Source organism: Ureibacillus sinduriensis BLB-1 = JCM 15800 (assembly GCF_000772955.1).
GTDB classification, from domain to species: Bacteria; Bacillota; Bacilli; order Bacillales_A; family Planococcaceae; genus Ureibacillus; species Ureibacillus sinduriensis.
Genome location: NZ_JPVO01000034.1, coordinates 1 through 45,068, shown reverse-complemented (window position 1 = coordinate 45,068; position 45,068 = coordinate 1). Strand labels below are relative to the sequence as shown.

General features: G+C 35.3%; 45 protein-coding genes and 2 pseudogenes. 5 read left to right on the top strand and 42 right to left on the bottom strand.

The window, feature by feature from the left end; genetic code table 11:
• Positions 1-178: 178 nt before the first annotated feature.
• Together CD33_RS01905 and CD33_RS01900 are read right to left on the bottom strand one after the other, a co-directional pair.
• A complete protein-coding gene (locus tag CD33_RS01905) occupies positions 179-631 on the bottom strand; it encodes a hypothetical protein (RefSeq protein ID WP_036197633.1) in 453 nt (150 codons plus the stop codon).
• A gap of 72 nt (positions 632-703) precedes the next feature.
• A complete protein-coding gene (locus tag CD33_RS01900) occupies positions 704-1,249 on the bottom strand; it encodes a helix-turn-helix domain-containing protein (RefSeq protein ID WP_036197632.1) in 546 nt (181 codons plus the stop codon).
• 130 nt (positions 1,250-1,379) lie between these two features.
• Between CD33_RS01900 and CD33_RS01895 the strand changes: the two genes are divergently transcribed.
• Positions 1,380-1,994, top strand: a complete 615-nt coding sequence (locus CD33_RS01895; protein WP_258516400.1) for a LysE family translocator — start codon at positions 1,380-1,382, stop codon at positions 1,992-1,994.
• Between the two features lie 1,124 nt (positions 1,995-3,118).
• Here the strand turns inward: CD33_RS01895 and CD33_RS01885 are convergent.
• From CD33_RS01885 to CD33_RS01795, 20 genes and pseudogenes are all read right to left on the bottom strand, one after another.
• Complete coding sequence (locus tag CD33_RS01885; RefSeq protein WP_036197628.1) at positions 3,119-3,664, bottom strand: DUF1697 domain-containing protein; 546 nt, start codon at positions 3,662-3,664, stop codon at positions 3,119-3,121.
• Positions 3,633-3,788: a hypothetical protein gene (locus CD33_RS20390; protein ID WP_176400144.1), complete on the bottom strand. Its 156-nt coding sequence runs from the start codon at positions 3,786-3,788 to the stop codon at positions 3,633-3,635. Before CD33_RS20390 ends, CD33_RS01885 begins: the two co-directional genes overlap by 32 nt.
• Positions 3,789-4,259: 471 nt before the next feature.
• The gene (locus tag CD33_RS19340) at positions 4,260-4,808 is read right to left on the bottom strand and encodes a hypothetical protein (RefSeq protein ID WP_052129900.1); all 549 of its coding nucleotides are present in this window, start codon (positions 4,806-4,808) and stop codon (positions 4,260-4,262) included.
• A 255-nt stretch (positions 4,809-5,063) separates the two neighbouring features.
• Positions 5,064-5,573, bottom strand: a complete 510-nt coding sequence (locus CD33_RS01875) for a MepB family protein (RefSeq protein ID WP_036197627.1) — start codon at positions 5,571-5,573, stop codon at positions 5,064-5,066.
• A gap of 109 nt (positions 5,574-5,682) precedes the next feature.
• On the bottom strand, positions 5,683-5,982 hold the full coding sequence (locus tag CD33_RS01870) for a hypothetical protein (RefSeq protein WP_036197625.1): 300 nt from the start codon (positions 5,980-5,982) through the stop codon (positions 5,683-5,685).
• Between the two features lie 254 nt (positions 5,983-6,236).
• Entirely contained in the window at positions 6,237-6,422 is a 186-nt protein-coding gene (locus CD33_RS01865) for a hypothetical protein (RefSeq protein ID WP_036197624.1), read from the bottom strand.
• A 305-nt stretch (positions 6,423-6,727) separates the two neighbouring features.
• Entirely contained in the window at positions 6,728-7,507 is a 780-nt protein-coding gene (locus CD33_RS01860; protein ID WP_052129897.1) for a hypothetical protein, read from the bottom strand.
• Positions 7,497-8,027 (bottom strand): sigma-70 family RNA polymerase sigma factor, encoded by a 531-nt coding sequence (locus CD33_RS01855; RefSeq protein ID WP_036197620.1) that lies wholly within the window; start codon positions 8,025-8,027, stop codon positions 7,497-7,499. The genes CD33_RS01860 and CD33_RS01855 overlap by 11 nt, the downstream gene beginning before the upstream one ends.
• Before the next feature lie 394 nt (positions 8,028-8,421).
• The gene (locus tag CD33_RS01850; protein ID WP_036197618.1) at positions 8,422-9,381 is read right to left on the bottom strand and encodes a serine hydrolase domain-containing protein; all 960 of its coding nucleotides are present in this window, start codon (positions 9,379-9,381) and stop codon (positions 8,422-8,424) included.
• 402 nt (positions 9,382-9,783) lie between these two features.
• Complete coding sequence (locus tag CD33_RS01845) at positions 9,784-10,560, bottom strand: sulfite exporter TauE/SafE family protein (protein ID WP_036197617.1); 777 nt, start codon at positions 10,558-10,560, stop codon at positions 9,784-9,786.
• 84 nt (positions 10,561-10,644) lie between these two features.
• Entirely contained in the window at positions 10,645-10,872 is a 228-nt protein-coding gene (locus tag CD33_RS01840; protein ID WP_036197615.1) for a sulfurtransferase TusA family protein, read from the bottom strand.
• A gap of 103 nt (positions 10,873-10,975) precedes the next feature.
• Positions 10,976-12,103 (bottom strand): MBL fold metallo-hydrolase, encoded by a 1,128-nt coding sequence (locus tag CD33_RS01835; protein ID WP_036197612.1) that lies wholly within the window; start codon positions 12,101-12,103, stop codon positions 10,976-10,978.
• Positions 12,104-12,198: 95 nt separating this feature from the next.
• Positions 12,199-12,594, bottom strand: a pseudogene (locus tag CD33_RS01830) (DsrE/DsrF/DrsH-like family protein).
• A gap of 28 nt (positions 12,595-12,622) precedes the next feature.
• A complete protein-coding gene (locus tag CD33_RS01825; RefSeq protein WP_036197610.1) occupies positions 12,623-13,186 on the bottom strand; it encodes a sulfurtransferase TusA family protein in 564 nt (187 codons plus the stop codon).
• A 62-nt stretch (positions 13,187-13,248) separates the two neighbouring features.
• Positions 13,249-13,545, bottom strand: a complete 297-nt coding sequence (locus CD33_RS01820; RefSeq protein WP_036197609.1) for a rhodanese-like domain-containing protein — start codon at positions 13,543-13,545, stop codon at positions 13,249-13,251.
• Between the two features lie 25 nt (positions 13,546-13,570).
• Positions 13,571-13,918 carry a rhodanese-like domain-containing protein gene (locus CD33_RS01815; RefSeq protein ID WP_036197606.1) on the bottom strand — a complete coding sequence of 116 codons (348 nt, stop codon included), beginning with the start codon at positions 13,916-13,918 and terminating at the stop codon, positions 13,571-13,573.
• A gap of 66 nt (positions 13,919-13,984) precedes the next feature.
• Entirely contained in the window at positions 13,985-14,248 is a 264-nt protein-coding gene (locus CD33_RS01810; RefSeq protein ID WP_036197604.1) for a metal-sensitive transcriptional regulator, read from the bottom strand.
• Positions 14,249-14,619: 371 nt separating this feature from the next.
• Positions 14,620-15,186 (bottom strand): cupin domain-containing protein, encoded by a 567-nt coding sequence (locus CD33_RS01805; protein ID WP_036197603.1) that lies wholly within the window; start codon positions 15,184-15,186, stop codon positions 14,620-14,622.
• A 253-nt stretch (positions 15,187-15,439) separates the two neighbouring features.
• A pseudogene (locus CD33_RS01800) lies at positions 15,440-15,948 on the bottom strand (YfiT family bacillithiol transferase).
• A gap of 224 nt (positions 15,949-16,172) precedes the next feature.
• On the bottom strand, positions 16,173-16,616 hold the full coding sequence (locus CD33_RS01795; RefSeq protein ID WP_036197601.1) for a hypothetical protein: 444 nt from the start codon (positions 16,614-16,616) through the stop codon (positions 16,173-16,175).
• A gap of 374 nt (positions 16,617-16,990) precedes the next feature.
• Between CD33_RS01795 and sspO the strand changes: the two genes are divergently transcribed.
• From sspO to CD33_RS01780, 3 genes are all read left to right on the top strand, one after another.
• Positions 16,991-17,146, top strand: a complete 156-nt coding sequence (gene sspO / locus CD33_RS01790; protein WP_036197599.1) for a small acid-soluble spore protein SspO — start codon at positions 16,991-16,993, stop codon at positions 17,144-17,146.
• A 502-nt stretch (positions 17,147-17,648) separates the two neighbouring features.
• Entirely contained in the window at positions 17,649-18,938 is a 1,290-nt protein-coding gene (locus CD33_RS01785; RefSeq protein WP_036197597.1) for a helix-turn-helix domain-containing protein, read from the top strand.
• The gene (locus CD33_RS01780) at positions 18,935-20,125 is read left to right on the top strand and encodes an MFS transporter (RefSeq protein ID WP_036197596.1); all 1,191 of its coding nucleotides are present in this window, start codon (positions 18,935-18,937) and stop codon (positions 20,123-20,125) included. The genes CD33_RS01785 and CD33_RS01780 overlap by 4 nt, the downstream gene beginning before the upstream one ends.
• A gap of 169 nt (positions 20,126-20,294) precedes the next feature.
• On the opposite strand, the gene CD33_RS01775 is transcribed toward CD33_RS01780, so the two are convergent.
• Complete coding sequence (locus tag CD33_RS01775) at positions 20,295-20,627, bottom strand: hypothetical protein (protein WP_036197593.1); 333 nt, start codon at positions 20,625-20,627, stop codon at positions 20,295-20,297.
• A gap of 360 nt (positions 20,628-20,987) precedes the next feature.
• Between CD33_RS01775 and CD33_RS01770 the strand changes: the two genes are divergently transcribed.
• Positions 20,988-22,421: a M1 family metallopeptidase gene (locus CD33_RS01770; protein WP_036197592.1), complete on the top strand. Its 1,434-nt coding sequence runs from the start codon at positions 20,988-20,990 to the stop codon at positions 22,419-22,421.
• A 267-nt stretch (positions 22,422-22,688) separates the two neighbouring features.
• Here the strand turns inward: CD33_RS01770 and CD33_RS01765 are convergent, their stop codons facing one another.
• The 19 genes from CD33_RS01765 to gnd form a co-directional block, all read right to left on the bottom strand.
• The gene (locus CD33_RS01765) at positions 22,689-23,015 is read right to left on the bottom strand and encodes a hypothetical protein (RefSeq protein ID WP_036197589.1); all 327 of its coding nucleotides are present in this window, start codon (positions 23,013-23,015) and stop codon (positions 22,689-22,691) included.
• A gap of 279 nt (positions 23,016-23,294) precedes the next feature.
• On the bottom strand, positions 23,295-24,341 hold the full coding sequence (locus CD33_RS01760; RefSeq protein ID WP_036197587.1) for an LCP family protein: 1,047 nt from the start codon (positions 24,339-24,341) through the stop codon (positions 23,295-23,297).
• Complete coding sequence (locus CD33_RS01755) at positions 24,331-24,858, bottom strand: sigma-70 family RNA polymerase sigma factor (protein WP_036197586.1); 528 nt, start codon at positions 24,856-24,858, stop codon at positions 24,331-24,333. The genes CD33_RS01760 and CD33_RS01755 overlap by 11 nt, the downstream gene beginning before the upstream one ends.
• 381 nt (positions 24,859-25,239) lie before the next feature.
• A complete protein-coding gene (locus CD33_RS19335; protein ID WP_052129896.1) occupies positions 25,240-27,924 on the bottom strand; it encodes an endo-1,4-beta-xylanase in 2,685 nt (894 codons plus the stop codon).
• 750 nt (positions 27,925-28,674) lie between these two features.
• The gene (locus CD33_RS01745) at positions 28,675-29,637 is read right to left on the bottom strand and encodes a C-terminal binding protein (RefSeq protein WP_036197584.1); all 963 of its coding nucleotides are present in this window, start codon (positions 29,635-29,637) and stop codon (positions 28,675-28,677) included.
• Between the two features lie 2 nt (positions 29,638-29,639).
• Positions 29,640-30,587: a U32 family peptidase gene (locus CD33_RS01740; RefSeq protein ID WP_036197583.1), complete on the bottom strand. Its 948-nt coding sequence runs from the start codon at positions 30,585-30,587 to the stop codon at positions 29,640-29,642.
• A complete protein-coding gene (locus tag CD33_RS01735; RefSeq protein WP_036197581.1) occupies positions 30,587-31,495 on the bottom strand; it encodes a dihydrodipicolinate synthase family protein in 909 nt (302 codons plus the stop codon). The genes CD33_RS01740 and CD33_RS01735 overlap by 1 nt, the downstream gene beginning before the upstream one ends.
• 16 nt (positions 31,496-31,511) lie before the next feature.
• Entirely contained in the window at positions 31,512-32,957 is a 1,446-nt protein-coding gene (gucD, locus tag CD33_RS01730) for an alpha-ketoglutaric semialdehyde dehydrogenase GucD (RefSeq protein WP_036197578.1), read from the bottom strand.
• A 12-nt stretch (positions 32,958-32,969) separates the two neighbouring features.
• Positions 32,970-33,845 (bottom strand): fumarylacetoacetate hydrolase family protein, encoded by an 876-nt coding sequence (locus CD33_RS01725; protein WP_036197577.1) that lies wholly within the window; start codon positions 33,843-33,845, stop codon positions 32,970-32,972.
• A gap of 14 nt (positions 33,846-33,859) precedes the next feature.
• Complete coding sequence (locus CD33_RS01720; protein WP_036197575.1) at positions 33,860-34,627, bottom strand: IclR family transcriptional regulator; 768 nt, start codon at positions 34,625-34,627, stop codon at positions 33,860-33,862.
• 14 nt (positions 34,628-34,641) lie between these two features.
• Positions 34,642-36,831, bottom strand: coding sequence for a dihydroxy-acid dehydratase domain-containing protein (locus CD33_RS01715; protein ID WP_036197573.1), 2,190 nt, complete (start codon positions 36,829-36,831; stop codon positions 34,642-34,644).
• 19 nt (positions 36,832-36,850) lie between these two features.
• A complete protein-coding gene (locus tag CD33_RS01710; protein ID WP_036197572.1) occupies positions 36,851-38,116 on the bottom strand; it encodes a TRAP transporter large permease in 1,266 nt (421 codons plus the stop codon).
• A gap of 21 nt (positions 38,117-38,137) precedes the next feature.
• A complete protein-coding gene (locus CD33_RS01705) occupies positions 38,138-38,716 on the bottom strand; it encodes a TRAP transporter small permease (RefSeq protein ID WP_036197570.1) in 579 nt (192 codons plus the stop codon).
• A gap of 59 nt (positions 38,717-38,775) precedes the next feature.
• Complete coding sequence (locus tag CD33_RS01700; protein ID WP_036197569.1) at positions 38,776-39,822, bottom strand: TRAP transporter substrate-binding protein; 1,047 nt, start codon at positions 39,820-39,822, stop codon at positions 38,776-38,778.
• A 174-nt stretch (positions 39,823-39,996) separates the two neighbouring features.
• Entirely contained in the window at positions 39,997-40,677 is a 681-nt protein-coding gene (gene rpiA, locus CD33_RS01695; RefSeq protein WP_052129894.1) for a ribose 5-phosphate isomerase A, read from the bottom strand.
• Entirely contained in the window at positions 40,671-41,819 is a 1,149-nt protein-coding gene (dgoD, locus tag CD33_RS01690; protein WP_036197566.1) for a galactonate dehydratase, read from the bottom strand. Before dgoD ends, rpiA begins: the two co-directional genes overlap by 7 nt.
• On the bottom strand, positions 41,809-42,462 hold the full coding sequence (locus tag CD33_RS01685) for a bifunctional 4-hydroxy-2-oxoglutarate aldolase/2-dehydro-3-deoxy-phosphogluconate aldolase (RefSeq protein WP_036197563.1): 654 nt from the start codon (positions 42,460-42,462) through the stop codon (positions 41,809-41,811). Before CD33_RS01685 ends, dgoD begins: the two co-directional genes overlap by 11 nt.
• A 9-nt stretch (positions 42,463-42,471) precedes the next feature.
• Positions 42,472-43,437 carry a sugar kinase gene (locus CD33_RS01680; protein ID WP_036197561.1) on the bottom strand — a complete coding sequence of 322 codons (966 nt, stop codon included), beginning with the start codon at positions 43,435-43,437 and terminating at the stop codon, positions 42,472-42,474.
• 1 nt (position 43,438) lies between these two features.
• Positions 43,439-44,374: a phosphogluconate dehydrogenase (NAD(+)-dependent, decarboxylating) gene (gene gnd, locus CD33_RS01675; RefSeq protein WP_036197559.1), complete on the bottom strand. Its 936-nt coding sequence runs from the start codon at positions 44,372-44,374 to the stop codon at positions 43,439-43,441.
• Between the last annotated feature and the right edge of the window lie 694 nt (positions 44,375-45,068).

Genomic DNA, 45,068 nt, shown 5'->3' with positions numbered 1-45,068 from the left:
AACTTTCTCCCAGTTCAACAAGAATTGTCTTTTTGGACTGCTCTATTGGACAATTCCCCTTTATTTCAGCAAAAATTGTCTTTTCGGATTTCTCTAGGGCACAATGCAGTTCAAGGAAAGTGCAAGATTTTGGAAAAGGTATTTTAACTAAATACTTCGTTACTACTACTTCATCGAATTACTTAATAACAACATTGCCAACATATTGGGCATCCCCTCTATCAGTTTGAAGAATCGCCTCAATGGCATAATCACCTTTTTCTTTTGGTAAATAGAAAGAAAGATCAGTGACCTCTAAATCCAACTTTTTATCATTTTGCCAAAGCGAAACACTAAACTGTTCGGTCTTGAAATCGGCGTGTTCAAAAAGCATATCAACCTTTTCCCCTGCAAAGAAATAGATTGGTTGTTGCTGATGTGCCAAAGTTAAGATATTTTTTGTTTCTTTATCTATGGGGTTATTTCCTTCTCCACGCCAATTAATATTTGCTTCAACTAATTCTACTGATTTCATGTTGCTTTTACTGGAAAGTGTAACTGTGGGAGGCGAAAAATCATAATTTTCACCAATACATCCCGTTAATACCAAAACGATAATAAATCCGTAACTAAATTTAAGAAATGCTTTCACTTTGTACCTCTCTTGCTTGGCAATTTTTGAACTTCGCGCCGATTTTTTTCTTTGTTTGTTTTTACTTTCTAATCAAAATGATGGTGGCGTCACTGAAAATAGAATACTTGCTTCATAATCATTTTTATTAATCCATTTATGTTTCGTATAGGATGGTATTTTGACACTGTCACCAGTATTTAGCTCATATTCATCACCCATTAAATTTAAATGAATCGATCCTTCCAATACGAAAGCTACTTCTTCTCCTTTATGTGAAAGAAGTTCATCCGAAGAAGAACATCCAGGAGTTAATCGCATAATTGCAGTAGCGATTTGACTAGTAAAATCAGGTGATATTAGCTCATAATGAAGGCCGTCAATAGTCATCGACGTACGATTTTCTTTTCTTACAATCAATTCTTTTGTATCAATTTCATCCATTAAGAATGTAAATACTGGTACGTCCAAAACTTTTGCCAGTGACTTTAATGTTTGGATGGATGGATTAGCATTATTTTTTTCAATTTGGCTTAACATTGAAGGTGTTATTTCAGCTTTACTGGCAAGCTCTCTTAAAGAAAAGCCTCTATTTTTCCTTATGTCTTCAATTTTTTTACCGATTAATGTTTCTTTCATATCGCACCTCGTATTTATTAGGTTTAAATCTAAATAAATTTGTTAAATTCAGTTGAACACTCTGTATAAATGTGTTAATTTTAATTTAACATATTCAATATAGTTTAACTACTGTGAGGTGTTAAAGGTGATTTTTTCTTTTATTATAATGACGCTGTTTGTTGTTATGAGTCCTGGAATTGATACCGCACTAATTACTAAACGTACTATTGCAGACGGTAAATCAGCAGGATTTCAAATGGCATTCGGAATTACTGTAGGCTCCTTATTTCATACGGTTGCAGCCACATTAGGTTTATCTGCCCTTTTATTACAATCTTCTTTAACATTTAATATCCTGAAATTACTTGGAGCTATTTATTTAATTTTCTTAGGCATTAAAGCGATTTTACAAAAAAAGGATGACAATCAAAATAAAGATCCATTAAATGAAGTACGAAATAAATCAGCTTTTCAAGAAGGTTTGCTTTCAAATATTCTCAACCCAAAAGTAATCATTTTCTTTTTAACATTCCTACCACAGTTTGTAACGGATTCTGAGAATGTGATGGGACAGTTCTTGTTGATGGGATGTACCTATGCCTTATTATCCATCATTTGGTTTGTTGTATATGTAATATGTCTCCACTATATCCGTGAATGGTTGCTATCTCCGATTGTTCAAAATTGGATGGAAAAAGCAACAGGTGTCGTCTTAATAGGATTTGGCATTAAACTTTTATTCACAAAAGCAAATAGTGTATAAATTCCTTTGTAAGTTTGGTGCTGTAGTGCTGTTATGCATTGCAGCTTTTTTTATTGCTTATTATTTCTATCTTTATCATCTCACTAAAACGATATTTTAATATATTGACTTATTAGAGATGATGCTGAATTATATTGCCCGATTAATAAAGTGCAGCCGATTGCGAAATATTAAATAGTGAATTCCGAATTGTACTTAATAAACCATAATAAGTGCTATGCATTAAAATGGACCGATAATGAAAAAAAGCACGTTCCTTACTCAAGGAAAGCGCAATATAAATTAAGTTATTTATTAGAATACCTAGGGCGTTATTCAATTCAAGGACCAATAGTTGATATTCTAAATGGCGGTTCCTTTTGAAAGTTTATTTTTAATAATAAAGTATGTTAATATACCTAAGCTAATGTATATAATCAACATACCACTTCCCATTATTGTTGAAAATTTAAATCCGGTAGTTAGCGAGTATAAAATTAGGAATAGGTAGATTGTTAGAAACAAAATTCCCTTCTTTCTGTTCTTCACAATGACAGAAGTAATGATAGCCAATACTAAACTAGCAGTGAATAATTGACTCAGAAAAAGCATTATATACATCAAGATAGTACTCTCCAAAAAAATTCCCCTTTCTATGTAATTTTTTCAAATAAAAGTGATATTACAGTCCATCTAGGCTTAGTGCTGAAAAATTCATCATTCTACTCATGAATTGTGCTATTGTTGAAGTTCTTATGTACGCTGTCTGAATTGTCTAACACCCTCAATAATTTAGTTACGCTAATTGTTAGGTAGTGGATTTTGTGGTCTAGTTGGGCAATACTTGCAGCTAGGGTCACTGCATTTTGTTTCAGTCCAACAATTACAGTTTGGACAAAAATAAGCATCAAAATCATCATAATAAGCTAAATTATAGTTACACTTTGAACAAAATTGACTTCGGTCAATATGACCCTCAATTTCAATGCCATCAATGAATAGCTTATATGCTACTTCAACTATTTCATAATAACCTCCACAAAGATATTGGAAATAGCCTATCCTCAATCAATCAGCCAACTAAAACACATAACCCAACAAATTTTATCAAGAAGACTAGTTTTGAGGATATATCATTGGAACAACTAACTGTTTTGAGCTTTCATCAGTTCATAAATCTTACGAGCGGTGTTCACATTTCTTACAGTAACTTGTTTGTAGATCTTTGATCCGATAATCTTTGCCTTTCCACTTTTGGTACCATTTTTCTTGTCAATCGACCATAGAATCGCGCCTGGGACATATTTCACCGTGTCAATATTTGGTTTAATGACCAGATTCTCAAGTACAGATTCATCATCAATTTCATCCCATAAAAACATAACATCACTTGTCATTTCTTTGTCGTTTTTCCATGTGTCAGGTATAGCATTAATGATTCTTCTAACATCATCGAGGTTACGAATTACTACTTTAATTTGTAGTCCAAAGTCATTATATATCGCTTCCTCCAGAATACTTGATATTTCAGCTTTTGAAAGGTTATTGTAAGAAAATATAATATTTCCTGTATTGATGTATGTCACAACATCAATCATCCCAACTTGCTCAAATGTTTGCTTCAGCAACTTCATGTCAATTTTATTTTTTCCACCCACGTTAATCCCCCGTAGAAGAGCAATATAAACCATAACCTTTCTCCTTTCGATTATGCAAGTATGTCAATTGTAATCTAAGTAGCTTACTATTCTCGATTAAAACAGTGTCGATGGAATCCCAAATAGTTCCATCTAAATCAAAAATTATACTATCCAAAATATATCCCCCTAGCCTAATTTGCCTAATTTTAAGATTAATGACTTTTTTAAAACAAAATAAGCAATTATCTACTCCACCAAAAATACTTTACCATAAATATCCAATCTAATCGAAGATATTATTCGCTGCAAAAAATACTTTAATTCAAGAATAGCCCCTTTAATTGAATTGAATTGAGTTGTTGAAAACTATTGTTTTGTTTTTATGGATGACCATCTTGTTGAAAAAATTTACTTTACTGACTTCCTTCAAAAACGATTCTATGTTTCTGTAAGTAATTTAATATTAGTGTCGGATTTACCTCTATTATTTTGAATAGTAATGCTATTTCGCTTTTCTAGTTTTATTTGATAACATATCTGTTTTGCTCCATAGTATGGCTATACATGAAAAAAGACACTCTCCTTATTTTAAGGAAAGTGCCAACATTGGATTAAAATGATTATATTACTTGAGACACCGAAAAAATTATTTATATATCAAATTGTAAATTTGCTGGATCCAGCTTCTTACTTTTAACTTATGTTTTTCGTAACTTAATCCGTAATCTAATATTAAGTAATGTAATTCAATAGGTAATAGATGTAATTGAGAACGTATCAATGCATTGGCTTCTGCTTCTTCGTCTAATAAATATATTATTGTTTTTTTGTCGATTGAAATTAGCGATCGAGCAGAATATTCTATATTATTAATCTCAACTTCAATATGGCCCATAGCGTTAAGTCCACAACGAATATGTTCCCCGTAATTTGAGATAGTAAGTGAACCCTCAAAATTACTTAAGTGTTCTTCACTAATTAGATATAAATGAAAATAATTTTCTGCCAGTATTCTATTATGCTCTATATTAACATCATATACATCATAGCGAAATAATATGTTTCTTTTACCTTCTATAATTTCAGGTATATCATCCCATTTTATTTCAAAGGGACTTAATTTTTCTTTAACTAAATTGTTAATATTAGAATAATCTAATCCACAACCATAATTAAATAATAGTATCTCTTCCAACCTTATTTTGCACCCCATTTCGGTAATTCATTATGATGTATCTGACCGTATTGATATTTCAAAATTATCATCTCGAAGATGCCAATACGACGTGCTGTATTTCTGCTTGGGTTTAATTTAACAGGAAAGGGATATAATCACCCGTATCATCATTTAAAAAAATATATGTTTTCACCTTGACTAATTCCATTCCCAGTCAAATTTAAGTTGTATAACTTTTAGGAGTCACTTCATTCCTGATTAGCGCCCGATATTTTAGAAGGAATATAATTTTAATAGCTCATGTATTGATAAATTATTATCTGCTTTTATTTTAACAAAATACGGTAATTGCCACTTTTGAGTTACTATTGCTTGTTTGCTAGTAGGAGTATCCCAACTAGGATAGACTCTAATTGACATTTTCCCCTTTGTATTAGTGGTTTTAAGGATGTTTTGTTTTAGTAGAACTTCTTTTGGAAAAATAAATTGCCCAAAATCACCATTATTACTAAAAGTGTTTATTACTAGTAGATCAGTGGCATTATCATAAGAGAATGCTTGGTTATTATTATCTTCATTCTTTTCCCAAAAGGAAACAAACTGTCCTATTTTGGTAGGTGTTATTTTTGCGACTCTAAACCTAACAGTTTTAGAATTCAACTGAAATATTCCAGCTCCATAATCTGAATTTTGAGTTTCCTCTCGGATGTTTTCTATATTTAAATGATTAGGTTCATAAAGTAATTCATTTACATATGAAAGTACTTCATTAAATTTATTCATAGTTTTACTCCTTGTCCTATACTACGAATACCTGTATATCCTCTGCAGATTTGTTACCGCAATTGCTTATTAAAAAGCTTTATTTCACTATGAAAAAAAGCTTTATTTGTTACTTTGCCCGCTCTCCACCAACAATGCCGGATTGTTTATCTCTGACTATAACTGTCAACATATAAATACTGAATAACAAAATGATCGAAACCGTTATAGGCAGCCCGTATGAGGCTTTAATGTTAAATATAGTATTGCTTATAAGATGAAAACTGCTAAGGGTCAGCAAGAATCCTATGTATACTCGTTTATTCTTTGAATCTCCACTACCTTCCGCTTTATGGTATCCAACATATGTTGTGGACAGCCAAACGAAAACAGGAAGGTATAGTACTGATAAAATAATAAAAAGTTCCAATATTTCCACCACCTATACGAAACTACATCTAAACTAAAATATATAATTACCGATTAACTTTCCGGCACCGTATCCTATTAAAATTACTAAGAACCCTACCATTACATACAGGCTATATTTAATAAATTTACTATAGTTATCTTCATGATTTGTATTTTGCAATATAGTCAACTGCCTATTATTGTAATTAAAACTGCCTTTAAAAGAGAAACAAGATAATATAACCTTCTTATGCGTTAGTTCAGTTTATACCATCATCTTAGAAATGTATTTTGAAAAAGCGAAATGGTCACTATTACTGTTGATAATGTCCCCACAGATATTAAGGTCATCAATTTTAGTCCGTTCTTCTCTTTTGGAGCTTTCACAAGTTCTCGAGACACCGCAAGCCATAAAACAATAGATACGATAGCAACTATCGCGATAACATCTGTATCCATACATATGCCTCCCAACAATAAATTTCCACATTCAACCCAACTAAATTCCTTACATTACATACGGATTAGAATAATTAAAGTTTCAATCTTAAACAAGCTTTACCTTTAGCTGAAGTCGATTCTTCGAAATCTCTTCTTTATGCAATACTTTTTTATTCAAGTAAATGGCCGTTTGTTAAAGAGGCACAATTCCATTGTTAAGAATTGCACCCGATAGTGGAGTCACTCCCAATTTCTATAAGTAGATTTAGTTTAGATCCAAAATAAATAAGATAACAATCACATTTAACATAGTCCTATCATATCTATCTAATATTTCCAAATTCATCACAAATATATTGTATTGTAAATGCCTTATCAAAGGATAAGTTGTTCAAAGTAAAGATTCCTTCAATACGTATCGTATATTGTTGTCCATCATTTCCTAGAAAAACCTCATAAGAAGTCTGTTCCCACGTACCAGGAGAACTAACTAATTTTGATGAAACATTGTCGGCAGCCACAAATAATTGGCGGTCAAGTTTCTTACTATATTGTGTATCAAAGTTCGCTGTAACCTCAACCCTTTTCAAAATATCTGGAAAATATAGATATACTGCTTTCTTTGTTTGCCCCTCCATCGTAGTGACTGCTGGTTTAAGATCTGATGACATTGCTGCTATTTTTTTACGTTCCGTCGCTAAAAACTCATCGACATGTTCTTGAATCATTTTTTCATATGCTTCCGGGGGAATCCAATCTGATTCCTTAAATTCTTCTATTGGAGGAACACTGAGTCCTATTCCGACTTTTTGCTCCATTGCTTTATCAACAATCCTTACATACTCTTTATAATATTGTTGTTTCTGTCTTTCAGTAAGGGAGATAGCTATTTGACTCGAGGAATTATCTGCAGTATCCATTAATTTAGTATTCGGTAATACGACAATGGTTGCGATCAGCATAAAGAGAACCAAAACAATGATTGGTTTTATATAAATTTTAGACGTTTGGGACTGACTCACACGATAGCGAATAAGCGACTTTTCCTTCTCACTTAATTTAACAACATTTACCGGAATGGACTTTTCCAATTCATCTTTCAAATTCATACTCTCCCACACTTTCCTCAATTGATAATTTTGCTAGTTTTCTTCCTCTGGATAAACGAGTTTTTACTGTGTTAGTTGTACAATTTATAACAACGGCAATTTCACTAACCGATAATTCCACATAGTAATACAACCATAAGACTTCTCGATATTTAACTGGTAAGCTATTAACTAATTCGGCAATATTTTGATTTTGTTCTCTTTGTATATATTCTTCTTCTAATGACGTCCGATTTTTCCACACATTAACGTACTCAGTTACTTCTAACTTTCGATAATGCCAACTTTTTAAGTAGTTTTTACATTCATTAACTGTAATTCGGTATAAATAAGTTTTAATGGAGGAACGACCCTCAAACCGATCAAGATTTTTATAAAACTTAATGAATACTTCTTGAATAATATCCTCTGTTTTTTGTATATCTTTTACATATGTATAAATTATTCGCTTTAAATAATCACCATGCTGATCAAGCGCTTCATTTAAATATCGCTCCTTCTCATCAATAGTCAAAAGATAACCTCCTCTCGTATAAGTTAGACAATGCTGTACGTTATTTGGTTTCAAAATAAAAAGCTATAAGATCACTTAAGATGTTATAGCTTTGAAAAATTTTGTTCTATTAAGAGATCCGTTTGAAATTGCAATCATATTTTTTGCTTGTAGAGTATTGCAATCTCATACTATCTGCCTACATACATGCAATCATTCCTCAAAAATTGCAAACGAAAATTGTGGAAGACGGCTTTCGATTACCCCTGTACTTGAAGTTATGTCTTGATTAGAAAATACTGATTTATTGTATAAGAACAGCAATGAAAAGCTCAGAAAACCCGTTAGCTAACAGGTTCTCTTGGCTTTTCAATGTCTTCCCAAATATAAATAGATACCGCACAATCACTTGATTCTATGTGAATAATGGGATAATATGCTTTTGGATCAATTCAATTCTGTCTTTGGCACGTGGCATAAAACGAGAAGCAATGGTTACTATCATGTTTTTTGTGGGGTTTATGAAAATGACATTCCCACCGTCCCCCAGAGCTGCATAACAATCATCAATAATCCACCACAAGTAACCGTACGGCAACTCTCCCCATCGACTTTGTTCCTTTGTGCTTTCCTGCACCCATGTAGTAGATAAAATTTGATGACCGTTCCATAAACCTTCATTTAAATATAACTGACCTATTTTGGCCATATCGTGTGGCGTTAACGTTAGCCCCCAACCGGCGGTGTTTACACCTTTAGGGTCTGCTACCCAACCCGTTACATATTTATCCTTTAGAAAAGCGAAATAAGCTTCTTTATTCTCTATAAAGGCATTATGGGGAGTTTTGATTTCAAGAGGTTTAAATAAGTTCTCATTAGCAAATTCAATTATAGATTGACCAGTTGCATTTGTAAGAACACCAGATAAAATCTGTGTGCCAACGGTGGAATATTTAAACTCTCCAATACGACTTTTTCCTCCTAATAAATCCAATGTAGCTTTTACCCAGTCATCACTTGAATAAATCTTTGTATATGGCTCCGACTTGTATTTATATGGAGCAGTCATGTTCATCAAATTTTTTAAGGTGACATTTTGTATTGTTTTTTCACCACGCCTAACCTGATAATTCGGAAAGTATTCCAATACTTTCTGTTCAATATTTTTAATAAATTCTTTATCTATTGCTATACCAATAAGAACCGATATTATACTTTTTGTTACAGATGCAACATGCAATACATCATCTTTGCTGTATCCATCAAAATATTTTTCATAAATCAAATGTCCATCTTTTCTAATAACAATGCCTGCTGTATTGGAATAATCTTTTTTTATTAAATGTTCAAGGTTGGAAAGAGGATTATTATTCATTTTTACGCCTTCGTATTGACATATCGACGCCTAATATATCAAAACACTCCTTTCGTGAAGATAATTAATCAATATTGATGTATTTAAGATAATTTCTTATAAAATTATTTGCAATACATTTTTACAATAAATAACATTTTTTTTTTGGATAGCATGCTTGTTTCAAATTTTGTTGATTTTCGGAATTAATCTTGTTCTTTACGAGATAAACACCCGATATCTGATAACAAAAAAGACTGCTCATCAGCAGTCCCTTCAAATCTTGTATATAATTGCTTTGTATGGTTCAGCTATACATAAGCATCTTTATTACAACATTGTCTAAAAACGTAATTCATGAATAATAACGGATGACTTAAAGGAAAATAAAAGATAGGACCATCAACAAAAAGGCAACTAGTTTCACAATATATCGATCCATATTTTAATCGTTGTTCCTAAAATTAAAACCGATAAAATCCATTGCAAGATCTTTGTGTTCAATTTTCTACTGATTATGGTACCAATAGGAGCTGCAATCAATCCCGCGATGATCACAATAACTGCAGTCTGATAGTCCACTTGCCCTGTTGCTACTTTTCCAATCGAACCTGCTATTGACGATATAAACGTAATCGCTAAACTGGATGCTATCGTCATTCGTGTAGGAATTCTTAGAATCAATAACATGATAGGAATTAATAAAAATCCCCCACCAGCACCTACCACACCGGAACCTACCCCAACTATAAATGCAAGTATCGCGGCAAACGGTTTGTTATATGAAACCTCGTCTAAGGGAATATCATCTAACTCCTTTTTTGGTATAAACATCATAATGGCTGCTAATAAAGCTAATACTCCGTATACAATGTTTACTTGTCCGTCCGTTATATAATGTGAACCAACACTGCCGAGCAATGTGCCAACTAAAACAGATGCCCCCATCACATTAATCAATGATTTATTTAAAAAGCCACCCTTCCGATATCCAAAGACACCTGCTATTGATACAAACAATACGTCAAGTGCGCTAATACCGGAAACTTCATGTGCTGTTAACGCCTGAAAGCCGAACATTGGTGGAATCATTAAAAGCATCGGGTATTTGACAATTGCCCCCCCAATGCCTAGCATCCCTGAAAGAAGAGAGCTGATAAACCCTATAACGAAAAGGAGAATCATATAATTTGTATCCATGTTGTTCCCTCTCTCTATTCAACAAAAGTAGCAAAAACTTCCAACCCTCAGATAAAAACAGTGAGTTGAAAAACAACTCAATTTTTATGCTTTTTTAATATAGAAAGTTAATATATTTGCCTCATCTTTATGTTCTAACAGAGTATGGCCTGCCGCAGCTGACCAAGCAGTCAAGTCAGCTAGCGCCCCTTTATCTGTTGTTTGCACTTCTAATACTTGACCTGATTCCAGTGCATTCATCGCCTTCTTTGTTCGTACAATTGGCATAGGACATGCTAATCCTTTTACGTCTAAAACTTGATTTACTTGCATTTAATCCATCTCCTTTAAATTCAAAAAATGTAGTGGCAAGGAAAGAATACTCTTAATTGCTCAAAAATTTATACTTACCGATCACTCGCGTCCAATCCGTATATTAACGTACTGCACAACGGTTTGGACCAATTTCCATTTCTGTTTGTTCGTCATTCTCTGGCAAGATTTTTCCCATGTTTACTTGACGAATTTGTTCATACGCATTTGGTTGCTGTGGTAAATGATCTGTAACTGTGTGACGGAATTCTTCTTCACGTTCAATATTTAAACCGTGGTTATCTGCAAATAAATCACCTAAACGTTTTGCAACTGTACCATCTTCATTTAACTCATCGATCATCATAAAGTGAGCTGGCAACACAATTAGGTCTTCTGCCAATTCACGATAACGATGATACAATGTCTCGCGAAGATCTCCCACCCAGTCATCCGCAAGACCTGCTAAATCAGGTCGACCGATTGAATCGATGAATAAAATATCACCTGTTAATAAATACCTACTATCCACGATAAATGAGGTTGAACCAATTGTGTGACCAGGTGAGTAAAGTGCGCCTACTTCAAGTTGGGATGCACCAATTTCCACAGTTAAACCATCTTCTAGAGGCGTGTAATTAAATACGACTTCTTCTGCATCTTTTGACGGCAAGTAATATGTTGCCCCTGTTGCTTCTGCAATATGGCGACCACCTGAGATGTGATCAGCATGTAAGTGCGTATCAAATACATGTTTAATTTCAACGTGCTTCTCTTTTGCAAAGTTTGTGAATACATCAGTGAAGCGAACAGCGTCTATAATTGCGGCTTCCCCTTCCGAGATGACCATATATGATAGACAACCTTTGCCCAGACGAACAAATTGATAAAGTTCCCCACCTCCCGTTAAATGACCAACTTTAATCGGTTCAAGGTAAGAACTCCAAGACTTCATACCACCTTCAAGGTAGAATACATCGCGTCCAGCCTCTGAAACCATTTCAGCCACCATAAGAGACGAACCTTCTTTTGCACAAACAACTAATATATCTTTATCTGTTGGAAGTTTCGGTAAAATTTCATCTACTCCATCTAATAAATCAAAATAAGGAATATTTAAATAATCGAAGCTATGTCCTTCAATTTTCCAGTCATGAAAAGCATCTTTGTTCCGTACATCCAAAATAAACAACTCTTTATTTTCAATAACTTTACGAGCTACATCTGATGCTGTCATTTTAATAACTACCATAATTAATTACCCCCATAGGTATTATTTTAGTTTTTTTTAAAGTGGAAGGGCTTTCCCTTCCACCAGTTTCCTCTAATTAAGTGTTTACTTGGGTATTAGAATGTTAAAGTTGGTGCTGCATTTTTTGCAAACTCAAGGAATGTAACAGCTCCACCTACTTCGATGCCATCAATAAAGTCTTCTTTTGTTAAGCCCATTACGTCCATTGTCATTTGACAACCAATGAATTGCACACCCATTTCTTGAGCCATTTCAACTAATTGCGGAATGCTCGGTACGTTGGCTTTCGCAAATCCTTCCGCGAAGTGTTCGCGACCTTCAGGCATAGGTAGTTGTTGCATTCCCTGTTTATGAATTTAATTTAACCCTTCAAATGTAAAGAAGATGGCTACCTCTTTTTCTGTTGCTGCTGCTGCAGTTGCGATATTGAATACTTTATATGCATCAAAAAGACCACCGTTACTTGCGATAATTGCTATTTTGTTAGTCATAATAATTTCCTCCAGTTAATTTGAATTTTTATATTTTTTTTGATAGATCGCCCTTCCAAGAGCTCAATCCTGGTAGCACGTTTACTACTCTCGTAAATCCTTTTTCAGCTAGTTTTTGTGCAGCTAAATCACTGCGTGTTCCTGTACGACAAATCACCAAAATTTCTTGGTCTTTATCCAGCTCATCTAAACGGTCTTCTAGTTCACCCAATGGAATTGATTTAGAACCTTCGATATGACCAAATGCATATTCAGCCTCTTCACGGACATCCAGAATCGTACCACCCTTAGATGCACGGTCGAAAAGCTCTTCATTTGAAATTGTGTGTTTAAATGTTATATCTTCTATTTCTTCGTTACTACTTTTACGAATATAATGAAGTAACACATCATTTTCAACTACTGTTCCTATATACTGATGGCCAACACTTTCAGACCATGCTTTTAAATCCGCCAAAGAACCTTTATCTGTTGCTTGCACTTCCAATATTTGACCATCCGCTAGATTGCTCATAGCTTTTTTTGTTTTCACAATTGGCATTGGACAAGCCAATCCTTTTGCGTCTAATTGTACATCTGCTTTAATCGACATACTTTCAACCCCCTTATACCCACATGGGTATTTATTTATCCAAAAATTTTTTGTACAATAGCCTATTCGACTTTACCTTCCCAAGAAAGCATTCCACCAGTCATATTTGTTACGTCAAAACCATGACTTTGTAAATAGTGTGTTGCTTGGCCACTGCGTCCACCAGAACGGCAAACCATAATATAAGGTTTACATTTATCAAGTTCATGCGTACGGAATTCAAGTAAACCCAGCGGAATGTGCATAATATCAGGAATATGCCCTGCGTTCACTTCATCCACTTCACGCACATCAATTAGATTTAGTTTCTCACCATTTTCTAAACGTTTTTGAACTTCTATTGCACTAATTTCTTTCATTGTTTAAACCCTCCTTTAATTTCTTTTAACCTCTCCAAGAACTCATGCCCCCACGGACATTCGTAACTTTTTCATAACCTAACTTTTTCAATTGTTTACATGCTTGTGCACTTCGCATCCCACTCTGACATATCACGATTATTTCTTTGTCTTTTGGGAGCTTCGATAAATCAGATCCTAAAGGAATATTTTTAAACTTTTCTATGTTCCTGCCTTTATATTCAGCAGGAGTACGAACATCCACAAATACCTTATCCATATCGTTTAATATACCTTTTAGGGTATCAGTTGTAATCGTTTTTGTTCCTTTGGCTGGAATCATTCGCCAAGCAATAAATAGAATTACAATTATTATAATTATCCATGCTTCCATTTAGACACTCCTTTATACCCGTATGGGTATTTTGTAATTTAAAAATTAAAAGTCGTTTAAAATAAATTAACGACTTTTTACAAAAAGATTTACAGCTTCTTGTACCGATTCATTTAATGCTTCCTCATCACCGTTAGCATTTTGAATACATTCAATTAAGTTTTGACTAACAATTAAACCAATTGAACGATCCACTCCTGAACGGACAGCTGAAAGTTGAGTAATTACATCCTTGCAGTCTTTTCCTTCATCCATCATTTTTAAGATGCCTCGAAGTTGACCCTCCATACGTTTCACTCGATTTCTTACTTTATCATCATATGAATTCATGAAAGTTGCCTCCTTAACAGATTTACTCATTGCTGATATACACATATTATACCCCCACCGGTATAATGTCAACAAATATAATGATTAATTTTAATACACCTAATATCTTTAGATCATTTATTATTACTAATTGAGCTTGGACCATACAATTGTTTGCGTATGAAAAACAAAAAAATTGTCGAAGACTCATTAGAATGCATTGAAACCACCAAGGGTATTCAATAAATTTTGTGTGACAAAGTACCTCATAAAATAAGTGTTCTAAGCAGAAAAAAGAGAAACACAAGATAAAAGTGTTTCTCTTTTTCGTATTACTTATTTGTTTAAATGAAGTTCTTCAAAACAGTAGTTCCATTGCTATGTTCTTCCCCTTATTCTGCAGCCATCGCATTTGCTTTGGTAGGGTGAATAGTTCCGAATGGATGGTTAGGCGGAGCATAGATTGAATATAGCTTTAATGGGATATTTCCTATATTTGTTAGATTATGCCATGTTCCAGCAGGTATCATGATGGCCGAATCATCTTGTACATTTCTTATAAAGTTTAAATTATCTTTATTCCTGCCCATTTGAGTAATGCCCTGCCCCTGTTCAATCCGTAAAAACTGATCAACATCTGGATGCATTTCTAGTCCGATATCTTCTCCGGGATTTAGACTCATTAATGTAACTTGCAAATTATCCCCAGTCCATATAGCAGTTCGATAAGTATTGTTTTGTTTTGTTGCTTCATTAATGTTAATGACAAAAGGGTTTGGTCCATAATCTCTTAATACCATTCTATTATTACCTATAGGGGTATGATGAGGATCAAATTGAGTTCTATGAATCATCTCATTCGGATTACTCCTGTAATTCGATTTACCATAATAATTATACATCGGCACAGTAACATAGTAAGGGTTTTGATTTGGATACCCATAAGGATTATAATACATTCCCCGCACTCCCTTTACAGATTTATCGTACTATCATATGCTACTGCTTTAAGAAGGTCTTTCACCTATAAGGAAGATTAGTTTTATACTTATCCAATAAAAATTTTCAAATGGCTCTATATTGGTTAAAATCACCAATTAATAAGAGATTCTTGCTGGATAGTAATAAATCGCATTTCAACTGAAGCCCCTGCAGTTATTCTACTTATAAAAACCTGCTTTATTAAAAATCAATAAAACAGGTTTGATTGTACTAACTGGAAAGGGCAATCTTTATATGCGCTAAGTGATGTTCTTCATGCCAGGCCAGCTTCGCCACTTTTGTCGCAACAGTTATTTCACCATTTACTGCGTGTGTAAATGTGCGATTTAATTCGTCCTCCGTTAAGCTTTGACCAAGAGCTACAATTCGTGCATTATGCCTTCCAACATCCTAACAGAACTTTCTACAGGCAGCTCCGTATCTGGCTGGACTGCCCATTTTTCCTCATCAAAAGCCGGTACTGTTGGATTGTGATCTGTTAGCGCTAGCTTTAATCGTTGGTACATATTTAGTTGTGAATCGGCAATATGATGGACAAGCTGGCGAACTGTCCAAGCACCCTCACGATATGTTTTGTTTAGACTCTCTTCACTGAGCGTGTCCACTACTTCTCTTAATCTCGTTGAGTATGTTTGCGTTTGCTTTAACCATTCTTGAACGTTTTCTAATGTCACCTTTTCTGGTACTTCTAATTTACCTATTGGAAATTTAACGTCCATCTTCTAATCCCCTTTATTTGTTATTTAGAGTTTTTTGTACCGTTTTTCTTGAGATGCTGTGCATCAGTCTTTAGTGATTATAGTATTTAAATTTATTGAATAAAGCTACCTACCAAAGAAGCTTCGTTTGATAACCTTTCACGAAAGGTGTTATTCAATAAGATGACACTTAATGAAATAGACACTTTTCCTTATTAAAGTAACGCGTTTGATTGTTGAATAATTTAATTTGAAGGTATCATTTTAATTAACTTGTAAAATACACCGATTATCAAACGGGCAAAGGGGATCGTTAAAGGTAACAATACAAAAGCATATACTGTTCCCCAAACCAATGTACCTTCAACATTGATAGTCTCCATGCCACCTCTTACAATTGTTTCACCAATAATCGCACCAATTGTCCCACTAAATAATGTTATAAAAAATGCACTTATAAAACTTATCATCCATAGTCTTTTATTGGATAAATTATCTTTATTGCGAAAATACCCACCTAACACTCCAAATGTAAGGGCAAAAGGGATTATCACAGAGAAATACAACCAACTTTCTCCCCACAATGAAGTAATTCCGCCAGCCCAAACTTGTCCCATCAACATAAACAACATTGCAGTAATTAAGGATATTACGATTCCGAAAACGACACCTGTAATTTTTTTCTTCATAAAGCTCCATCCCATTAACTTGAATTATTGTTACTAACTGTAAAAGTCATCATACAGTCAATTTTTTCTTACCGATGAATAGCAGAGAACTTGATATGCCAAAAATATGAGGATCTGTTGCCTTATAATAAATAGTTCGACAAGCTTTCTCATTCGCCTGTTTTTTTCCGATAATACCGACTAACTTTCGTTAAAATAGTACATTAGGCTAGCTCGGATGAAGTACTTTTTTCATTCTAATAGTGCTACGAAGGAGATACCCTTACAACTGCTTTCGAGGAGAGAATCAATTACAAAACATTTACCATCAAGATTTAAAAAATGCATACTACGGAAACATCGTGGCAAACTAAAATCATGGAGGTGTGTATATAGTGAGTAACAGCCCAAAGAAAAATCCAAGTGGCAATGTTAGTGATGAACAAGCAGTAAGGAAGAATTTATCAAGGGAGTTTGACCATGAATTCGCAAACGAACCCTTGACACCTGCAGAGAGACATAATAATAAGAAAACAAAAAAGCGGCAATGATCAATAATGAGGTAATCCTGAATAAATAAGCGGACTTTTTTTAGATCGAATGCACGGCTTACTACATTTATTTATTATTTTTCGCTGATAGGCCCCCATCTATAGTAAGGTGGGGGCTTTTCAGTTATCCACCTGTTTGACAATCTCACTATGGCGGGTTAAGTAAATAGGGTTTCATCTCTGTTGATTTGACCAAAAACAGGAAGATGAGGTCCAAATCGTTGTTTCCAGACCACTTCAAAACCCACTCCCTCTAATATTTGTATAATTATTCCACCTCTCTAGACGCACTTGAAATAAATCCATAATAATATGTCCCTACTTATTTTCAAAGTAATGCTCCTTTCTACAACTTCATAATACATTTTCATTAACTTGCCCTATATAAGCAGAAATTTACACAATACGCCCTAATTTGTTATAACTAGTTTCTCAAACCGAATGCAATTTGCACAATATACAATCAATTTATTTTGTTATGATTATTATAGAGGTGGTTGATATGGAGCGACGTCATAAAATCGGAAAAACAATTAAATTCTTCAGACAATTAAATAACATGAACCAAGACACATTGGCTGTTGGTATATGTACAACATCCTATTTAAGTAGAATCGAAAACGGATTAGTAGAACCAAATGAGACTGTGTATAGAATGTTATTTGAAAGACTCCACTTGGACTTTACAGCTTATGTAAATGAAGAAAAAAACAAAGAGCGACTGATTGAACAAATCTACGAGAAATTACTGTCAAATGAAAAAGTCGATAAAGAAGAGATAGAGGAACTTCGTTTACTTTATGAACAACGTACTTCGCCAAGTATACAGGTGCAAGTGGACTTAGTTTATTGCCGATACTTAATGAGTATAGACAGTTTGGATGAAGCAGCTGGTATTTTATCATCATTAGATGACTTACTATCACCTAGCGCCTCAAGAGAATGGCAATTATTTGTTGCCGTAAAAACATATTATGAACTGATGATTGGAAGCTTTGATACGATATTAAATCGAGAGTTCCAAACAAACAGCAAATTTTACTTATCAAAAAGTTCTTCTTTTGAACAAGCAAATTATATGTACCATTTAGCTTTTGCCAGCCATCGTGCTTATCATTTTTCACTCGCAAAGCAATTTATAAAAGAAGCCATTCGGTTATTTAAGCATCAATATAAGCCATTATTCCAATTAAAGCTTTATTCAATGTATGGCGCTATTTTAAATGGTTTAGGCGAAGTAAAAGCTGCTTTTAAGGAATTTTATGCAGCAATCGATTTACTGCATCATGTCCCCTCAATTGCTACAGATGTTCAGTGGTCATCCATTTATAACAATCTAGCATTTGCATACGAATCAGATAAACAATATATGGAGGCAATTAAATTTTACGAAAAGGCACTAGCCTTCAAAAAGGATAAACATACGCTTATAAACTATACGCGTACCTTATTATTTGGAGGTGTACAGGAACTTTTTTCAGAAAAACTTCATGACCTTTCAATAAATGATTTTGATGAAGGTACTCATCAACAAATGCAATTCATCTTAATGCAAGCGATTGAACAAATTGATGGGCTAGAAGGCTTGGAGGAGTTTTACAAAATAGAGAAGAAAGTTTTTAAGTTTTTTATAGTTGAACAACATATCGAATTGATTTTGTCCTATGGTCCTCTTGTTGCAAAAATTTATGAAGAAGCGAAACAATATAAACGCGCAGCGGAACTTTACCGTCTTCTATTTGAAACAAGTGAGACAATGCGATTAAGAGCGGCTGGGAGCAATCATTTATGAAGTGGTCGAAGCAATATGTGTATTTATTAACAGGTTTAGGTGTTTCACAATTAGGCAACTGGATTTACTTAATTGCTTTAAACGTGATGATCTGGAATTTAACACATTCACCTGCGGCAATTGCTGGTTTATATATTATCGGACCAATTGTTCGATTCATTTGCAATATTTTTGTCGGATCTTTTATCGATCGTTGGAATAAAAAGAAAACGGTTGTTACAACGGATTTGATTCGAGGAATTTTAGTTTTCCTCATGCCCTTTGCTGATCAACTATGGCTTATTTATACTTTGGTGGGTGTTACAAATATAGCGAGTACCTTTTTCGGTCCAAGCAGTACCTACTTAATATCGGTGCATGTACTAGAAGAACATAAACAACGATTTAATGCACTTCATTCCACACTAAGTTCAGGTTCATTTATGATTGGTCCAGCACTAGCAGGGCTTATTCTAGCAACATTCAGTATAAGTGTGGCCATGTGGGTGAATGGGGTAACATTTTTCGTTTGTGCCTATTTATTATCATTGCTTCCGTCTGAAAATAAGAAGAATACAAGTCAATCATTAAAAATAAGCCTGCTGACAATTAAAGAGGATTGGCAAATGATACTCACTTACTCTAAAAAACTTCATAGCTTTACACAATTAATCGTGATCTATTCTATAGCACTAATGATTGCTTTTGCATTAGATTCACAGGAAATGACGTTTTTGTTATCGCACTTTGAAATTTCTGAAAGTTTATATGGTTTTACCGTGACTTTTGCGGGAATTGGGGCAATTGCCGGTGGGCTTTTGGCCACTGTTTTTGCAAAAACTTTTAGCATCATGGTTTATCTAAAGGGCGGATTTCTTCTTTCCATGCTAAGTTATTTAGGCTTTTATTTAGCGAACTCTTATGTCATAGCTGTCCTATGTTTCGTCACATTAGGAATATTTATGGCTTTCAGTAACACTGGATTTGCTACACTCTATCAAACAACGATACATCCAGATGTAATGGGACGCTTTAGTAGCGTTTTAAACTTAATTCAAAGTATTCTGCAAGTTCTATTTACAATTGTTATTGGACTTTTAGCTGAATGGTATGCACTAAAATGGACGGCTGTTATTTTCGCTAGTTTTGCTGTACTTTTAGCGATGAGTATTGCATTTATTCAACTAAAAAACAACAAACCCTCATGATTGTATTTAAACGTTTTTAATGGAGCCACAATATGACTTCAATAATACAGCATGAGTATTTTGTAAGAAAGATTTTCAACCTCTGAAAGGGACAAATAAACATTTCTTCAAGGTTATTGCGAATAACTATACTCTAGTATCTTTTCAACTACTGCACCTTCTAGCTAAATTAAGAAAGATCAAATACAACATAAGAAAAGCTAATTATTAAATAAATAGTAACAACGATATTAATAATAATTGGTATTGTTTTATGTATTTCAATTGCAAACTGTTTCAATAGAAAACGATAAAAAAGGAATACGAGTATTAGACCAATAAAATAAAAGACCGGTATACCTATACTAAATACAAGCTTGCCTACTAAACTAATATCTCCAGGTGGACCCTCGGCAGCAGTAAAACGGACACCTCCAATAAAAAGCACTAAAATCCAATTGAGGGCATAAGTAACTAACATTGTTACAACAAAATATAGTAAATAGAACAACATTTTTTTCATTCTCTAGCCTCCCTTGCTACTAACTCTATGTGTTCATATAAGCTTATTAAATAAAAACGAGATAGCTAAAAGCCTCATTACTTTTTGGTAACCTCATCATCAACTTTTTCTTTAAAGTTGTATAAGCCAAGCTACGAATACAAAAAAATTGCCCAACAAACCCTATAGAATACATTTAAACTATACTATTATGGTCAAATAATTCATTTAATGGATTTATATAACTTGAACAAAATTCAATCCAAGAATATCGAAACTTAAATCTTATCCCCTTCCCATAAAAAGTTTACCATAAAAAAGACGTAGAAGGATTTCACCAAAATATGGTGAACGTTTAATATTAATACGAATAAAAAAGAGGTGGCGAAAATACAAAAGAAATTAATAATATATGGAGGCTTAATTATTATTTTATTAATTGGGGCTGTATTGATAAAGAATAACACTCCAGCCATTCCAGAGAAGCCTACATCCCCAAACCAAGTTAGTAATTCTTTTAAGCCCAAAAATTCATCGTTTGGTACTAATACAAAATATGAAATTCAACTAACAATGGATTTAGAAGGAAGGTTCAATGTTAAATCGACTAGCTCTATAACGAATATATCTAATGATGAGTGGAATGAAATAGTTTTCTATTTTATTCCAAAAATTTTTACCAAAGAAAATTCACCTTACTTGCAAAAACCCTCAACAGTGAATGTTGATAATATTTCCATTAATGGTGAATCAAGAAAGTTTACGCTTGATAAAGACACACTTACTGTTCCTTTAGACGAAAAGCTCTATCCAAATAAAGAGATTGAAGTTGAAGTTAGTTATGATTTTACTTTACCAGAGGAAGGGTTTAGGTTTACTGAAGACAATGGAAATTATTACTTGGCACAATGGTATCCTATGGTTGCAACATACAAAGATGGTTGGAATAAGGCAAATTATCTTAACAAAGGAGAAACTTATCATACAGCTTTTAGCGACTTTCAAATTACTTATGATATTCCAGAGAATTTTACTGTTGTCTCAACAAGTAATGAGGAATTAGTTAATAGTCCGGGTAATTCTTTATTAAGAGCTAGTAACGTAAAAGAATTTTATATTGCAATCTTAAATACCCCATATTTCACCGAAAAAAAGATGGATAATGTTGATATAAGGATATTTGGGATGAATGATAATTCAAAGTTATATACAGAAATCGGAGAAATTGCAAGCAATGCCCTAACATATTTTCAAGAAAAAATTGGTCCCTATCCCCATGAACAATTGGATATTATAGTTGATCAAACAGGGATGGAGTACCCAGGAGTCATAACAGTTGGTTCTCTTAAAACAAATACTCATACTACTAGTGAGGTCATAAAGCGTTTGGTAGTTCATGAGATAGCACATCAATGGTTTTATGGGGTTGTTAGTAATGATCCTTATCATGATGCCTGGTTAGATGAAGCAATCACCGAACTGTCTAGTAGTCTATTTTATGCAGATTATGAAAAAACAGATGTCTCAACCCTGGATATAGAAATTTTTAAAGACTTAACTTTACCTGTCAACCTACCGTTAGATCAATATTCTATTTTTGAACAAAGCAATTATATTTACGGAAAATCAACAGCTTATTTGTGGAATTTGTTCAGTGTTAATGGAGGGAAAGAAAGTGCCGAAGACTTCCTGAAAAAATATTATACTCTCTATAAGTACAAGGATGTTGATACACAAGAGTTTGCACGGTTTTTAAAGTATTATCTTAAATTAAATGATGATGACGTATTAACGGAATTTTTACTAATAGAATAAAAATATTAAAAGACATCCAATTCTGGGTGTATTTTTATTTTATCAATTTGTACTTTAGGCAATTAAAATAGTTTTTTTCCAGTAATACTCGTAGTTACCTACCCTGAACTTAACTTTTCACCTCTTCATTGCTTTATACATACTGTTCAACCCGCCCTATACAAGAAGAATGACAATCGCCTAATTGAAAAAATGCGATCGATTGTTGAAAATCTACTGCTTTTTTATTCAACAAAAGAATTATCTTTCTCTTATCAAAACATTTAATCATTCTTGAATTTTCTTTTCTAAGATGTCATTTTTTTCTCTTGCAACACTTGTATTTCTATTTCGGATTTTTTGAACAAAGTTAATGTTAATAATAACCGCTTGAACAGCCATAGCTAGGATGATAAGTAGTATATGTGATTTAAAGAAAAGTAAATTAGATAATATATAAAATATAGGTGCAGCTGAGAGAAATGAAATATATTCATTTCTGTTTAAGAAAAATATTATTGTTGAAATACATGATGTTACAAATAATAATTCAACCAAAATCCAAAGCGAATCAACATCTGATAGCAAATTTATTATTTCATTAAAATAAGACAATATATTAACCTCCCAAAATTTGTATACAACAACAATTATATGGAAGTATTTTCAATTTCACAAGTTGTACAACAGAAATAGCAGAAAGGAATTTTCCAATTATCCCCTCCTCCTTACTCCTGCTCCGTTAGTTTAAGTACATTTCTTCCCAATTCAACATAAACTTTAATATATATCCTGTTAAAGCAAAATTGATTTCAAGGGTTTCGCCCGAATGCGGAATAACATTAGCATCTATTAGCTAGTTTTGCCCAATATACCGTCATTTCTATTTTTCACTTAGTTAAATATGGTTAACTCTCGTGATACTGAATTTAAAAATTCTTTCTCAAACTTATAAATGTGTTTACCTTCAGTATTACTTGTTATTACTGCGTCTGATATCATTCCATCAATTAGGGATACCGATTTTATAGAATTAACTTCTAAATGATTGTCTAACAAATGATCCAGTGAAGTATTGGCTTCTATTTGAGTAAACAGTTCTTTTAATTGTGTTGGTGGAATTTCGTCTTCTAATTTATTCAATACAGTATTCAATAGATTAACTAAATCTTCTTCACCTAAGAAGTTGTTTCCTTCAGTGGCGTTCATCAGTAATGCTATAAATTCTTCACCGTTTAAATGATGTGTTCCTTTTTCAAACTCAACTGCCACTTGTGTAATCGCTCTTAACCGAGTATCTTCTTGCAAGTTGTACTCTATCCCATTCATAGAATTGATAAGCGTTGAAATCGTATCTAAATCAACCACAGCATAATAATCAATTGGCATATCTAATAGTTTTGAAACAGCGATGCTTACATTTTCGGCACCGCCAAAATTATAAGCAAGTAATAATTTATCGTACAAAGTAGTTCCATCTTCGTTTTCCGCTACCGGTACATATGTATCATAAGGTAGCGAAACAACTTTCATCATTTTTTTATCCTTATTATAAGTAAGTAAAAGATTGACATAGATTCGATTTTCCATCTCTTTCGACTTTACCGTAATTAAAGTAGTGAAAAAATCATCTTCCTCAATTATTGAGTCACTTGCAACACTTGTACTAGGTCCTTTATTGAAATCACTGCTGCCCGACTCTCTAGTCAAGCCTCCAGAAAGCAACGATGGTATAAACAAAAATAGACACAAACCTAATACTAATAAAGACACTGTTACGGGAGCGAGTTTTTTAACAGAAATAAGCGACTTCTTTTGTGTATCAATACTCTCATCTATTTTGTGAATTTGTTCAAATACTCTATCACGATTTTCTTTTGTAAATTGTAGTTCTCGATCCGATACATTGGAAAACGCTTTTTTTAATCGTTTATCTACCACTAAATTCTGCCTCCTTCATCATCAACTCTAATCTGTGTTTTGCTCTTCTTAATCGAGTTTTTACCGTATTAACCGGAATATCCAAAACTTCGGCAATTTCCTCTGCCTTTAATGAATCGTAGTAATATAAATAAATTACTTCCCGATACACCTTTGGAAGAGAGAAGATAGTATCTTTTATTTCATCATTATTGTATTTATCGATAACTGTTTTTTCTGTTGATGGTAATATAGACTTTGCTGTCTCATTAACAAAACTTTTAACCTGCACCATTCTGTAATTCCAACTTTTCAAATAATCCTTACACTCGTTAATGGTGATACGATAGAGCCATGTTTTAATCTGTGCATCATAACGATATGAATCAAGGTTTTTGTAACATTTGATAAACGTATTTTGAACGAGATCCTTAGCGCTCTCGGCATCCTTCACATAAGAAAAGGCCAGCCGTACCAACTCATTACCATATTCGATCATTATTTTTTCTAATACGTAATCTTTTTCCTCTCTGTCCATTCTACTACCCTCTCTTTCAATCTACTTTGAATTCTGCTATTAGACGATTGCCAACTCATTATAGGTTCAATTCAAAAAAAGTTAAATAAATGGTACATCAATCGGATGTGCAAAATTAAGGAAATAAAATTAAAAAAAACCTAATTTCTCAGCATTAAAATGAGACATTAGGTTTTTTATCGTTCCATTAAACGATCCAATTGCAAAAGAAGGCACAATTCCTTTTCAGGAATTGTGCCGAAATCCCACCTGCTAGACGTCTTGAAAGTTGTTCACTGTTAATATGTTTCAGTAAACTTTGCGTCGAGCCATGAGTATAATTAATTAACTTCAACTCAAGCTGTATGTCTATTCCCATTACCTTTGCATCTCTGTATTGTACTAAGGTGTTACTTTGTCGACACCCACTACCGGGAGAATTGCCGCGCCAAGTATATCGGATCGATCATAGACAACGATTGCATAATTCGAGCTTGCATCAATATCGCTGGCTTTAGCGCTGATTATCGCATTACCGTTTTCAAAAGTCGCGGTCGCAACTGAAATGCCGTCCTTTTCCAACACCGCTTTGGCACCATTAGGAACATCCGCTTTAACGGGAATATCGGCGTCGCGGTTGCTCACGATACGTGCATCTGGGGAGAGAACGATCTCCGTGCCTGGACTTGTTAAATCTTCGTTTAAATAGTCAGACACATACTCATACAGCTTAACTCGATTAGCAGCTACATAATTCTCCAGTGGTTCTGTGCCGCCTTTACCTACGAAACCTTCTTTGTTTCCGTGAAGCGCATAAGTATAATTGTTGGAGCCAGTATAGGAAAATAGTGTTGTCTCGCCTGTATCTGGATCTATACCCGTGTTAAACCATATCGCCCGATCTAATGCACTATCTCCAATCGTTGTATCTGTGCGTAAAGGAGCCGTATTGTCAGTGCTCAAATCCCTCCACAAAATAGAAGGAGCGATAAGTCCGCCGTGAACAAGACTTAACATAGTGTACCCTTTGTATCCATTCTCGATTGTGTATGGTCCCGAATCCGGGCTTGTTCTCTCATTAAATATAAATTTCATATTATCCTGGATCGGCTCCGGCGCTATAATGACGTCATCTTCTATCGTGACAGGAGTACCTGCTAGCCCTCGTTTTGCGTTATTTACATCACCGTTCGTCTGGACGGACGGTACGTTCTTATTGGTTAAGGCCAAACCTGAATCGACAGTGACTACGATATAAGTCTTACCGGATTCGATCGTTTTGGCTAATTGCCAAAAATTTTCCGGAGCATTGAAATCTGTAACACGCGCTGGAATAATTGGTGCCCAATTCTGATTCCAAAGAGATTTCTTCAACGTCATTGTTTTTAAATCATCATTATCTATACTAATATCTGTATGAATAGTTAGTTTGCCACTTGTATGTTTTGGTAATGGCTGGAATTCCTTACTATTGAGCATTACCGGTTTACCGTCGCCATCATTATAGAATGCCTGGAACAGTCTAGGCTTGGTTTCCCCGTCGCTAAATCGAATCGTGACGGATGAGCGATAGCCGGTATCTTTATGGTTTTGGTCACTTTCCCATTCAGCGGTCATATGACCGAAGTTTACCGTATACGTTGTCGATATATCAGGCGAATCCTTCCAGGCTATTTTTATTGTCGCTACGGCTGGTTGCCCGGCACTTACTGCACCGTTTGACGGGTTGAGCGTGACCTTGACATCAACCTCATCGTCTAGGTATTCGTGTGCGATATTGGCAGAAGTGAAGTTAATAGTTGACATGTCCTCAGGCACGTTAACATCAAACTCCGTTTTGCCCGCGATATTGAAAACATCGCCGCCGAAGTCAAACGAAGTAAGCTTTGGTGGCAACTCATCGAGACCGAGATAAGCCTCGGGATTTACTATAGCCCAATAAGCTTCTTTTGGTGCAAGACTGGCATCAAAAGGCAATGGGTAACCCGTACTGCGCCAGCTATTGTTATCAGCTACACCCCAGAAAGTAACTCGTTCAATATGATCGGAGTACTTCTTATAAAGCATAAACAACTTGGCGTATAACACAGCCTGCTCCTTCAATTGCTCCTTAGTAGGAGGAACATCTGCTGAAGTTCCGTTAAATTGTACATCTAGTTCGGTTACACTAATATCCACCCCAGTTTCACTATATATCTTTAAAACTTTTTCTAGATTATCTACATTTAGTCTGAGGTTATAATGCCCCTGTATCCCAATGCCCTCGATCAGTTTCCTGCCGTTTGCTTCAGGGTGTTCATTTGCATATCTTTCATTAAGCTCATTGACCATTGAGGCAATCGCGATTGCTTTGTTGGGGAGCTCTTCATCATTAAAATCGTTATAGTACAGTTTGGCATTAGGGGCAGCCTCACGTGCAAACAAAAAGGCATCATAGATATAATCCCAACCGTTTCCACCATTAGCGTAGGCCTCGAACCATCTCGACGGTCTTTCTATTGGATTGATGTCGGAGCGAAGCGCGTTCCGCCAGTCAGTCGGATTATTTGGATTATCCCTCATTGCTTCATTGACAACATCCCAGGCGTCGAGTTTATAAGGATCCTGACTATAATGGCCGGCGATTGTTGAAATATACTTTTTCAAGCTTTCTCTTGCCTCCGTGTAATTCAAACCGCTCTGAGGCCAGCCAGATGACTGATTATGCCACGCCAAGGTATGTCCAACCGTATAGAAACCGTCAGCTTTGACTTGAGTTAACATGTTGTCGGCTGATGGAAATGAAGGATCACTAGTTGAATCGCGCCATATGGAGTCCGGCTTTGTAGCGTTTTCAGGAGTCAATGCGTTATAGTGGAACTTCATAAATTCATACTTCGCTGTATTGGTTAAGTCGGCAGGGTTTACAGTATTGCCAATAAGGAAATAGTCTTTATAGACTTCTTTCAGTGAAACAAGCTCTGATGCTGAAGCATTGCTGAACGGCATTTTGGTGCCGGTTAGAAGAACCATGGTAAAAATCATCACTAAAAAATACGTCAGTAGCTTTCTCCCTTTTTTCTTCAAAAAAATCCTCCCTTTCACCACTTTAATTCCTCTTTTTTGGTTGTAATAGTTCAATTTTTTTCTTTATTACTTTTAGTTTATTGGACCATCCTACCACCCTTTCAATTACATTAATAATGGTCTCTGGCACCCCCTCTAATAATCTTTATCTATTAATATTTTGCTACATTCCCCCATCCGGTTTATGTAGTGTCAAAATATCTAAATGAATTCGATTCCTTCCTCTTCATTAGTTTCTTTTAACTGGGGAAACAGTAAATTATAAGCAATAGTAGTTTGTTGTAATGATTTTTGCGGTAAGTTTATCGTTGCTAGGAATATCCCTGAAGCTTGTGGGGAAGAATTGAAGGTAAGTTATGGAAATCCTTTGCAGTATTCCACAGCTTACCCATAATTTTGTACGTAACCTAAACGCTAAGATGACTTGAAGTAGTGAACCTACTCCAAAAATCCCAACCAGAAAATTTTAATAATGACCGTCTGTAATTTTTTGGAATTGGAGAATGTTATTGGTTAGTGTATGACTAAATTGAATTACTCAATGTCGCCTTTCAACAAATCCTACGTCTGATTCGGCTACAAGTCTTACAAGCTACCTACTTTGGATGTCTTATCGAGTGATTGGTAAGAAGAGAAGTTTGAGGTAAATACGGAGATAGCTAGTTACTTCCTCCTTTTACCACAAATCGTTTAGAAGATGATTTGTTAACGAATACTAAAAATAATTAGAATTGATAAAGTACGGAAAAGATTTGTGTGACCATTACTTGATTACTGCGTAACTAAATATTCCACTTCTTTTCCTTCTAAAACTTGAACAATATTTCTTGCCGTTTTTGTTCGTAGCTCCACAATAGCTTCTTCCGAATAGAATGCACTATGCGGTGTTAAATAGACTTGTGGAAATTGAATTAATTCGCTCGAAATCGGTAAGGGCTCAAATTCAACTACATCCAGTGCTGCACCTGCAATTTTGCCGCTTTTAATTCCTTTTATTAATGCACTATCTTTAATGATGGGACCTCGAGCTGTGTTAATGATGAACACCCCGTCCTTCATACTTTCAATACTCCCGTCATTAACTAAATGACGGGTACTCTCAGTTAATGGTACATGAATTGATAAAATATCCGATGTTTCAAGTACCTCACTAAGTTCAGCTTTTCTTACATTGTATTTACGCATTTCATCAGCAGAAACAAATGGATCATAGGCAATTATTTCGAGACCAAAAGGACTTACTTTTTCAATTACCCGTCTAGGTATTTTTCCAAATCCCAATACTCCCAATTTTCGATTCTCAAATCTATGAATTGGCGTGCCTACCTTAAAATCCCATATTCCTTTTTTTACTGCTTCATTCAATTGCACAATTTTTCGTGACCAAGCCAATAGCAGTGCTACTGTATGATTTGAAACTTCCTCGATACCGTAATCAGGAACATTTGTTACGATGATTCCTTTTTCATTAGCAGTTGGCAAATGGATTGTATCGACCCCTACCCCATAGCGAGAAATAACTTTACAATTTTTCAACTGAGATAAAACTTGTGCATTTAAAGGGGCATATTGATTAATAATACCGTCTGCATCTTTACAAACTTCAATGACTTCATCTTCTGATTTACATTGGGCTGCAATCAACTCAATATCTAAATTGGATTGCGAAAATACTTCTTCTTCAATCTTCAAGTCATGGTACTCATGGTCTGTAATCACAATTTTATATGTCATGATTACACTCCTCCATTCACTGTTACTTTCGCAATCCCTAATCCTTCTGCACCAAGGGCTGACATCACTGCATCAGGACTATATCGGTTGATTATTTCCATTCCTATAGCAGCACGGCGCACACGTTCTCGAACTAGTGATATGTTTGTTGATTCCCACTGTTTTCCAGAAGGATAAACATCTGGGTGGTTTTTAAGACCAAATTTAATATAAACTGGAGCTAATACACGGATTAATTCAGGTATTTCGTAGTACCTTAGGAAACCACCGAAATTATCCGGAACCTCCACATAAAGATCAATCGGTATATCAATTGCTTGTCGAATAGCCGCTAACTTATGTAACGTTAACGAAGATGGAACATTATACGTATTTGCACCAAGTTCTTCCATTATTTTTACTGAAACAGGATTGCATGCACCCATCTGGACAGAAACTTTTACAACAAAATTTGTTGGTAAAAGACCTTCCTCTTTCATCTTTTTCGACATCAGTAGTAAACCTTCATCTGCTACTAGGGCACCTCTTAAACCAAGATTTGCACCACGTTTCAAATCTTCCATTGCATATACTAGCTGATTTGCCCCTTCATGGCGTAATGCTTGAGATTTTCCTGAATCTGTTAACGGACCTGCACTAATATCCCATGTACCTCTTGGCCCGACAAACAAACTAAGCTCCATACCGCGTTCAGCCGTTAATGCACACATTTCTTTTATTTCGTCATCCGTCTGTAGCATAATGCCACTGCCTTGAGAAACACGATGAATCGTCAATCCGTATTCATCAATGGCTTTTAAGGTTTCTTTTAAAGCAACTGGGCCTTCAACACTCGGTATTTCAATACGATATTGTGCACCATCTGGAAATCTTTTATTAGATGATGGCAGGTCTGTATAGTCTGTGTGTGGATATCCTAATTTCTCTAATAGTTTTTGAGACTCATTCATTAATGATGCACCCCTTGTTTAATAATAGTATCAATTAATTCCCCAACTTTTGTTCTTGTATCTTTATCATATTTGCTATATGGTTTTCTAACACCACTAGGTCTATCATTAAACCAACGATAGTAAGCACCCTCTTTAAAAGTCGAGAAGAAAGAACTATTGATCTCATAAATGGACATTAACGAAGAGATTTGCATTTGGTATTTTTGTACTTTATCAAACTCTTTAGCTTCTAAAGCTTCTAACAAATTAACTGTAACTTCAGGCAAAAAATTAGAAGATCCGTTAATGCTTCCGGTAGCACCAATCAAATAACCATCTACCAAATGTTCATCAAACGCGGTAAAAACATCGAATTGTGGATGTTTTTCTTTTATCTCCTTTAGCACTTTTCGAATTCGACCAAATTCGGCTACGGTTTCTTTAATTCCACGAATCGTCGGTTGATTTTTAACTAAGGTAGCAATCACATCGATCGGTATTTCTTGTCCTGTAAATTGTGGAATATTATATAGATACGTATTAATGGAAACTGCGTTGGAAATCTCGGTGAAGTATTCCACCATTTGATTGTTTGATAATTTATAATAGTACGGGTTGACCGCCATGACACCTTGCGCTCCCATACTTTCCGCGTATTGAGCTAATTCTATCGATTCCTTTAAAACCGTATTGCCTACCCCAACCATAACTGGGACACGACCATTAATATAAGGGATCAAACTATTTAAGTATTCTATTTTTTCCGAAAATTTAAGTGACGAAAATTCTGATGAGCTCCCTAATAACAGAACACCATCAATCCCTGAATCAATTAAATGGTCAATATGTTTTTTATTTAATGGATAATCGATTTCACCATCTTGGTCGAAGAAAATGACAACTGGTGGAATAATTCCTTTGAACATATCTCCACCCCTCCCTTTATTCCGCTTTTACAAATACGGTCTTAATAGCCGTATAAAATTCCTTCGCCGCTTCCCCTTGTTCACGAGTTCCAGTACTTGATGCTTTCATTCCACCGAATGGCGCTTGTAGTTCGACTCCTGCACTTTCAGCATTTATACGAACTAAACCAGCCTCGATTTCATCCATAAACGTAATTGCAGAACCAATATTAGTTGTAAATATTGATGCACTTAATCCATATTGCGTATCATTTGCTACTTCAATAGCTTCCTCTGGTGTATCGACTTTAATTAAAGCTATAACTGGTCCAAAAATTTCCTCTTGGGCGATTCTCATATTTGAAGTTACATTTTCAAAGATTGTAGGCTCTACGTAGAAACCATTCGTACTTGATTCGACAGGTTTCCCGCCGTGAATGAGGTTAGCCCCTTCTTGTAGGCCAATTTGGATATATTCCAGTACCGTATTATATTGGCTTTCATTCGCACACGGCCCCATCCAAGTATCTTTTAACAGTCCATCTCCAACAGTAATTTTGTTCGCTTCTTGGAGTAATAAAGATTTAAATTGATCGTAAATATCAGATTGAACGATAACACGGCTTGAAGCAGTACATTTTTGTCCAGTTGATTTAAAAGCCCCGCTTAACACAGCATTTACTGCGGTATTTACGTTTGCATCATTTAATACGATAACAGGGTTTTTACCACCCATCTCTAATTGAAATTTCACACCATTTGCTGAAGCGGCTTTTGCTACCAAACGGCCTGTATTTTCAGATCCTGTAAATGTAATCCCATTAATATTTTTACTATTAATGAGTGCATCGCCCACTTGGGATCCACTACCAGTAATAAAGTTCAGAACCCCTTTAGGAAGTCCAGCTTCTTCAAAGCATTTTATTACTTTTGCTGCTGTAACAGCTGCTTCTGAAGCTGGTTTAAAGACAACAGTGTTACCGTAAACTAACGCTGGTGCAATTTTCCATATAGGAATAGCTACCGGGAAATTCCAAGGTGTGATGATTCCTACCACTCCTAATGGCGCACGTTTTGTAAACATTAACGCGTCTTTATCCGATGAAGGAATAACATCGCCCTCTTTACGAGCCCCTTCTGAAGCGTAGTACCTTAAAATAGCAATTCCGCGTTGCGTTTCACCAATTGCTTCCGGGAGTGTTTTTCCCATTTCTTCTGTTAACGTCTCAGCAACATCTTGTAGATTTTTTTCAAGAGCTTCCGCAGCTTTATATAATAATTGACCTCGATTAAATTGACCCAGTCGACGCCATTCATCCTTGGCTGTTTTTGCAGCGTTAATGGCTTCCGTAACTTCTTCTATTGTAGAAGATTGAACCGAACCAACTATGTCACGATTTGCAGGGTTAATACTATCTATTAAACGCCCACTCGTACTTTCTCTCCATTCACCGTTAATATAATTTAAGAATATTTCTCCCATTCTAATTTCCTCCTATTGATTCTGGTAGACTTTATTTTTCAAAGTACCGATATGCTTGCTTGAAATAACAATTTCATCTTCAATTTGCAAAGTAAAATTATTGGGTGGTACTATACATGTACCAGTTAATAAAACAGTTCCCGGAAGCACATCATTTTCATAGACTAAATAATGTACAAGCTCATCTAATTTTCTTTTTAATTGACTTACAGACGCATTTCCTGAAAATAGTTCTTTGCCATCTCGATAGATTTTGCAATTGAGTTCAATGGAATAAGGATCATCAATTCCTTCGGGTAACAATATCGCCGGACCAATTGCACAGGAATTTTTCCAAACTTTTGCTTGCGGTAAATAAAGTGGATTTTCTCCTTCAATATCCCGACAGCTCATATCATTGCCAAGTGTAAACCCGATAATCTCTTCACCTTCTCCAATCACTAGGCCCAACTCTGGTTCAGGTATTTGCCAATTCGAATCTCTTCGAATATAAACCGTGTCATTCGGACCTACTGTTCGTCGTTTTGTTGATTTCATAAAGATTTCTGGACGAGGTGCATCATATACCTTGTCATAAAAAGTTTCGCTGTTTAATTTCCCATCCGTCGCTTCATAATTACGCGCATGTTTACTTTGTAAATATGTCACACCTGAAGCCCAAACTTCGTCCGCTTCTATAGGTACAACTAAATCAAGTGAATGAATGTTTACGTTGTTATGTCGTTTTAATTGTTTATCATCAATATAGTTTTCTGCAGACCATTGATTCTTTTTAAGCAGATTGTAAAATGTTACATAATCAATTTCACCTAATTCGACAAATTCATCTTCATTTGTAATTAATGCAGAAATTACACGTTCTTCTTGTTTGAATCGAATAAACTTCATCTAGATCCTCCCTCTTAAACGACTATTTTTTTATAACCTAAACTAGCAGAAATCTCCTCTGTACATTCTTTTAAACATTGAAAATTCCTTTTCTCTAACTCTTCACTATAATGTGATGTTGGCGTAGAAACACTAACCGTTGCGATTACTTCTCCCGAAAAATCATACACTGGCATCGCGATACAAATCACTCCAGGTTCATTTTCCTCAATGTCCAGTGCGTAGCCTCGCTCTCTCACTTGTGCTAATTCTTCCATGAATCTTTGATTCGAAACAATTGTTTTTTCTGTTCGTTTCTCAAAGATATAGCCATCTAGCAATGATTCTAATTGTTGATCATCGAGAAATGCAGCTAATACCTTTCCAACCCCACTTGAATGTAAAGGTACGCGCTTTCCAATTCTCGAATAAATGACCAATACTGAATGACCATCAATTTTATCAATATAAATCGCTTCTTTTCCGAGCAATGTAACAAGATGGACCGTTTGATTCGTTTTCTCGTTTAGTTTTTCCAAATGAACCCGCGCAACATTACGGATATCCATTTGGCTCACCATCAAATGGCCTCTTTCATATAATTTCCATCCTAATGAGTAATCATTTGTTTCATTATTTTGAGAAATATAGCCATACTCTTTTAATGTTTTTAATAAAGAATGTACAGTACTTTTGTTTAAATCCAATTTCAAACTTATGTCTTTAATCGATAACTCTCGATTTATATCATCAAATAAGTCTAAAATTGTTAACGCTCTAGCTACTGATTGGATAATAGGCATTTCTTTTCAACCCCTCAAGGTAGCAGCAAATGAGAATGATGTTCTTTGTAAGCTAATTCCGCCTCTTCAAAAACTTGAATAGGGACTACACCACAAGAAGCATCAGTATGTCCGACCATACGATTTACCGCTGCAACCGATTTTTGTCTTTGTTTTATATTCGATAGTCGCTTTTGGTATAAAAGTTGGCGATCTTGATCAAGTTTTAAATCTTCTACATAGTTTAAGAGACTTTCGTTGACCAATGTTTTACTATTGACTAAATCGATTCGTCTATTACGTAATTGCAGATGCAAAACATCTCCCGTTTTTAAATAGCCAATTCCACCACCTTGTATTGATTCAGGAGTCATATGCCCAATAGCTGCACCATAAGTTACCCCTGAATATCGTCCATCACTAATTATCGTACAAACTCTTTTTAAAATTCGATTGGCATTTATATGTTGCATCGGAGTAAACATTTCCGGCATCCCAAATGCAACAGGACCCTGACCTGCGATAAGAACCGCGATCTTTAAAATACCTTCTTTCGCCATTTCATCAAACAATTCATCATATGGAGCATTTTTGAGCTCATCAAATCTTTCGGGTGCATTATACTTTAATGATTGAATTAATGCATTTTCGTCAAAATGTCGTTTTTCCTTAATTTTTTCAATTAATTGCGAATCAAGTAAATTTTCATTTGCTTGGTCTTCGTTTTCAAAATATAGTACAAATGCTAACTTATCATCGAACTGATTTAACTGAGGAGTGGGCATTCCACTTATCTTTACAACAGCACTTTCAAAGAAATTCCCTTGTAATACATCCACTCCACTAAACGGACGACGTGGCGTATTTAAAATTACCGGATTTTCTTTTACATTTCCTGCAGGCAATGCATCTGAATATTGAATTCTAGTACGCCAATTTGTCCCTGTAACAGTTAATGCCTCTTCATCCATTGGCACTTTATTGTTTAATAACTCATAAAATAACGTTTCCATCCCGCGGCTATTCCCACTGCAACATTGCATCGCCAAAGCAAAAATATCCCTGCCTTCAGTCAGGCTATAATCAAATAAATCCGGAATTGGATGTGCTTTATGAATTTTTTCAACATCCCATAATGTGAATTTATATCCTGCGTAAATCATCGCCGCTACCATATGCATCATTAAGTTGGTTGAACCACCTGATGCACTATGTATACGGATGGCATTTTTAATGTTTGCATGAACGATTTCCGCTACACCGAATTCGGGTTTATTAATCATTTTGGCAAGGGCATCAATGGTTTCATTGATTTGTTGTTGATTTGGAGGTTGTGTTAACAATTCAACAGCTGGATGAACCAAGCCTAAACCAGCAACAACATGCCGCGAACTATTCCCGGTACCATTAAATGCGCAAACGCCCCCTTGACTATCACAAGTTGCAACCGCCAATCGCATTTCAAAATACTTATGTTCCTCTTTTGTCATCACATTTCTTTCTACTGCTCGTTCAAATAAACCTTGAAAAGATGTATTTAAAGAACATTGTAAAATATAACTCATTGTATCCTTTAAATCATCTGCAATATCTTTGTACCCCATATCGATTGCTTTATCGAAAACCTTATTCAATTTAATAACAACATCTTCAGGTATGGTCCCGCCTTGTAAAACATGGGCTGGCGCAAATGTTGCAAAAAATGGTGCATCCCCTCGCGATTGACGCAACCGATCTAAATGGGCAAGGGCACTTACAACCCCTAATGGTTGCTTATCGCATCCTTGAATTACAAACGCGCCGTGATAACTATGAGCTTCTAATTGATTTACTACCATTTGCGCGACAGCGTTTCGACTTTGTAATGAATAACTCATCCCTTGATTACTTTGTGCTGTTCCATCGCACATTACTGGTGTTGAAAAGTAGAAAGGAACACCGCCATCTTGCCAAATACGGAGAGCTGCCCTTGAAGAAGTTAAATAATCCATAATATGGGCTGGATGATCAGCTGAACCACCAATAATCGCGATACGTGGCGCGTTATTTTCTAGTCGATTATAGATTTCATCCAGCGTCCAATCCGGAACTCCACCTTCATATAGTGGTCCTAAAATTTGTTTGGCCCTGTCCAGCAAACCTGCAACAGTTATTGGCTCATTTGCTTTTCCTTGAACATTTTCAGCGTAAGGGTTTCTACCCTTTTCAATTTTTGGAAATAACATCTACTTTCCCCCTCTGCATCTATAGTAAAAGTAATGATAAAGTTGGAATAAAGGTAATAATCAATAAGATGATGATCATCACTACAATGAAAGGTAAAATCGCCTTTGAAAGCACTTCCAATGATATACCTGAAATACCGGCACCAACAAATAAGTTCACCCCTACTGGTGGTGTAATAAATCCGATTGCAAGTGCAACGATCATGATAATGCCGAAATGAATTGGATCATACCCAACCAATGTGGCAACTGGAAGTAAAATTGGTGTTAAAATTATAATGGCAGCAATAGTATCCATGAAACACCCAACAATTAATAGTAATACAATGATGGACATCATAATAATTGTCGGATTTGATGATAGCGATAACATGCTCTCAGCAATTTTATTTGGAATTTGCTCCATAGCTAATAACTTTCCAAACGCAGTAGCAGTTCCTACAATGACTAAAATTGTTGCTGTCAACAATGCAGATTCAATGAAAACGTCTTCCAGATCTTTCAACTTAAGCTCACGATAGAAAAATACTCCAATTATAAACCCGATAAATACAGCCGCAGCCGCAGCCTCAGTTGGTGTAAATATACCTCCATAAATTCCACCTAAAATAATGACCGGAATCAATAGAGACCATTTTGCATTCCAAACTTCTCTTCCTATATTCCTAATAGAAACCTTCTTGCCATTGCCTAAATAATTGTTCTTTTTAGAGTAGTAATACGCATAAATCATTAACCCAAAGCCCACTAAAATCCCTGGGATAATTCCTGCGATAAACATATCTCCTATGGAAACGCTGCCTGAGACCCCATACATAACCATCGGTATAGAAGGTGGTATAATTACTCCGATTGACCCAGCTGAAGCGACTACAGCCGTAGCAAACTTTCGATCATACCCTTTACTAACCATTGCAGGAATCATAATTCCCCCGACGGCTGCCACTGTAGCTGGACCTGAACCCGAAATAGCTGCAAAAAACATACAAGTTACAATTGATGTTAATGCTGTACCTCCTATAACAGAACCTACTATCGATTCAGCGACATTAATTAGTCGTTTTGAAATTCCACCACGTCCCATAATTTCACCCGCAAGGATGAAAAATGGTATAGCCAATAGTGGGAATGAGTTAACAGAAGTTGTTAATTCTTTCATTAAAAACTCTAATGGCATTCCACCATCAAGTAAGAGTGCGATCATAACGGATAGTCCGAGGGCTATTCCAATAGGAACAGCAGTGACTAATAGTACTCCAAAGGATGCGAATAATGTAATTCCCATCTAGTAATCTCCTTTCCATAATTAATATAAGCTGACTTCTTTTTCCTTCTCTTGCTCTTGCTCTTGCTCTTTCGGTACAACAACATGAGAACCTTCAAGAGGGCCATCATCTTCAATCTCTTTTCCTGCTAGAAATACTTTTGTCTCATAAATAATCCGTTGAACTAACCGGATGATGGTTAATAACATTCCAATTGGCATACCTAAGTACATAATCGACATTGATATTCCTAAGGCAGGTGCCGTTTGACCTGTTGTTTGAATGGTGTTAACGATTGAAAAACCATAGTAAGTGGCATAGATGGCAAAATATAAGAACAAAACATTTGCTATTTGGTTAATAACAAATTTCCCTCTTCTTTTTAAGATTGAAAGAATGGCTTCTACACGAACATGCTTAGCGCGTTTTACTCCATAACTTATGCCTATGTAGACTAGCCAGATGAAACAAAATCTTGCTAATTCTTCAGACCATGACAAGGAATTTTCCATTACATATCGCATAAAGACCTGGAGAACAGTAACAATAGTCATTACTGCCAACAAAATTAATAAAGTCACTCTCTCAATATTGTTATCAAGCCATTTGATAATTCTCATGCATTCATCCCCTTCTTAAAAATGAAAGGCTGAGTATTTCAGCCTTTCTTTACAAACGATTACTTAGAATGCTTCTCGATTTCTGATAAATATTGATCAACGATTTCTGAATCAATTTGGCTTTTATATTCATCAATAACTGGTTGTACAGCTTCTTTGAACTTTACTAGTTCTTCATCGCTTATTTTTGTGAATTCCATTTGCTTCTTAAGTTCTTCCAACGATTCCGTTGCTGTTTGGCGAGTTAATTCACGGTTGTACTCCCCTGCTTCAACCGCTGCGTTACGAATGATTTCTTGTTCTTCAGGTGTAAGCTCGTCCCAAACCTTTTTAGAAAATAAGAATAAGAATGGCGAATATACATGATTTGTTTCTGTTAAGTATTTTTGCACTTCTGGATATTTTTCTAATAAAATAGAAGGATACGGATTTTCTTGACCATCAACCGTCTTTTGTTGCATAGCTGTGAATAATTCTGTAAATGCCATTGGTGTTGGGTTCGTACCAAGTGCTTTCCATGAAGCAATATGAGTTTCATTTTCCATCACTCGGATTTTTAAACCATCTAAATCTTCTAATTTATTGATAGGCTTTGAGTTATTAGTTAATTGTCTAAAGCCATTTTCCCACCATGCTAATTGAACAATCCCTTGCGATTCTACTTTTGATGCTAACGTTTCACCGAATTCGCCTTGTAGAACTGCATCAACCATTTCCGTGTCCGTAAGTGTGAATGGTAGATCGAACACACCGTATTCTGGAACGAATGAAACAAAAGGTGCAGATGATGGGATTGTAATATCTAAAGTTCCAAATTGTAACATTTCAATCGCGGAACGGTCATCAGCTATTTGCCCTGAATGATAGATTTCAACTTTTAAAGAATCTGTTTGACTTTCAACAAGTTCCTTAAACTTTTCAGATCCCTTATAAAGTGGATGTTGGTCGTTTAAACCTAAACTAATACGTAAAGTTCGAACATCCCCATTACTCTCTGCCGATCCACTTGCTGTTTTATTATCTTCTGACGATCCTCCCCCACAAGCCGCTAGAATTACCATTACCGCCAAAAGCAATAGTGTGATAAACAAGTTTTTCCTCAACATTTTAATCCCCCTTTGTTTGATAATATAAAACGCCGTTTTCATTTTATGCTATAAAAAATGAAAGCGCTTTAATTAAAATGTTAATTGTATTATAATTCTGAATATTCTTACAGTCAACACAAATTTGTTAAAATATTCAAATAATTTAATTTATTGGAAGATGTTATATAAATATTATTCTTTCTCTAATGTAATAATCTGGAATTCCATATTACAAAAAATCCCCGTATCTACTACGCCTTGAATTCTTTTGAGTTGCTCATGAATAAATCCCCAGTTTCCAATGCCAGAAAATCTTGCATCCACAATGTAATTATAATTATCGGTTAAGTATTTCTCCTCATCCATCCTTTTCCTAAGATAACATTCCCCACCAACCTCACGGATAGAATGAATCGTCTTCGTATAGCCAAATGGGACGATTTCAATGGGTATAATTGAATCACTTAAACGATCGATAAATTTACTTTCATCAGCTAAAATAAATCTCTGTACAGAGTTTAATAAAATTTTCTTTTCCCGAAATAACGAACCGCCACCACCCTTGATTAGGGTTTCTTTGTTAATAATCCAATCCGCCCCATCGAATGCGTAGTCAATTTCCTGAACACATTCAATTGAAATTAGTTTTAGACCATAATCCAATGCTTTCTGTTCAATAGTTTTTGAGGCAGGTACAAATTGAACGGTTAGTTTCTCTTCGTTTATTCTTTTGGCAACCGCTTCCACAAAGTATGCCATCGTGGAACCGGACCCTAATCCAATAGTCATTCCATTTTCTACAATTGCCGCACCTAATTCAGCTATCATTTTTTTCTGAGCCTGGTTTTTAGACTTATCAAAAAAATTTACCATTCAGCAATAGTCCCATCTGAATGCCGCCACACAGGGTTTTTCCATTGATGTCCGATTTTTTGTTGTTCCCGTACAAATTCTTCATTGATTTCTATTCCTAGCCCAGGCTTTATAGGGTTTAATACATATCCATCTTGATATTCAAATACCGTTTTATCTGTTAGGTAGTCCAGTAAATCACTTCCCTGGTTGTAGTGTATTCCAAGGCTTTGTTCCTGAATAAAAACATTATATGATGATGCATCTACTTGCAGACATGATGCCAAAGCAATTGGACCTAATGGGCAGTGTGGGGCCACCGTGACATCATAAGCCTCTGCCATCGAAAAGATTTTTTTGCATTCTGTAATTCCACCTGCATGTGATAAATCAGGTTGGATAATATCTACATAGCCGTCTTGTAAAACCTTTTTGAATTCCCACCTTGAATACATTCTTTCACCAGTTGCAATAGGAATATTGCAATGAGTCGCTATTTCTCTTAACGCTTCATTATTTTCAGGAAGGACAGGCTCTTCAATAAACATCGGATGATACTGCTCCAACTCTTTTGCCAAAATTTTGGCCATTGCTTTATGCACTCGCCCATGAAAATCAATCCCAATGCCAAAATTCATTCCTAAATTTTCTCGTATAGCGGCCACTCGTTCTAATACCGCGTCAACTTTAGAATAGGAGTCGATGAATTGCAGTTCTTCAGTGGCGTTCATTTTGATTGCAGTGAATCCACTATCCTTCGCTGATTTTGCTTGTCTTAAAATATCATCTGGACGATCACCACCTATCCATGAATAGACGCGAACTTTATCCCGACATGCTCCACCCATCAAATCATAGACAGGTGCATTATAGTATTTCCCTTTAATATCCCACAGTGCTTGGTCGATTCCTGCAATTGCACTCATAAGGACCGGTCCACCCCGATAGAAACCTGTTCGATATAACATTTGCCAAATATCTTCAATACGCATCGGATCTTTGCCGATAATATATTCACTTAATTCATGGACAGCTGCTTCAACCGTTGCCGCCCTTCCTTCAACAATCGGTTCACCCCAACCGACAATTCCATCATCCGTTTCAATCTTTAAAAATAACCAGCGCGGCGGTACAATAAATGTTTCAAATTTTCTAACCTTCAATCCCTTTCACCTCTTTAAACAACGTTATATATTGGTTTGCAAGCAATCGTATTCCATCAAAATCTCGACTTGCAATTAATTTTCTATCTAGTAATGAACCACCAATTCCGACTGACATTGCTCCATTGTTTAAAAATAATTTCAAATTGCTTAAATTGACACCCCCTGTGGGCATTAATGGTATGTGTGATAACGGCGCTAAAACATCCTTAAAGTAACCCGGACCGTATGTGGCACCTGGGAACACTTTTAATATATCAGCACCAGCCGCATATGCGTTTAATATTTCAGTAGGTGTCAATACACCAGGAATCGAAATTCGACCGTATTGATTGGTTATACGGACTGTTTCTTCGTTAAAAGTTGGTGAAAAAATAAAATCTGCATTTGCATCGATCGCCATTTTAGCAGTTGGTGCATCTAACACCGTACCCGCACCTACTAACAATTCGTTCCCATATTTTTCTTTTAATTTATTGATAGTATGATAGCTGTTTTTACTATCTACAGTAATTTCAATTACTTTAATACCTCCGTTTATTAAGGCGTTTATGACATCGTCTACGATCGTCGGTTCTACCTTTCTAACAACTGCTACAACCCCGTTTTGTTCAATAAACTTTAATTTGTCCCATTTGCGCATAAATCCTCCTTAGCGAATGACGTCCGAATTTTCAAATCCATTTTCTAAAATCTCATATATTACTTCTTTCCTTGGTAACCCTTCTATATCTCCATATTGTTGAATAACTAGTGCTCCCATTGCATTTCCAATTTTCGCACAATCAATGAGTTCTTTACCTTGTAGTAAGCCATGTGTAAATCCAGCAGCAAAAGCATCACCTGCACCTACTGCATCAACGACTGCCTTTACTGAAAAACCTGGTACATGATGTAGTTGACCATTATATACGTAACATCCATCCGCCCCATATTTTAGGACAATTATTTTGTCACAATCCATGCAAAGCTTTTCACACATCTCTAATGGCTCTTGCAACTTTGTTAGAAATCTAGCTTCTTCTTCGCCGATCAAAACATAGTCAGCTAGTTTATTCATTTCATGTAGCACTTCAAAAGCTTTTTCTTTTGACCATAGTTTAAATCGGATATTTGGATCAAAAATAATTTTCACACCATGTTGTTTTGCCAATTGAATGGCATGTTTTGTTAATTCATAACAACTATCTCCTAATGCAGGTGTAATCCCAGTGACATGAAGAAACTTTAGATTTTCAAAAGAAACATCTTTTATTATATCTTTGCTCATAAAACTGGCAGCAGAATTCTTGCGATAGTAATAGACATTCATTTTTTCCGGGGTAATTTGCTCTTTAAATAACAATCCAGTGGGTCCTTCATTTGAAATTTGAACATGCTGTGTTATTACACCTTCTCCTCTAACTCGTTTCAAAATGAGGGAACCAAAACTATCATTACCAAGTTTACTAATCCACTCAACAGATTCTCCAAGCCGCGCTAATCCAATCGCAAAATTCGATTCTGCACCACCTATTTTAGGTGACATGCTTGCCACATTTTCAAGGCTTCCGATTTGATCGGATTGAAAAATAATCATAGTTTCTCCAAAAGTTAATACGTCACAATAATTTTGCATTCTATTCACCTCCTTCCAATTGTGTCGTTTTCACAACAGCATGACCGCCAAATTGTTGACGTAATGAAGCAACTACCTTTCCTGAAAACGTATCGTTGCGAGTTGAACGATTACGCATCATTAAGGAAAGCGCAATGATTGGTGTTGGGATATTTAAATCCAATGCTGTTTCTACCGTCCATTTAGCTTCTCCTGAAGCATGCATAACACCGGAAATCTTTTCTAAATTTTCATCTTCATCAAATGCATCGATCAAAAGTTCCATCAGCCACGATCGAATAACAGAACCGTTATTCCATAGAGTTGCTACTTCTTTGTAGTTATACTCGAACTCACCTTCATGTAGTAGTTCAAAGCCCTCCGCAATAGCCTGCATCATCCCATATTCAATACCGTTATGAACCATCTTTAAAAAATGCCCACTACCAGCTGGTCCAGTATACAAGTATCCGTTTTCCTGACTAATTTTTCTAAGTATCGGTTCAATTCGCTCAAATGCTTCTATATCACCTCCTATCATGGAGCATAATCCATTTCTTGCACCATCCAATCCGCCACTAGTGCCGCAATCTAGTAAATATAAACCCTTCTTTTTATACTTTTTATGCCAATATTGCGAATTTTTATAATGCGAATTTCCTGCTTCTATGACAATCATATCTTTAGGTAATACATTTACTAATTCGCCCAACATTTTTTCGGTTTCTCCACCATGAGGGACCAAGAGAAATATTGCGTCATTTGGTGAAAGTGATTGAACAAATTGATTGAAGTCATTATAAAATTCAAACTGATTCTCATTAAATAAAGGAGTTTCGTGAATTTTATTGGATACTTTTATATCAATGTCGTATCCGATCACTTTGATATTATTTTCCAGCATATTACAAGCTAAATTAAAGCCCATCTTACCTAATCCAACAATTCCTATTTTCATCCCATTTCTCCCCTTTACATTAATTCATTCATTGTATGATCCTGATTGTCCTCCAAAGATTGAACCGACATTTTAGGAATTTGTGTAGTGATACCCATGCAAGGAAATTTCGCAACGTATACAGAAAATTCTGAATTATAAATTCATCTAAAATTGATGTACGCCTACCTCAACCAAAACTTTTCACCCAAAAATTTACTTCGAATAGTGCAGGTAATATTTTTTCCTTGAATATAATTTCATTTAATTCAAAACTCTAAGGTCCCAAAAAGGAAACCATGAGTTAAGGGCTCATTAAAAATCTAGAGATACTCTTCAAAGTTTTTTCACTTACTCGTACAGAAATAAATCCACTAATAACACTGTGACTAAGCCAACATAAAAAATATCAAAATGGATCCGTTCGAATCCCAAATGATTGGTCACTATATCCTATCAATCATGTCGAAAAATGTAATTTATTGAATAAGGAAGAAATAAATAGTTTTAAAGAGAAAAAATAGTAGTTTTTAAATTTTAGCTTATATCAACTGGGAATACAATACAGCACTGGGACTTAAATTCATTTTTATAGTGATTATTGGGGAAACTTCATTATTTTCCTTTCAAAATTGAACCTAATAAAAAAGGCATTTCCTTATTCAAGGAGGTACTGCACCCCAAAAGTTAGAGTAAAAAAACTAACTTTTGGGGT

Excerpts from the sequence above, each read along its gene's own strand:
- CD33_RS01900 (WP_036197632.1), bottom strand. The coding sequence starts at position 1,249 with ATGAAAGAAACATTAATCGGTAAAAAAATTGAAGACATAAGGAAAAAT.
- CD33_RS01705 (WP_036197570.1), bottom strand. The coding sequence starts at position 38,716 with ATGAGAATTATCAAATGGCTTGATAACAATATTGAGAGAGTGACTTTA.
- CD33_RS01845 (WP_036197617.1), bottom strand. The coding sequence starts at position 10,560 with ATGGATACAAATTATATGATTCTCCTTTTCGTTATAGGGTTTATCAGC.
- CD33_RS01710 (WP_036197572.1), bottom strand. The coding sequence starts at position 38,116 with ATGGGAATTACATTATTCGCATCCTTTGGAGTACTATTAGTCACTGCT.
- CD33_RS01725 (WP_036197577.1), bottom strand. The coding sequence starts at position 33,845 with ATGAAGTTTATTCGATTCAAACAAGAAGAACGTGTAATTTCTGCATTA.
- rpiA (WP_052129894.1), bottom strand. The coding sequence starts at position 40,677 with ATGGTAAATTTTTTTGATAAGTCTAAAAACCAGGCTCAGAAAAAAATG.
- CD33_RS01745 (WP_036197584.1), bottom strand. The coding sequence starts at position 29,637 with ATGACATATAAAATTGTGATTACAGACCATGAGTACCATGACTTGAAG.
- CD33_RS01755 (WP_036197586.1), bottom strand. The coding sequence starts at position 24,858 with ATGGACAGAGAGGAAAAAGATTACGTATTAGAAAAAATAATGATCGAA.
- CD33_RS01885 (WP_036197628.1), bottom strand. The coding sequence starts at position 3,664 with ATGGTTTATATTGCTCTTCTACGGGGGATTAACGTGGGTGGAAAAAAT.
- CD33_RS01795 (WP_036197601.1), bottom strand. The coding sequence starts at position 16,616 with ATGAAGAAAAAAATTACAGGTGTCGTTTTCGGAATCGTAATATCCTTA.
- CD33_RS01865 (WP_036197624.1), bottom strand. The coding sequence starts at position 6,422 with ATGGATACAGATGTTATCGCGATAGTTGCTATCGTATCTATTGTTTTA.
- CD33_RS01700 (WP_036197569.1), bottom strand. The coding sequence starts at position 39,822 with ATGTTGAGGAAAAACTTGTTTATCACACTATTGCTTTTGGCGGTAATG.
- CD33_RS01740 (WP_036197583.1), bottom strand. The coding sequence starts at position 30,587 with ATGAATGAGTCTCAAAAACTATTAGAGAAATTAGGATATCCACACACA.
- CD33_RS01775 (WP_036197593.1), bottom strand. The coding sequence starts at position 20,627 with ATGAAAAAAATGTTGTTCTATTTACTATATTTTGTTGTAACAATGTTA.
- CD33_RS01875 (WP_036197627.1), bottom strand. The coding sequence starts at position 5,573 with ATGAATAAATTTAATGAAGTACTTTCATATGTAAATGAATTACTTTAT.
- CD33_RS01810 (WP_036197604.1), bottom strand. The coding sequence starts at position 14,248 with ATGAATTCATATGATGATAAAGTAAGAAATCGAGTGAAACGTATGGAG.
- CD33_RS01720 (WP_036197575.1), bottom strand. The coding sequence starts at position 34,627 with ATGCCTATTATCCAATCAGTAGCTAGAGCGTTAACAATTTTAGACTTA.
- CD33_RS01825 (WP_036197610.1), bottom strand. The coding sequence starts at position 13,186 with ATGTCGATTAAAGCAGATGTACAATTAGACGCAAAAGGATTGGCTTGT.
- CD33_RS01805 (WP_036197603.1), bottom strand. The coding sequence starts at position 15,186 with ATGTATTATAATCCTTATGGGTATCCAAATCAAAACCCTTACTATGTT.
- CD33_RS01840 (WP_036197615.1), bottom strand. The coding sequence starts at position 10,872 with ATGCAAGTAAATCAAGTTTTAGACGTAAAAGGATTAGCATGTCCTATG.
- CD33_RS01815 (WP_036197606.1), bottom strand. The coding sequence starts at position 13,918 with ATGGAAGCATGGATAATTATAATAATTGTAATTCTATTTATTGCTTGG.
- CD33_RS01835 (WP_036197612.1), bottom strand. The coding sequence starts at position 12,103 with ATGGTAGTTATTAAAATGACAGCATCAGATGTAGCTCGTAAAGTTATT.
- CD33_RS01685 (WP_036197563.1), bottom strand. The coding sequence starts at position 42,462 with ATGCGCAAATGGGACAAATTAAAGTTTATTGAACAAAACGGGGTTGTA.
- CD33_RS01850 (WP_036197618.1), bottom strand. The coding sequence starts at position 9,381 with ATGAATAATAATCCTCTTTCCAACCTTGAACATTTAATAAAAAAAGAT.
- CD33_RS01785 (WP_036197597.1), top strand. The coding sequence starts at position 17,649 with ATGGAGCGACGTCATAAAATCGGAAAAACAATTAAATTCTTCAGACAA.
- gnd (WP_036197559.1), bottom strand. The coding sequence starts at position 44,374 with ATGAAAATAGGAATTGTTGGATTAGGTAAGATGGGCTTTAATTTAGCT.
- CD33_RS01820 (WP_036197609.1), bottom strand. The coding sequence starts at position 13,545 with ATGAAAGAAATTAGTGCAATAGAAGTTCAAAAACGTTTAGAAAATGGT.
- CD33_RS01735 (WP_036197581.1), bottom strand. The coding sequence starts at position 31,495 with ATGTTCAAAGGAATTATTCCACCAGTTGTCATTTTCTTCGACCAAGAT.
- CD33_RS01780 (WP_036197596.1), top strand. The coding sequence starts at position 18,935 with ATGAAGTGGTCGAAGCAATATGTGTATTTATTAACAGGTTTAGGTGTT.
- CD33_RS01680 (WP_036197561.1), bottom strand. The coding sequence starts at position 43,437 with ATGCAAAATTATTGTGACGTATTAACTTTTGGAGAAACTATGATTATT.
- gucD (WP_036197578.1), bottom strand. The coding sequence starts at position 32,957 with ATGGGAGAAATATTCTTAAATTATATTAACGGTGAATGGAGAGAAAGT.
- CD33_RS01715 (WP_036197573.1), bottom strand. The coding sequence starts at position 36,831 with ATGTTATTTCCAAAAATTGAAAAGGGTAGAAACCCTTACGCTGAAAAT.